Raw genomic sequence first — 57,671 nt, 5'->3', positions numbered from 1 at the left:
TAAAAGAGCGAGTAGCAGGTTTTGATTTAATGAGTGATTTATTTGAAGCGTTGTCGAAAGAAAATAAACCTGTATCGGTTTTCTTACTTGGGGCAAAACCACATGTTGTGAAAGGTGCTGCTGATCATTTAACAAAAACATATTCAGCTGTATCTATTGTGGGGACTCAAGATGGATACTTTAAACAAGAAGAGGAAGAAGATATTATTTCTCGTATTCAAGAAGCAAAGCCTGATATTTTACTTGTAGCACTCGGATTCCCAAGACAAGAAAATTTTATTCAAAATAATAAGCATCGTTTGCAAGCAAAGGTAGCTGTTGGTGTAGGTGGTAGTTTAGACGTTTGGGCAGGGGAAGTAAAACGTGCGCCAAAATGGATTCAAGCCATTCATCTCGAATGGTTTTACCGGCTATGTAGCAATCCGACGCGTTGGCGTCGTCAGCTTGTATTAGCTGAATTTCTAAAAGAAGTAATGCGTTCGAAAAAGTAGCGAAATATCGCTGCTTTTTTGTTTGTAAAAATTTATCCCGCTATTTGCGGGTAGTAATACTCTCACCTCAAAATTGAGCGAAAGCATTGTCCAGTTCCAGTGGCTAGAATGTTCGGTGGCTTCGCTTCTTCCTGCGAGGTAAAAAAAGACCTCTACGTCAGAAACTCCATCCCCCTCACATTCTGGACGAGCAACTTCCACTTTATACAGTATTTTTCGCTAATAAAGCCATCGTCTTATGGGAATTTTAAAATAAAACTTTACAGTAAGTGTAGAAATAAAAGTATTTTACTTATACAATACACATGTGTAAAATGATGTGTAAAGACACCTGTGTAAGGAGGGTTTTTAGTGGGGGATATAAAAGAAATTTCAAAGCGCAAGCTTCTTGGAATAGCGGGTCTTGGTTGGCTATTTGATGCAATGGATGTCGGCATGCTTTCATTTGTCATCGTTGCATTGCAAAAAGAATGGGGATTAAGTAGCCAAGAAATGGGGTGGATTGGAAGTGTAAATTCTATCGGAATGGCAGTTGGAGCGCTTTTATTTGGAATATTAGCAGATAAGATGGGGCGTAAGTCCGTTTTTATTATGACATTATTATTATTTTCTATCTGTAGTGGCTTAACAGCATTAACAACAACATTAGCTATGTTTCTTATATTGCGTTTTTTAATCGGCATGGGACTTGGCGGAGAATTACCGGTTGCTTCGACACTTGTATCTGAAAGCGTCGAGGCGCATGAGCGTGGGAAAATTGTTGTGTTATTAGAAAGTTTTTGGGCTGGTGGCTGGTTAATTGCAGCTCTTATTTCTTATTTTGTAATTCCCAAGTATGGCTGGCAAGTAGCGATGGTATTAAGTGCAGTTCCAGCTTTTTATGCACTATATTTACGATGGAATTTACCAGATTCACCAAGGTTTGAGAGAGTCGAGAAACAACAATCTGTTATTACAAATATAAAAGCAGTTTGGTCTGGAGAATATCGAAAAGCAACAATTATGCTATGGATCTTATGGTTCTGTGTTGTCTTTTCTTATTATGGCATGTTTCTTTGGTTACCAAGTGTAATGGTATTAAAAGGATTTAGTTTAATAAAAAGTTTCCAGTACGTATTAATTATGACATTAGCGCAGCTGCCAGGATATTTTACTGCTGCATGGTTTATTGAACGACTTGGCCGTAAGTTTGTATTAGTTACGTATTTAATTGGTACAGCATGTAGTGCTTACGTCTTTGGAGTAGCTGAATCGCTTACGATATTGCTGGTGGCAGGAATGCTATTGTCCTTCTTTAATTTAGGAGCATGGGGAGCGTTATATGCATATACACCTGAGCAGTATCCGACAGTAATTCGCGGTACTGGGGCAGGTATGGCTGCCGCATTTGGTCGTATTGGCGGTATTCTCGGTCCGCTATTAGTAGGTTACCTTGTTGCCTCGCAAGCTTCTCTTTCTTTAATCTTTACAATCTTTTGCAGCTCCATTTTAATAGGGGTGCTTGCAGTGGTTGTGCTTGGACAGGAAACAAAGCAACAAGAATTAGTATAATAAAGGAAGGAAGTCCAAATGACTTCCTTCTTTTATTATTATTGAGAAAAAGAGTAGCATATTAAATAGAAAATATAGCTAGAAAAAGGGATTATTTCTTACTAAAGCGAATGTATACAACAAGACTTATGGACAAAACAATTAGGTGGTTGGGCAGATGAGGATTTTACTTATTATGGAAGATTCAGAATGTAGAAATCAATTAATTGAGACATTTACAGAAAATATGAGAAATGTAGAATGCTTTGAAGCAGGAACAGGAATGGAATCTTTACAGATAGCAAAAAAACATACTCCTGATTTCGTTTTTTTAGATACAAAGTTAAAAGATGGCACAGGATTTGAATTCTCTAGCTTATTACAACAGCTAAGTTGTAGTGCAAAATTTATTTTTGTAGGTAGGGATATAGAAGAGGCGATAACAGCTTTTCGACTCCAAGCATTTTATTACTTAATAAGACCTTTTCGTGAGGAAGATTTACAGTTTCTTTTGCATAGAATAGAGCAAGAAAAGGGAAAGAAAATAAAAAGCCATTTGCGCAAACTTCCGATTGAAAGTCATGAGGGAATTACATATATTTTTCCAGAGGATATTATATATGTAAGTAAGAATAAGGAGAATAAAACAGTTTCGATTTATACAACAAATAATCAGTATATTTCAACGTATACACTTCAAGAACTAGAAAATAAATTAACAGCATATGATTTTTTGCGTGTTCATAAAAGTTATTTAATAAATGTTATGTATGTTCAAGAACTAAAGCCTTATTATAATGGAACCTATAATCTTTATTTGGAAAGGTATGATGAGCAGGCAATTCCCGTTAGTCGAAACTATGTAAAACGACTGCGAAATAAAATTGAACTATGACAAGTTGTAAGTGAATTTCAACATGTTAACATAAGAATCCTTCATAATAAGGAAGATTTAAATTAAATATTCAGAAAATTTAGTACAATTTCCACTAAGAAGTAGTATAGGGGGGATTGTATGTGAAGGCGCTTAAGTCAATTTTACTTTGGGGTGTAATCGCAGCTTTAGGAGCAACCGGATTTGGTGTAATTGCCTTATCACAAGGTGAAACGATTAATGCTGTATGGCTATTAGTGGCAGCTGTTTCTGTATATGCCGTTGCTTATCGTTTCTATAGTAGATTTATTGCTAGGAAAGTATTTGAATTAGATAATAATCGGCGAACACCTGCTGAGACGCTAAATGATGGAAAGGATTATGTCCCAACAAATAAATGGGTATTATTTGGGCATCACTTTGCGGCAATTGCTGGAGCGGGTCCACTAGTAGGACCTATTTTAGCAGCTCAGATGGGATACCTGCCAGGAACAATTTGGATTATTGTTGGGGTTGTAATTGCTGGGGCAGTACAAGATTTTGTTATTTTATTTGCTTCAATGAGACGTAATGGAAAATCATTAGGTGAAATGATTAAAGATGAGATCGGTCCTGTAACAGGATTGATTGCGATGATTGGTATTTTAGGTATCATGATCATTTTATTAGCAGTCTTAGCTCTAGTAGTTGTGAAAGCGCTTGTTGGTAGTCCTTGGGGAATGTTTACGATCGCAGCGACAATTCCAATCGCTATTTTAATGGGTGTTTATATGCGTTACATTCGCCCAGGACGCATTGGAGAAGGATCGGTTATCGGTATTATTTTACTCCTTTTAGCTCTTGTGGGAGGGCAGTATGTAGCTGAGAATCCTACCCTTGCAAGCATGTTTACTTTTAGTGGTGAAACAATTGCAATTATGCTTATTGTATACGGTTTTATTGCGTCGGCATTACCAGTGTGGATGCTTCTTGCTCCACGTGATTATTTAAGTACATTTTTAAAGATCGGTACGATTGTTGGGCTAGCAATTGGTATTTTAATCGTAGCGCCAAACCTACAAATGCCGGCTGTGTCTAAGTTTATTGATGGAACAGGTCCTGTGTTTTCTGGGAACCTATTTCCGTTTTTATTTATTACAATTGCTTGCGGGGCAGTATCAGGATTCCATGCTTTAGTTTCCTCTGGTACTACTCCGAAAATGATTGAAAGAGAAGGTCATGCTCAGCCAATTGGCTACGGAGCGATGTTAATGGAATCGTTCGTTGCAGCGATGGCAATGATTGCAGCTTGTGTATTAACACCAGGAACATACTTTGCAATTAACAGTCCAGCAGCTCTTATCGGGGCAGATGTATCGCAAGCAGCTCAAGTTATTTCTTCTTGGGGATTTGCGATTACACCAAACGACTTAAAGGACCTGGCTGTAAATGTTGGTGAACAAACAATTTTATCTCGCACAGGAGGAGCACCAACATTAGCAATTGGAATGGCCTACATCTTTTCACAAGTAATCGGTGGAACTGCGATGATGGCGTTCTGGTATCATTTTGCTATTTTATTTGAAGCACTATTTATTCTAACTACAATTGATGCTGGTACACGTGTAGGACGATTTATGATTCAAGATATTTTAGGACACATATATAAACCATTTGCGAAAACGGATTCTACACTAGCTAATGTTATTGCAACAACGCTATGCGTGTTAGGGTGGGGGTATTTCTTGTACCAAGGTGTAGTTGATCCACTCGGTGGGATTAATACACTATGGCCACTCTTTGGAATTGCGAATCAAATGTTAGCGGGTATTGCGTTATTACTCGGAACAACGATATTGTTCAAAATGGGGAAAAAGGCGTATGTTTGGGTTACACTTATTCCAACTGTCGGCCTGCTGATTGTGACGATGACAGCCGGCTACCAAAAATTATTCCATGATAACCCGAAAATTGGATTTTTATCCCATGCAAAAGTGTTTCAAAATGCCTTAGATGAAGGGAAAATACTAGCACCGGCCAAAAATGTGGGACAAATGAAGCAAATTATTTTCAATGATTATATCGATGCTGCACTTTGTGGAATTTTCATGTTAGTTGTAATAGCGGTCCTTATTTCAGCTATTCGTATATGGATTAAGGTGCTGCAAAATAAAGCAACACCATTAAAAGAAGCACCCTATATTCCAAGAGATGAAAGTGAGTCGAGAAATTATGCTTAAAAAATTGGGGAAGGTGTGGAGAACAAGAAAGCAATTTATTAGTTTGCTTGTTGGAGTACCAAGTTATGAAACGTACGTTACTCATATGAAACAGCACCATCCAGAAGAAACGATTCTATGTCGAAAACAGTTCTTTGCAGAGGCGCAAGAAGCTAGATTCAATGCGAAAGGTGGAAAAATATCAAGGTGTTGCTGAAAAAAAAGAGCGATTCGTCGCTCTTTTTTTACTTTGTTGTTGTTTCACGTGGAACAACAGGATTTTAAGTTTGTAGTTTTTAATAGTATGGAAATGTTAGAAATAAGCTAAGTTCAGTATCATAAAAAAACGGGCTATCTATAGATAGCCTGTTTTTTTATTTCTTATACAAGTTCTTTTCCAGTTGTAAATTTACGATATGCACCATGATGTGTTGGCCCGATGTATTCGTTTAATTTGAAAGAGTGACGAATCGCTGCTGTGATGAATTCTTTTGCGATTATTACAGCATCTTTTACAGATTTACCTTTTGCAAGTTCTGCCGTAATTGCTGCAGAGTATGTACAACCTGCACCGTGTGTATTTGTTGTATTAACTTTCTCTGATTCTAAAAGATCGAATGTTTCTCCATCATATAATACATCGATTGCAGTTTCCGTACCTAGTTTGCTACCACCTTTAATTAGTACATATTTTGTACCTAAAGCATGGATTTTTTTTGCGGCTTCTTTCATGTCCTCAAGGGAATTAATTTTCACACCACTTAGTTGATATGCTTCAAATAAATTTGGTGTCACAACTAATGCTTTTGGAACAAGTACATCGCGTAAGCAGTCATTTGTTTCAGGATGCAATGCTTCATCTGCCCCTTTGCAAACCATCACTGGATCTACTACTACATTTTGTAGATTATGCTTTTCAATTGTTTCAGCAACCATTTCAATGATTTCAACAGATCCAAGCATACCAGTTTTTAAAGCATCAACACCAACGCCTTCAATTGTTGTTTCTAATTGTGGTTTTAGTGTAGAAGCAGGGATAGGGAACACGTTATGTGCCCAACCGTTATGTGGGTCCATCGTTACAATTGTTGTAAGAGATGTCATTCCGTATACACCAAGTTCTTGGAACGTTTTTAAATCTGCTTGTATGCCAGCGCCACCGCTTGTGTCAGAACCAGCGATTGTAAGTGCTTTGTTTAATGTCATTGAGAAAGCCCCCTTAGGTGATATAATGAAAACTACATTTTTATCCATTATATCAATGTTATGAATAAGTACAAAGTGAAAAAGTAGTTAGCTTGGTTGAAAAGATAATGAATTTGTTACAATAAGAAATGAAAATATCGTATATAGGAGACAATTTATGTTTCAAGGGAATCGTATAAGCGAATTAGCTATATTAAAAGAAATTGCAGAAACGTTAAATACATCTAATGATACATATCACATGTTGCAAGCGGTATTAGAAAAATTATTGCATGTAACAGGATTAACAACAGGATGGATTTTTCTGGTCGATGAAAATGGTAGATATACGAAATTAATTGATTATCATTTACCAGCAGCGCTCGCGTTTCAAAATAAACGACCGATGTGTGAAGGAGAATGCTGGTGTCTGCGTCGCTTTGTAGAAGGGAAATTAGAGCGAGCAGTTAATATTATTGAATGTAAGAGAATTAATAATGCAATTGAACATAATTGGGGCGATACAGAAGGAATTCTTCATCATGCAACAGTTCCCCTAAAAGCTGGCGGTGAAGAATTCGGTGTGCTAAATGTAGCAAGCCCAGGAAAAACACATTTTTCTGAAGAAGAACTTATGCTGCTGCAATCGGTTGCTTTGCAAATTGGAACAGCTTTAAAACGGACAAAATTATATGAAAGTGAAAAAAGACGTGCTCATTATTATGTGAAATTAGAACGTTTCATTCAAGAGCTAAGAAAAATCCATAAGTTAAATACATTACCAGAAGAAGTTGTAAAACAAGTGGAGGATGTATTTCAGTGGGAGAAAGTTGCGTTTTTTATAAAGGAAGAAAAGAACTTATCTATGCGAGCTTGTTATAAGAAATATGTAATGGAAAGAGATAGGGAGTTAGAGAGTACTGCAAAAGAAGCGATAGAAAAAAATCAGCCTGTTTTGTTGAAAAGACGGTCTAATGGCTCTATCATTGTTGCTCTAATACAAATTCGAGATCAAGTGTTTGGTGTTTTATGCGTGAGTTCGAAGCATGGAGGATTTGATGAGAATACCGTAGATATCGTGCAAGCGTTAACGAATCATATTTCATTAATGATTGAAAATTTACGGTTAAATGAACAGCGACGTGAACTTGCTCGGATGGAAGAACGAAACCGTTTGGCACGGGATCTGCATGATTCAGTTTCACAAAAGTTATTTTCATTAACGTTTATGACGAAGGGGACAGAAGCTGTTTTAAAGGGACAAAATGAAACGGTAGATCAATCTCTTCATGAGATAAGGGAATTAGCACAAGGTGCTTTAAAAGAAATGCGAGCACTTATTTGGCAACTTCGTCCAGCAGGATTAGAAAAAGGGTTGCTACCCGCTTTAAAGCAATATGGAGAGAACTTAGGGCTGAGCATTCGTGAGCAAGTTAAAGGTGTGCGTGAGTTACCACGTGTAGTGGAAGAAACATTATGGCGAATTGGACAAGAGGCTTTAAATAATGTGAGTAAACATGCGGGGGTAACAGAGGCGACAATTTATTTGAAAGTAACAGAGAAAGAAGTGTCCTTAGAGGTAGTTGATTATGGCCTCGGTTTTATAGAAAAAGATATAAAAGAGAAGAAATCGCTCGGTATGACAACAATGCGTGAACGCACAGAGTTAATTGGCGGATGGATTATGATTGTAAGTGAGAAAAAGCGAACAAGTATAAAAGTTATCGTACCATTATAATGCGATGTGAAAATGAGGGGAACTTGTGAAGATAAGAGTATTATTAGTTGACGATCATACAGTTGTTTTAAAAGGATTAGCCTTTTTTTTAAGCACACAAGAAGATCTTGAATTGGTTGGAGAGGCAAATAATGGGAAAGAAGCTTTGGTGAAGGTTCAAGAAGTGCGGCCAGATATAGTTTTGATGGACCTGTATATGCCAGAGATGGATGGGATCGAAGCGACAGCATGCATCAAAAAGGAATATCCAAATGTGAAAGTGCTCGTATTAACTAGTTTTTCTGATCAAGCGCATGTTTTGCCGGCTTTAAAAGCTGGGGCAAGCGGATATATTCTAAAAGATGTTGAGCCTGATCAACTTGTCGAAGCGATTCGTAGCGCATATAAAGGAAATATTCAGCTTCACCCTGATATAGCAAGCGCGCTTCTGTCTCAAACTTTGCCGCAAGAAGAGAAACAGGAGTCATCAAATATTCATGTAGATGTACTAACAGCAAGGGAAAATGAAGTGTTGCAGCTCTTGGCAAAAGGGATGAGTAATAAGGAAATTGCATCCGTGTTAGTGATTACAGAAAAAACAGTAAAAGCTCATGTAAGTAGTATTTTAGGCAAATTAAATTTATCTGATCGTACACAAGCAGCTTTATATGCAGTGAAAAGTGGGATCGTATAAGACAAAAGTCTTAGGACTTAGTTCGCCTTTAGGAGGCGGACTTTTTTTATGAAAAGATACGTCTATGTGAGGAAGAAATTGTTAGGATGAGAGGATAAAATGTATTTGTAAACAACAATAATTACAAGGGATCATCCCTTTTTAGCGAGTAGATAATAAACAACGTAAGAGTAAGCAATAGGAGGAGAAAAAGGCATGACAACAGTTTTATTTGTAAAAGCTAACAACCGTCCAGCAGACCAAGCAGTTAGCGTAAAATTATATGAAGCGTTTTTAGCAAGTTATAAAGAAGCACATCCAAATGATACAGTGGTAGAACTTGATTTATACAATGAAGAATTACCATATGTAGGAGTAGATATGATTAACGGTACATTTAAAACAAGTAGAGGATTTGATTTAACAGCAGAAGAAGCAAAAGCAGTAGCTGTTGCTGATAAATATTTAGATCAATTTCTTGCAGCTGATAAAGTAGTATTTGGTTTCCCGTTATGGAACTTAACAATTCCAGCTGTACTGCACACATATATCGATTACTTAAACCGTGCTGGTAAAACATTTAAATATACACCAGAAGGACCAGTAGGCCTTATTGGAGATAAGAAAATTGCGCTATTAAACGCACGCGGTGGTGTATATTCTGAAGGACCAGCAGCAGAAGTAGAAATGGCTGTTAAATATGTAGCAAGCATGATGGGATTCTTCGGTGCAAAAGATATGGAGACAGTTATTGTTGAAGGTCATAACCAATTCCCAGATAAAGCGGAAGAGATTATTGCAGAAGGCCTTGAGAAAGCTGTTAAAGTAGCAAGCACATTCTAATTAATACAATAATCGTCGCTCAATATGCAGTATCAGTACCTTTATGGTGTTGGTGCTGCTTTTTTGTTTTTTAATAAATAGTCTAGCAGAAGAACTTACGGGGTTTCGTTCTGTTATTGCCGAGTGAGTTCATCTGCTAACTTTTGTAATTGCTCTTTGTCCTGTATGAAATACATTCTCCCTTCTTTTTTTAACCAATTTTGCTGACAAAACTGCTTTAATACAAATAAAAGATGGCGATAACTAACGTTTAAGTATTCAGAGGCTTCTGTATGCTTTTCAAGGTAACAATTATTTTGCTCGGTTAACAGAATGAACGCCGCTAATCGGTTTTCTAAAGCGTAGTTATGACTTTTTGCATATTGTTCAGTTCGAGTAATTGTTTTTTCTCCAATGAATTTGCACAACTGCTGTAAAAAATGGGCGTCTTGTAATAAGAGATGGCGACAATCTTTCAGGGGAAGAGCTAAACAGATACATGGTTCCATGGCTTCGATCCCTTTTGTTAACGTCTCTACTTCAATTAATCCTAATTCTCCCATGATTGATGGCGCTTTTACAAAATTAATTAAGGAAATCCTTCCATTCTGATGGCTCATATATATTTTTACTTTTCCGGAAATTAAGTAATAGAGATAGGGAAACTCCTCTCCTTCATTACAAATGGTTTCTTTCTTTTGAAACGAATGAATTTCTATATACGGCAAAATGTCAAACGAAAAGAATGTTTGAAAATTGAATTGCTTTACATAATTATGAATCTCATATGAATCTTTTTTGATTTTCATTTTCTCACCTCTCATTTAGTATGAGATATCTCCTATTCTTTTTACAAGCGGGAGTGATACGATTTATTTAATGACAAAAGAAACAGCGTGTTTTTATAGAAGAAAGGAAGAGAAGCAACATGAAGAAATATCAAACATTACTATTTGATGTCGACGATACATTATTAGATTTTAAAGCAGCTGAAAGAAAAGCATTACATTTGCTTTTTGAGGAACAAAAAATCCCTTTAACTAATGAAATTGAGGCACATTATAAAAAAATAAACCAAGGTCTGTGGGAATCCTTTGAAGAAGGGAAAATAGCCCGAGATGAGGTAGTGAATACGCGATTTTCAATTTTATTCAGGGAATATGGCCAAGAAGTCGATGGACCATTGTTTGAAAAGAATTATCGTAGTTATTTAGAAGAAGGGAATCAGCTCATTCATGGGGCTTTTGAATTAATACAAGGTTTCCAAAGCGAATACGATTTATATATTGTTACAAACGGTGTTTCCAAAACGCAAGACAAGCGCCTACGTAATTCAGGATTACATTCATTCTTTAAGGGTATTTTTGTTTCAGAAGATACTGGTTACCAAAAACCAATGAAGGAATACTTCGATTATGTTTTTGCACGAATTTCTAATTTTTCTGTAGAGAAAGGATTAATTATCGGGGATTCTTTAAGTGCAGATATTAAGGGTGGGCAGCTAGCTGGATTAGACACATGTTGGTTTAATCCTGAAAAGAAGTTAAACGATAGCGGGATAGTTCCAACTTATGAAATTCAAACTTTTGATGAGCTGTATGGGATTTTAAAATGTTAGTTTTTTTGAGGTCTTAAATATTATTTTGTAATAGTCCATTTGTAGTGGCAATTTTATTTGTAAAAGTAAACATTCTTTACTCAAAAGGCAGTACCAACACTTTTATTGTGATGGTACTGCCTTTTATTTGTTCATTTTACTATTCGATATTTGCACCAGCTTCCTGTTTCTTCTCACTATGGTTAGGAAGTGGAAAAACATTACCAATCATTGCAGCTCCAATCATTGGTAACAATAAATTAATTGGGAAGAACATAAGTAATAATAATGTAATAGCGATTGGCTTTCGTATTGCATAGCTTGAAATGGCTGTCGTTATAATAGCTACAGAAGCAACTGGATCTAACGGTATGACAGTAGCTACAGCATATCCAATACTTGCACCAGCAAATATAATCGGAAAAATATGTCCACCACGCCAACCTGTATTTAAACAAACTGCCGTTATACATAATTTTAAAATTCCTGAAAGAAACAGGATCCAAAATGATAACTCTGTCCATTCAGTTACTAATTCTTTTAATTGGTGTTCTCCTGAAAACAGTGTATACGGAAGTAAAGTGCCTGAAATTCCTAGAAGAATACCGCCTATAATCGCTAATGTTAGTTTATACTTTTGAAAAGGATGTACTATTTTTTCTAATATATGTTCTATTTTGAAATAAAAATAGCCTGCACCGGCACCTATACAAATAAGGGGAAGAAAGGCCACCCATTCGCGGAGTGTAAAAGATCCTTCTCCAAAATTAACAATAAAAGATCCTCGATTATCAAACTGACTAAGCAATAAATATACAGAAAAACCAGCAAAAGTAGTAGCGAGATATACAATAGTCTTTTTCTCTTTAAAAGTTTCAGCAAGTTGTGTATCCTCATGTTCGCTTGGAGCTAAATAACCGAATAGCGGTGCATTAAAAATAACACTTAAGGCAGCACCAATCCCAATTTCCGTTAGTTCGTGCATTCCTTTTAAAGTAAATTTAAAGCGATCACCAACCCATGTACAAAGTCCACCTATAATCCCAACAAGTGCTGCTTCTGGTCCTAAGCTTGCGCCAAATACTAAAACAATAATGGCTGTTAACGTAGCTTTATGTACAAATTGGTACTCAATTCTACCTGTCTTTTTATATTCACCCATTACTTCTGGCATTAAACGTGGGTATGTGCCGAAGTACTTCTGTGACAGTCCAACAAGAACACCGCCGATTATTGTTACACAAAGTGTGTAATAAGGTGGTAATCCCAATTCCTTAGGTAAATATCCCCAAATAAACTGAATTCCAGCATTTGTGACAACTAAAAATAACCAGACTGTAGCACCAACGATAGCACCTAGAAACATACCGTACACGATGAGTAAATAGTGCAGATTTCTCCTAATAGTCAATTGTTATGCCTCCTCTATTTATACATTATTATGAAAAGTTAGAGATTCTGATACGAAGATAATTAAGTAATGAATTGAATATGCATATTATCTTTTTAAGAGAATTACTTATTCAAAATATATTACAAAAATCAGCAGTATTATTTTATGGGGTTCTGAAACATTCGTAAATGTAATCATATTTTTGTAAATATCTTGATGACCTGTATATAAAGTGTAACATGGTTAAAAATATTATGTTGCTTGTTACGATTAAATATAGCTCTATAATTTTACATAGTGAGTAGAGTTTTTAAAAGGTATTATTTTTCTTTAAAATAGGAGTATTTTCTTCAATTTCTTAAATTTTAATTTTGAGAATGAACAATTAAAGTAGCAATACATTCTTTTGTAAATATTCAGAAAAATAATTGACATCAGGAAATTATTGCTATAAAATCAACGGTAATTACATAGTCTTATCAAGAAAAGGTGGAGGGACAGGCCCTATGAAACCTTGGCAACAGCCGCATAGCGGAATTGTGCCAAATCCTGCAGGTAATAAGCCCTGAGAGATAAGAAAGAGACTTTAGAGCGTGTTTTTAAACTGCTTCTTTCTTGTTAGGGAAAGAAGCAGTTTTTTTATTTTCTATAAAAGAAAGGAGAATGAGAGATGGGAGAATCATGGGGAAAAGGAACCATTTGTGTGCAAGGTGGCTATACACCGGAGAACGGTGAACCGCGTGTTTTACCGCTCTATCAAAGTACGACGTACAAATACGATACGTCCGATGATTTAGCGGCACTCTTTAATTTAGAAGCAGAAGGCTATATTTATACGCGTATTGGGAATCCGACACTAGCAGCATTTGAACAAAAATTAACAGAGTTAGAAGGTGGTGTTGGAGCTGTTGCAACAGCTTCTGGTCAAGCGGCTATTATGCTTGCTGTTCTAAATATTTGTAGCAGTGGTGACCATTTACTTTGTTCTTCAACCGTTTATGGGGGAACATTTAACTTATTTGGGGTAAGTCTACGTAAATTAGGGATTGAGGTTACATTCTTTAATCCAAGCTTATCTTCTGATGAAATTGTGGCACTTGCCAATCATAAAACAAAGCTTATTTATGCAGAGTCACTGGGGAATCCAGCGATGAATGTTCTGGATTTTAAAGAGTTTTCAGCTGCTGCGAAACAGTTAGAAGTACCATTTATTGTTGATAACACATTAGCAACACCGTATTTATGCCAAGCGTTTGAACATGGAGCAAATATTGTAGTGCATTCTACAACAAAATATATTGATGGTCACGCAAGCTCATTAGGCGGGATTGTCATTGACGGAGGAAACTTTGATTGGGCAAATGGAAAATACCCTGAGTTTGTCGAACCGGATCCAAGTTATCATGGTGTAAGTTATGTGCAGAAATTTGGGAAGGCAGCATATATTGTGAAAGCTCGTGTTCAATTATTAAGAGACTATGGAAACTGTATGAGCCCATTCAATGCGTATATTAGCAACATCGGTTTAGAAACTTTGCATTTACGAATGGAGCGTCATAGTGAAAGTGCTCTTGCAGTTGCGAAGTGGCTTGCTAGCCATGAACGTATTGAATGGGTAAATTATCCGGGTTTAGAAAGTAATGAGAATTATCAGCTAGTACAAAAGTACTTAGCAAAAGGAGCGAGTGGCGTTTTAACATTCGGCATTAAAGGAGGATTAGAATCTGCGAAAGAGTTCATTACAAATGTGAAACTGGCAACGCTTGTGACGCACGTAGCAGATGCAAGAACATGTGTGATTCATCCTGCTAGTACAACGCACAGACAGTTAACTAAAGAAGAACAGCGTTTAGCAGGTGTTACATCTGATTTAATTCGCTTATCAGTCGGTATAGAAGATGTTTCTGATATTATTGCGGATTTAGAGGAAGCATTAGTTGGAGGCAAAGCACATGCCGATCATTGTTGATAAGGATTTACCGGCTCGTAAAGTATTGCAAAAAGAAAATATTTTTGTGATGACAAAAGAACGAGCTGAAACGCAAGATATACGTGCTTTAAAAATTGCAATTTTAAACCTAATGCCAACAAAGCAGGAAACAGAAGCGCAATTGCTCAGGTTACTTGGTAATACACCACTTCAATTAGATCTGCATTTGCTCCATATGGAGTCTCATATATCTCGTAATGTAGCGCAAGATCATTTAACAAGTTTTTATAAAACATTTCGTGATATTGAGGGAGAAAAGTTTGATGGTCTCATTATTACAGGAGCTCCAGTTGAAACACTTTCTTTTGAAGATGTAGATTATTGGGAAGAACTTGGGCGTATTATGGAATATTCAAAAACAAATGTAACATCTACATTGCATATTTGTTGGGGCGCACAAGCAGGCCTGTATTATCACTATGGAATTCCGAAATATCCGCTTGAAGAAAAGATGTTTGGTGTATTTGAACATGAAGTGCAAGAACAGCACGTGAAATTGTTACAAGGATTCGATGAGCTCTTCTTTGCACCACATTCACGTCATACGGAAGTACGCGCATCTGATATTGAAAAAGTAAGAGAGTTGACGTTACTAGCAACATCAGAAGAAGCAGGTGTCCACCTTGTTATGGGGCAAGACGGAAAGCATATTTTTGTTCTTGGTCATAGCGAATATAGCTGCGATACCTTAAAAAAAGAATATGAACGCGATAAACAAAGAGGGTTAGATATTAAGATTCCGAAAAACTATTTTAAACATAATAATCCATCTGAAAAGCCACTCATAAGATGGCGGGGTCATGGAAACTTATTATTTTCAAATTGGTTAAATTATTATGTGTATCAGGAAACCCCTTATATTTTATAAGATGATCATTATATAACACGTGGCAACGCTTTCTTAGTAGGAATCATTTTACATTTTTCTAAATGTTCAAAATACATTGTTTTTCAGAATTTTAACTTATATAATGGCATCTAAATACAATTTTTTAGAGGGGTGGACAGTATTATGAATGAAATTCAAGTGGGTTTATTAGGCCTTGGAACAGTTGGCAGCGGTGTGGTTCGTATTATTACGGATCATCAAGATCGTCTTATACACCAAGTAGGTTGTCCAGTGAAAATAACAAAAGTATTAGTACAAAATATTGAAAAAGAGAGAGAGGTCCAAGTACTCTCTACCCTATTAACGAAAAATGCAAATGAAATTATAGATAATCCTGATATTGATGTTGTCATTGAAGTGATGGGCGGCATCGAGGAAGCGAAAGCATATATTTTACAAGCTCTAAAAAATGGTAAACATGTTGTTACTGCTAATAAAGATTTAATGGCATTGCATGGGGCTGAACTTTTGACAGTAGCAAAGGCAAATCAAGCCGATTTATTTTACGAGGCAAGCGTAGCTGGAGGGATTCCAATTCTGCGCAGCATTGTAGAAGGGCTTTCCTCGGATCTTATTACGAAAGTGATGGGAATCGTGAACGGAACAACAAACTTTATTCTGACAAAAATGTCTGACGAAGGGAGAGCATATGACGACGTGTTAAAAGAAGCGCAACAGCTTGGATTTGCAGAGGCAGATCCAACATCAGACGTAGAAGGTTTAGATGCAGCAAGGAAAATGACGATTTTAGCTACTCTTGGTTTTTCTACAAATGTAGAGCTTGGAGATGTAAAGGTGAAAGGGATTACTTCTATTACGGCGGAAGATATTGCATATAGTAAAAGCCTAGGATATACAATTAAATTAATCGGACTCGCGAAGCGTGATGGTGAAAAGTTAGAGGTAACGGTTGAGCCAACATTACTTCCTAATACACACCCTCTTGCAGCTGTTCAAAATGAATATAACGCAGTATATGTGTATGGTGAAGCGGTAGGAGAAACAATGTTTTATGGACCTGGCGCAGGAAGTTTACCGACAGCGACAGCGGTTGTTTCTGACCTAGTTGCAGTAATGCAAAATGTACGCCTTGGTGTAACTGGAAATAGCGCAGTTTCTCCGCAGTACGAGAAGGTATTAAAGGCGTCTGATGAAATTTTTGTGAAAAAGTTTTTACGTCTACATGTAAAAGATGAAATTGGTGTGTTTGCAAAAATTACATCCCTATTCTCTGAACGAGGTGTTAGCTTTGAAAAAATTATTCAAATGCCACTTGGAGAGAAGGGGAAAGCTGAGATTGTTATCGTAACGCACCGTGCATCACTTGCAGACTATGAATATATCTTACATACACTTAGGTCATACGAAGAAGTAGATTGTGTGAAAGCAAACTATCGAATCGAAGGAGATGCTAAGTAATGTGGAAAGGTCTGCTTGCTGAGTATAAGGAGTTTTTACCTATTACGGAAAAGACACCATCCTTAACATTGCATGAAGGCAATACACCACTTGTTTTACTAGAAAACCTTTCGAAGCGGTGGGGTGTAACAATTTACGGAAAAATAGAAGGAGCAAATCCGACCGGATCTTTTAAAGATCGCGGCATGGTAATGGCGGTAGCAAAGGCAAAAGAGGCGGGAAGCGGAGCGATCATTTGTGCTTCTACAGGTAATACGTCTGCATCTGCAGCAGCATATGCAGCTAGGGCTGGGCTATCCTGTATTGTTATCATTCCAAATGGTAAGATTGCATACGGAAAGTTAGCGCAAGCCGTCATGTACGGAGCGGAAATTATAAGCATTGATGGGAATTTCGATCATGCTTTGCAAATTGTACGTAAGCTTAGTGGTTCATCGCCAATTACACTTGTGAATTCTGTTAACCCATATCGAATTGAAGGGCAAAAAACAGCCGCGTTTGAGATTTGTGATGTTCTTGGAAAAGCGCCGGATATTCTAGCAATTCCAGTCGGTAATGCAGGCAATATTACAGCGTATTGGAAAGGTTTCAAAGAGTATCATGAAAGACTAGGTACGGGTTTGCCAAAGATGCACGGTTTTGAAGCGGAAGGAGCAGCAGCGATTGTGCGTGGGCATAAGGTTGAAGAGCCAGAAACAATCGCAACAGCGATTCGAATTGGAAATCCAGCAAGTTGGAAGCAAGCCGCACTCGCTGCGGAACATTCTCAAGGTAAAATTGATGAAGTAACAGATGCAGAAATTCTTGAAGCATATAAATGTTTAGCGAAATATGAAGGAATCTTTGCTGAGCCTGCTTCATGCGCTTCTCTTGCTGGTATTTATAAACAAGTAAAAAGCGGGGAAATTGCAAAGGGAAGTCAAATTGTAGCCATATTAACAGGTAACGGTTTGAAAGATCCTAATATTGCTCTTGATACGGAGAAAATTCAGCCCGTTGTGTTACCAAATGATGAGAGAGTTGTCTTTGATTATATTCAAGGAGCGGTCTTTCAGTGAAATAGATGAAAAAAAGCCTATTGTAGCGTTATTCGCTCAATAGGCTTTTTGTATATGGAGAATTTTTGTTCCAATTTGAATAAACGCTTGAATAATCCAGCCTGTTGTAAAGGAAAGAATAATTGTTCCAAAGTAAATAGGTCCATCTAACAAGAAACTGAGTGTCAAAAATACTAAGGCTAATGAAATTTCTGTTCTGCGAAATGTCCACTTTTTCTTTTCAGACATGGTTAAGACGAATGCTTCCTGTGGTGCAGCACAAAGCTGTGTTGATACATAAATCCCAATTCCAGCGCCAACAAATAGATTTCCGCATATAAGTGTTATATATTTTGGAAGAGAGCGAATTGAATCCATAATGAAAGTAATAGAACCAATCCAATCAACAAAAACAGAAATAAGAATCATAGTAACAATTGTTCCAATTGTAATATGTTTTTTATTTAGAAAGAGCACAATAAGTGTAAAAGCAAAGTTAATCATAAAAATCCAAAAGCCAATACTTATTCCGAAGTTTTGATATAGTGCAATAAAGAATGAATCATAAGGACTAAGGCCAAAAGAAGTGATGGTTGTCATCATATTGATTCCGAGAGAAAGAATGAGTAAGCCACCAATAAAAAATATATAGTCTAGTTTAAAGCGTATCATATGTTTCAAATCCTTTCTAAACGTGTTTGCTAGGAAAGGATATATTGTGGAAAGCTTACCAGGTCAATAGAAAATTTTTAGATAAGATTTATTGATAATGAGAGAAGGGGGAAGAAAATAAGATGACAAATATAAAAAAGATTGCTGAAATTGCTGGTGTGTCAGTATCAACGGTTTCACGCGTATTAAATAATCATCCGTATGTAAGTGATAAAAAGAGGCAGGAAATTTTAGCAATCATTGAAGAGCTAAATTACACTCAAAATGTAAATGCGATTCATTTAGTAAAAGGAAAGACGAATGTGATAGGGGTTATTTTGCCGCATGTAAATGATCAATATTACAGTGCAATTATTGAGGGGATTTCTAAAGAAACGGCTAAAAAAAATTATAATATGATGCTCTGCCAGACGAACTATAGTGCCAAAAAAGAACTGGAAACTTTACATATGTTAAAAATGAAGAAACTTGATGGTGTAATTATATGTTCGAGAATGAATGATTGTAAAACGATAGAAGAATATACAAAGTTTGGGCCGATTGTGACTTGCGAAGAAATAGAATCACAGTCTATTTCTAGTGTACACATCGATCAATATAAGGTGTTTTCACAAGGAATGAAATATGTAATAGGAAATGGACATACTCGTATTGGATATTGTATTGGCAGAAGTAATAGTGTAAATAGTCAAAAGCGAAAGCAAGCATATTGTGAAGCATTACAGAAGATTTCTATGAAGCCTCGAGAGGAATGGGAGTTTTCAGAGCGTTTTACAGTAGAGGATGGCCGTGAAGTGATAAGAGCGTGGATCGACATGTCTGTGAAACCAACTGCATTTCTCGTTTCTTGTAATCCAATCGCAGCAGGGATGGTAACGGAAGCGAAAAAACATGGAATTCGTATTCCTGAAGATCTTTCGATTATTGGATGCGATGATCAAGAGGTGGCTGATATATTAGGAATTACAACAATTGCGCACTCAAGTAAAGCAGTTGGTACGAAAGCTTTTGAAATGTTATATGAGAAGATAGAGGATGAAAAAATAGATGTGAAGAACATTGAACTTTTGCCGCAATTAACTCTTCGTGAAACCACATAATATACATGGATACAGAATAAAAACGACATGAAATTTTTTAGGAAGAAGAGAGTATAAGATCATGCATAAAAGTGGTCAGTGCCTTTTTTTAGCCCATGCCAAGTGAAAACAAAAAGAGACAGAGTGCAGATCTCCTTTTGTTTTCATGGCCACGAATTATATGTCGGAAAATCAATAGGGATATATGTAGAAGAGATGAAAATCGCTTTTCAAATGGGCGTTTGGTATAATATGGACAATCTACGAGGCTAAAAGGGGTTTTGACATGAGATCCAAATTAGTAAAAGGAATTTTACTCATTACAATTGCATCTTTTTGTTTATTTGCATATGGCTTTATTTCGGGGGTTAATGATGTATTAAATCCGAAAGCTTCAAATTTAACTATGAAGACAGAGCAAAAACAAGTAGAGGGGAAAAAACATCCTGGAACATTACAAGTTGTCAGTTTAGGCGATTCTTTAACACGCGGCGTTGGAGATAAAGAAGGAATTGGCTATGTGGGCCGAGTGAAAGAAAGTTTGCAGAATGATTACAAACAAAAAGTTGCGTTAACGAATTTAGCTGTTAGTGGCGCAAAAATGCCGGATTTGTTGAAACAAATAGAAAGCAGCGGTGCTCAGTATTCCATTAAACAGGCAGATTTAATTGTTTTAACTATTGGAGGAAATGATTTATTTCCAGGCTGGGAATCACTTGAGAAGATAGACATAGAGACATACCGTCCTGATACGCAAACGTTTCAAAATCAGGCGAAGCAAATTTTAGCCGAAATTCGAAAACTAAATTCAGATAGCCCGATTTTCTGGCTCGGTTTATACAATCCTTTTGAGGATGTAGAGGATTTAAAAGGTTCTTCATCCATTGTTGTAGATTGGAATGCATCTTTAGAGAAATTAGCAATAGATAATAAAAATGTATATATAACGCCAACGTTTGATCTGTTTCAAAACCGAGGGAAAGAATTATTATACTCAGATCATTTCCATCCAAACGAAACAGGATACTCATACATGGCAACTCGTTTACTACAAAATGTTGTAAATAAGCTGCAGTTAGATGGAGGAGAGGCGAAATGACGATAATACTTTCGGTGCGGGATGTAAAAAAGGTAATTGGGAAAAAGACGCTTGTAGAGAACATATCGTTTGATGTGAACCAAGGAGAAGTGTTTGGATTTTTAGGTCCAAATGGGGCAGGGAAAACAACAACAATTCGGATGTTAGTTGGTCTTATTAAAGCGACTGAAGGTACGATTACTATTGGTGGGTATAATATTAAAGAGAATTTTCGAGAAGCAATGCGACAAATTGGGAGTATCGTTGAAAATCCAGAACTTTATACATACTTAACTGGATGGGAAAATTTAAAGCAATTTGCACGTATGCTGGGCGGTATATCGGATAAACGTATTTTAGAAATTGCGAAGATGGTCCATTTAGACGAACGTATTCACGATAAAGTGAAAACGTATTCTCTTGGTATGAAGCAACGCCTTGGAATCGCTCAGGCCCTTCTTGGAAATCCGAGACTCCTCATATTAGATGAACCGACGAATGGCCTAGATCCAGCTGGTATAAGGGAACTGAGAGAGTTTATACATACGCTTGTGAAAGAAGAAAATATGAGTGTTTTCATTTCGAGCCACTTACTAAGTGAGGTACAAATGATATGTGATCGTGTTGCTATTATTCATAAAGGAAAAGTGATTACAGTTGCACCTATTGAAGAGTTGATTAAAACTGCGAGCGATCGTGTGGAATGGATTGTCACTCCGATTTCAAAGGCGAAGAGCATATTAGAGGGAGCAAAGGAAGTAAGTGAAATTAGTGTAGATAACGATCGTTTATTATGCCGAATGGATATTGCAACAATTAGTGTTTGGAATAAACGCTTTGTAGAAAGCGGAATAGATGTACATAGCGTGAAGGAGCTTGTATTTACACTAGAAGATTTATTTATTGAACTCACAAGGAGTGAGCAACATGCGTGAATTTGCGAACCTTGTTTTAAATGAATCAGAAAAAATTTATCGAAAGAAACGTATTTTTGTTGTCGTGCTCATATTGGCGATCTTAATTCCTTTGTTTGTTTATGCACAGTACCGTGAAGTGCAGACAACGCAAAAGCGCCTTGGTACGAGTGATTGGAAAGTAGCACTTCAGCAGCAAATTGTTGATTCGCAAAATCGTTTAAATAATTCTAGATTACCAGAAGAATGGCGGGATTGGCTGAAGGTAAGGGTAGAGCAGCAACAATATTATCTAGATCATGATATTAATCCGACCGCACCAGGAGCACCAACGTTTGTACGGGCATTCATTGAACAAGGAATTACATTGTTTATTCCGCTGCTTGTAATGATTGTTGCAATTGACATTGTATCGGGAGAACGAAGTGAAGGAACAATGAAAATGCTTCTAACGCGTCCGATCCGACGCCTTAAAATCCTTCTCAGTAAATATGTGACGATGTTATTATTTATCTCGCTTATATTGCTCTTGGTGGGGATTTTTTCTTATGCATTATCAGGTATTGTTTTCGGATATGCCGGGTGGAGTTTACCGATCTTGACAGGATTTGGTATTGATAAAGAAACATTGAATACAAATTTTGTCCATCTTATTCCGCAGTGGCAGTATATTTTAATGGCATATGGATTAGCGTGGTTCGTTGCAATTGTTGTGGGAACAATATCTTTTATGGTTTCTGTATTAATTCGTAATACACCAGCTGGTATGGGGGTCATGCTGGCAGCATTAATTGCAGGTGGTATCTTAAATTCATTTGCAACGTCTTGGGAAGGCGCAAAGTACATTTTTAGCGTGAATTTATCACTGACAGATTACTTATCAGGGAAGTTACCAGCATTGCAAGGTCTATCGATGAGCTTTTCATTAATGAATTTAACGGTTTGGGCTGTAGCTTCTCTGATTATTTCATTTGTTGTATTTACGAAGCAAGATATGATCAATTAAGTGAATAGGAAGTGAAGAGATGGAACATATTTTAAAGAATGATTGGGAGTCTTTACTTGCACCAGAATTTGAGAAACCATATTATCAAAAACTAAGACAGTTTCTAAAAGAAGAGTATAGTACCCATGTAATATATCCGAATACTAATGATATTTTTAATGCATTGCACTATACAAGTTATGCGGATACGAAGGTTGTCATTTTAGGACAAGATCCATATCATGGACCAAATCAGGCGCACGGGTTAAGCTTTTCTGTACAACCAGGTGTAAGAACACCGCCATCATTGCAAAATATGTACAAAGAATTGCATGCAGACCTTGGTTGCGATATTCCGAATAACGGTTATTTAGTGAAATGGGCAGAGCAAGGTGTGTTGTTACTTAACGCAGTGTTAACTGTCAGACAAGGAGAAGCGAACTCACATAAAGGAAAAGGATGGGAGCATTTCACAGATCGTGTTATTGAACTTTTAAATGAACGTGAAAAACCGGTGATTTTTATATTATGGGGACGACATGCACAAGCGAAGAAAAAACTGATTACAAACTCAAATCATCATATTATTGAATCTGTACATCCAAGTCCTTTATCAGCAAGAAGAGGTTTCTTTGGTAGTAAGCCGTTCTCAAAAGTAAATAACTTTTTATCTAGCATGGGCGAAAAGGGGATTGATTGGCAAATTCCGGATCTGTAAAAAGAAAAGTAGCTAACATCTCAAATGTTAGCTACTTTTTTTATTGTTGTTCGTTTTTTAATTTTGCATCTAGTACGAATGTACCAAATGGGATAACAGATGCAACCAAAGCACCTAGAGCCCATGAGATAGACTTACGATGTATAATTGTTACTTGAATCACTGCAAAGATGAATAATATAAATAGAACGCCGTGAGCCATACCTGTGATTTTCACGGCCGCTGCAAACCCCGCGAAATATTTTAACGGCATTGCTACGAATAATAGTAGTAGAAAGGAAATCCCCTCGACTAATCCAATTGCTCTTAATCTTCCGATTGGTGTAGATAACATGAAATCGCCTCCTTAAAAATGTGTGCTTGTATATAGTAAATTTATATTCTTTTTCAAAATAAAATCACCTATTTTGTTCCATTATATCTGAAAACAAAGTTTACACTACGGTAATGTTGCAAAGTTCGAAATATCTTCACAAAGCTACTTATATTTTAATAAAAACCCATTTGAAGTATTTGACTTCAAATGGGTTTTGTGAATGGATGTATATTAAACAAGAACTTCTGTTTTTAGTACAAATTTCTCTACAACTTTAGCAACGCCGTCATTCATGTTTGTGTCTGTTACGTAGTTTGCAATTTCTTTAATATCATCTGGAGCATTTCCCATCGCAACACCAAGGCCAGCGAACTCAATCATTGCTTGATCGTTGTAGCTATCACCCATTGCGATTACTTCTTCACGCTTAATACCAAGCTTTTGAATTAATTGATTTAGGCTTGTGCCTTTTGTTACACCAGCTTCTGTGAATTCTAAGAAGTATGGTTTTGATCGCATTACGCTTAGTTTTCCTTCTAATTGTTTTTGAAGTTTCTTCTCTACTTCTACAAGACGTTCAGCCTCTTTGTTCATTAATACCTTTACAACAGGTTCTTGTACAGCAGTGATAAAATTGTCTACTTCAATAATTGGCATACCTGTAAGGTTTCCTTCAATTTCTGTATATGGATTATTTTCTTCCGTTACAATATCATCACCCATGTACGTATGAATCCAAACATCTTCTTCTTTACTAATTTCATATAAGTTGTGAACGATTTCAGGAGATAGTGTACTGCTGAACAATTCTTCATCCGTTTCGCAATTAATAATTTTTGCGCCGTTAAATGATAGGATGAAGCTACCGTATTCTTCTAAACGAAGTTCCTTGGCAATATGGCGCATACCAAATGTCGGACGGCCAGAAGCAAGTACAACTTTTACCCCTTGTTCTTGAGCGGTCATTAGGGCCTGTTTTGTACGTTCTGAAATCGTATGGTCATCACGTAATAAAGTATCATCTAAATCTAAAACAATCATTTTATAAGACATATAGAAAATTCCTTTCTTTATTGAAGTATTACTAGAAATCAGTTCTAGTAACATGATGAGGAAAAATAGTAAGACATCGAACCTCTTTAAAGGTGGTGAAGTGGATTACCATATTGTTAATATATATTATCATGGGCATATTGCCCATGATAATTCTATTCTATCGTAACAACTCTGAAAGTAGAGTGCAATAATGGAAGTTTTCCAATTTACGATGGTTGTTCTTCCTTTGAACGGGAAAATAAAACTTCAAGTAAAATAGCCATGACAGAACCAAGTACAAGACCGTTGCTTAAGAAGGATGCTAGAAATGGCGGGAGACTCGAAAATGCTTGCGGTGGGACAAACATAACGCCAATGCCCGTAAAGAGTGAAAGCCCAGCGACGCGGAATAATCGCTCTTTATTTTGTACAGTATCATATTCCCGGAAGGCAAGACCAATCATACTTGCAAATACAGGATAAATGGCAGCATAACCAACAGCGACAGGAATAGCTGCAAAGAATGCAGTAATCTTTGGAAATATGCTAATTATGATAATAAAACTTGATCCTAAAATGAAAGGTAGCCGTTTATAAATATTCGTCGTTGCAATAAACCCAGCTGAACCTGAAATAGCGACCGGTCCAATTGCTGAGAAAAGACCACCTAGCAATTGATTTATTCCTGTTATGATACCGGCATGTTTAAATCGATTTTGAATTGCACCTTCTTCATATTTAGAGACAACCCTTTGTACAACACGAATGCTTGCTAACATGTTTGTTAAAAGTAAAAGTGTTACAAAGACAACGGTAATTGCCATATTCCATTCAATGCGGGGTGGTCCAAAAACGAATAGAGATGGCAGATGAATGATATCCGTCACGGGTGTAATTGGGTTGGATAAACCGAAACATGCAAATAAGGTCCAACCAAGGATAATGCTGAAAAGAACGGAGTATTGTCCAATAATAGGTAGCTTCATAATGAAAAAAGATAGTAAAATAACAATGAGTGAAAGAATAAATACGTTTGCTTGTACTTCAGTATGTTGTCCATCAAGACCGAACATTCCTTTTAAGAAGGAGCCACTCAGCTGAGCAACAAGAAGGAATAAATATGTCCCAATAACTGTTGGTGTAAAATAACGAACAAGCTTATCGATAAGTCCAAAAACACTAAGGATAATACAGATAATACCACTTAACAAAAATGCATATTGCAAGACGCGGAGTGTTTCATTATTTGATCCAAATAATACGACACCTAAACTCGCGTAAAGTGAGAAAATTCCCCACCAAAGACCAGCGGGTCCTTCCTGAATAGGTAGTCTATGACCAAATATGGATTGTAGGAGGCCAGCAAATCCAAGAACAAATAACGTTCGCTGTACAAAAGCAATAGCCTCAGCACCTTCAAGTCCATAACTGGCAGCGACACTAATTGGTACAATAAGGCTCCCAGCTAAGATAAATAAGGCCCACTGCAGGGCAGAAAAAAATGTTTTCATTTTATCAACCTCTTTCACAGATTCCGTTTCTAGTATATACGTATTTTGTTTCCTATGGCAAAGGTTGTAGATAGAGAAAAGAGTTGAAGAAGAATATGAATGCAAGAAGACAACTATGGATTGCAGTTATATGTATGTGTTTTGTTGTAATCCTTGGGACAATTGGATTTATGATAATAGAAGAGATTAGTTTATTCCAAGCTTTTTGGATGACAATGATTACAGTACTGACGGTTGGATATGGAGATGCAGTTCCATTGACACAGGCAGGGAAGATCTTTGCGCTTCTTATTATTCCTGTTGGGGTAGGGATTGTTACATATGCAATTGGGGTAGTAGCAGCAATGATTATTGAGGGGAATTTATTTCATGCAGTGCGGAGGAAGAAAATGGACAAACAAATAGCGGAGTTACAAGATCATGTTATCGTATGTGGTTGTGGTAGAGTAGGACTTCAAGTTGTACGCGAATTACAGGGAAAGAAGATCCCATTTGTTGTTGTTGATAAAGAGGAATCTGTACTAGAGAAAGAAAAGCTTTTATATGTGCATGGTGATGCGACTGAAGAACAGGTGTTACATCAGGCAGGGATTACGAGAGCGGCTGGTTTAGTGGCAATTGTTGCGAATGATGCTGAAAATGTATTCATTACATTAACAGCGAGAGGGCTAAATAGTACGATTAAAATTGTGGCTAGAGCTGAAAAACCAGAAACGGAAGGGAAATTACGGCGTGCTGGTGCTAGTAAAGTGATTAATCCATCTAGTATGGCTGGAATTCATATTGCAAAAGGAATCGCAAATCCATTAACGGTTCATTACATTGATACGGTGCTTTATGGAACTGAACAGGCTTTTGCAATAGAAGAAGTTGAAATTGGTGAGAGGTCTCTTTTAATTGGAAAAACGTTGATAGAAAGCAATGTAAGAAAGCAATTTGATGTTACAATTTTAGCGATTTTACGGGGTGGAAATATTATTCATAATCCAACAGGGCAGGAAAAACTACAAGAACATGATATGATAATAGTATTTGGTCCAGTAGAGAAGCTGGGACAATTTGAGAAAGAACTACAAAGTACGAGGTGACAAGGAATGCAAGTATCTAGCGATAAGATTTTAAATAAAATGGCAAATGAAATTGCGAAAGCAAAAAGTAGTGAAGGACAGAAATCGAAAGAACATCTTTTAGTTGTTCGTGCTTTATGTGATTTATTATTAGATGAACAGGTTGAAACTTCTGCATATGTGGAGCCAAAACTACAATCACAAGTTATAACATCGCATCAGATGACGATGGCTCAACAGCAGGTTGCACCTATTTCTTCGGGAGAACCTGTATATATGAAAGAAGCTGATGCAAACGGTAATTCTTTATTTGATTTTTAAAGGCTAAATTGTTGGCTTATATGTGAAAATTTCTTATCATAAAGATAAAAAGGGGAATTCCAATGAAAATTTTCTTCTTATTAGGTTGTATTGCAGCTGGACTATCTGTAGCATTAGGCGCTCTCGGGGCACATTTTTTAGAAAATAAGATTTCCGCAAAAATGTTAGAGGTTTGGAAAACAGGTGTTACATATCAAATGTTTCATGCTGGGGGCTTATTCGTTGTTGCATTATTAATGGATAAGATCCAATCTTCCCTATTAAGTACAGCAGGTTGGTTTATGGTGGCTGGAATTATTATGTTCTCAGGAAGCTTGTATGCATTAAGTACGACAGGCATTAAGTTTTTTGGTCCGATTACCCCTCTCGGTGGGATAGCCTTTATTATTGGTTGGATTTTAGTAGGAACTGCAGTTTTAAAGGGTTTATAAAACACAACAAAAGCTGGCATTTGCCAGCTTTTGTTTTTATCTTGGAGCATAAGTTGCAGGTTGGCTAGGTAAATACGTAATTTCTCCAGGGAATTCTACATAATCTAAGTAAATCATAAGGAGTAAGTATCGTTTTCCAGATTTCGGGTCACTGATGACAATGTGATCACGTCCAGCTGCTTCAATAATCCCTGTATAAGATTGCGTGCCAAGTGAACTACCGCGCTCATATGTCATAACAATAGTTGCAGGTTTTCCTTTGTTTAAGCGGAGGATGTTTTCAATATACGATTGCTCTAGTGGGAGCATACCTTGGGATGCTGCAAGTTGTGCTTGTGTGGCCTGTTGTTGCATTGCCTGTTGTTGCGCCGCTTGCTGTTGCGGCGTCATTTGTTGTTGAGGTTGCATATATCCCCCTGAAGGTTGATAGAAACCTGTTCCATAGTATGGATTTTGTTGCTGTGCCATTCAAAAATCCCTCCTTATTTTCATTCCTCAATATACCCCTGGACAGTCCTCACCGGATGGTTGAAAGAAGCAATGTCTTTTAAATCGTCCAGAATTTTGTTGATTGTACCAAGTTGGTGGACAAGCACCTTCGGGCCTAAAGAACCATAAAGCAAAATTTGCAGGCCAAAAACGTTGTCCTTGAATTGTACGCCTTGCAAGGGCAATGTCCTGTTCACGTGCGCGTTGATAAAAATAACCTTTCTGAGTTGCTTCAAAACCACCAGGACTTTGAAAAACCATTTGTTGTAAATTACGTATGTTTTTAAAGTCTAAACAATTCCCTCGAACGCGGTTTACACCAACGTTTCCAACCATCAACATGCCTTGTTGACCTTCTCCTTCGGCTTCGGCACGCATGAGTCTAGCTAATAATTTTACATGTTCTTCTGTATAGTTGATAACGCCCATTATGTTTCACCCCTCTTTTTGAAATGCACTTGAGAAAGAGGTTTATTTCTAGATGAAGTGTGGAACAATTACTAGTTCATACGTATGAGGAAAAGGGCTCAGATATGACAACCAAACAAAGTTTTAGGGGGAGTAATTTTTAGTGTTAGAGGGAGAAATGCAATAAAAAAAGCTAGCAATGCTAGCTTTTTATTATCAAAATAATTTTGACCACATATTTGAGAAGAAGTCACCGATTGATCGCATTGTTAAAACGAACCAATTTGCTTTTTCTACTTCCTCTGTTGTTTTTGCAGTGATTTTCATTTTCTTGTTTCCGTCTAAAAATCCATGTTGATCAGTTGATTCTAAAATGAGTGAACCTACTTTTTCACCTTTTTTGATTGGTGCAACTAATTTTCCATCTTCGGCAAGTGACTTATCTGCCTCAGTAGAAATTTGATAAGGTGGTTTACTTCCTTTTTTTGTGATTACCGTTATCTCTTTTTCAGGTGTCACAGTTACATTATCTTCTTTTCCTTTTATAACAGAAATTGTATTGTTTTTATCTATTTTTAATTTCTGTTTTTCAAAGTTATTAAAACCATAATCAATTAACGCACGAGATTCTGTAAAACGTTCATCCATTGATTTTGTTTTAATAATAACGGAGATAAGACGTAAGTCACTGCGTTTTGCAGTAATTGTAAACCCATACCCGGCTGTATCTGAACTTCCTGTCTTTAAACCATCTGTTCCTTCGTAAGCAAAAGCGGCACCTGGTAGCATCCAGTTCCAGTTTTCCATGCGAATTGGTTTTGGATGGTTATCCGGGAAGTTTCTAAATCTTTGTTTTGTATCTTCTAACATTTCTGGATACTTTGTAATAATTGTTTTTGATAGAATACCCATGTCACGAGCTGATAAGGAATTCTCTCCATTCGGATCTGTTCCTTCGGGACGTTTTCCTTTTAAATCAGCATTATTTAATCCAGTAGCATTTACAAATTTATATTTCTTTAACCCTAGTTTTTTTGCATGTTCATTTGCAAGATTTAAGAAGTTTTTTTCACTTCCTGCAAGCAGTTCAGCTAGCGCAATGCTAGATCCATTTGCAGAGAAGATAACAATAGAATGATACAATTCTTTAACTGTATATTGTCGGCCTTTTTCGAAAGGAACGTTGGAGAAATCATTATTACGGGAAATTTCATAAGCGTAATCAGAGATGTTTACTTTTGTATCCCAAGTGATTTTTCCTTCTTTAATAGCTTCTAAAACGGAGTAAATAACCATAAGTTTTGACATGCTAGCAACAGCTAGTAATTCATCGGGGTTTTGTTCGTGCAGTATTTTGCCTGTATCTGCATCAAAAAGAATAGCAGCGGCAGCTTCTATGTGTATTTTCTCTTCTGCATGGGAGGTTGTTACTCCTAAGGAAGAAAACGACAATAGAAACACTAGTAAAATAGATGAAATTTTCCTCATATACATTATCACCTTCGCATCGTTATTGGCATATAGCCCGTATTATTTTATCATAATTTTTAATATAACAATGTTATGATTTAATGGGAAATTTGAAGGATTTTTGTCTGATATTGTGCAAATTTAGTGAAAATAGGGGTTTTTGAAGAGTTTTTGTTGGAGAATAAGAAAAAGGAACGGAATTCGTTCCTTTTTCTTATTATACGTATAAAAATTTTGCTACTTTTTCACTTGGTAAGATGTTACCAACGAAGAATGTTCCGAATTCACCATAGCGAGCACTCACTTCATCAAAGCGCATTTCATATACAAGCTTTTTGAATTGAAGAATGTCATCAGCAAATAGTGTTACACCCCACTCGTAATCATCGAAGCCAACAGAACCAGTAATGACTTGGCGCACTTTTCCTGCATATTGACGACCAATTTTCCCGTGGCTGTACATTAGTTTTTTACGTTCTTCCATCGGAAGCATGTACCAGTTATCATCACCTTGACGACGCTTGTCCATTGGATAGAAGCAAATATGATTTGCTTTTGGTAATTCAGGGTATAAGCGTGCTAGGATTTGCGGGTTTTGGTATGGATCTTCATCAGCTGGAAGGTAATTACTTAGTTCAACAACAGATACGTAAGAGTATGCAGGAATCATATATTCAGCTAATGTTGTTTTATTTAATTCTGTTTCAATTTCATTTAACTCTTCCATTGTTGGACGTAAAATCATAAACATAATATCAGCTTTTTGACCAACAACTGTATACATTGCATGGCTGCCTTGCTTTGCAGACGCAACTTTGTTCCATTTCTCAATGACGTTTAAAAATTCAAACATTGCTTGTCCACGTTCATCACTAGATAATGTTTTCCATGCTGCCCAGTCGATAGAGCGTAAATCATGTAAACAATACCAACCATCTAACGTTTTTGCTGCTTCACTCATTTCTTTCACCTCAGTTAATGATATTTTACACGTTAACTATAGCATATATAGTTTTAAAGTCACCCATGTAAAGCTTTGATGCATAAAATTGTCACAATTAATAATGCTAGCTAGCGGAGTATATAAATCCATTTTGTTTTCACTTGGCATAGGGCAAAAAGTCCTGATTACTGCTATGCATAGACGGATGCTCTGTTCCATCTAAAAAGGAAGGTTTTCCATCAAAATAGAAATTTGACGAGGCTGAATTTTACGAAAATATAATCATTTTTATTTTCCCTATTTTTTAGGCGCTATAAGTTTAAAATATAGATGAAAAGAAGTATTCTTAAAGATAGAGTTTTTTAACATTTGTAGGAGGGTTTATTCGTGAGCAATTTATTTACAACAGTAAAAGAAAAAGTTCAAGGAAAAGGCATTTCGATCGTACTTCCTGAAGGAACTGATGAAAGAATTTTAGGCGCTGCAGAGCGTTTAGCAAAAGAAGAATTAGTAAAACCAATCTTAGTTGGTAATAAAGAAGAAATTAGCGCAAAAGCTGCTAGTATGAACTTAACATTAGCAGGCGTTGATATTTACGACCCAGCTACATACGAAGAAATGGATGCAATGGTGGCATCTTTCGTGGAACGCCGTAAAGGTAAAGCAACAGAAGAAGCTGCTCGTGAAATCTTAAAAGACGAAAACTACTTTGGTACAATGCTTGTATACATGGGCAAAGCACACGGTTTAGTAAGTGGTGCAGCTCACTCTACAGCTGACACAGTTCGTCCAGCACTTCAAATTATTAAAACAAAACCAGGCGTTACAAAAACTTCAGGCGTATTCATCATGGTACGTGAAGATGAGAAGTATGTATTCGCTGATTGCGCAATCAACATTGCACCAAACAGCCAAGATTTAGCTGAAATTGGTATTGAAAGTGCGAAAACTGCTGAGTTATTTGGCATCGATCCACGTGTTGCAATGTTAAGCTTCTCTACAAAAGGTTCTGCGAAATCTCCAGAAACAGAAAAAGTTGTAGAAGCAACTCGTATTGCAAAAGAAATGGCTCCTGAATTAACATTAGACGGTGAGTTCCAATTTGACGCTGCGTTCGTACCATCTGTAGCTGAGAAAAAAGCACCGGGTTCTGTTATTAAAGGTGATGCTAACGTATTCGTATTCCCAAGCTTAGAAGCTGGTAATATCGGTTACAAAATTGCACAACGCTTAGGTAACTTCGAAGCAGTGGGACCAATCTTACAAGGCTTAAACATGCCGGTAAACGATTTATCTCGCGGATGTAACGAAGAAGAAGTGTACAAGCTAGCTCTAATTACAGCAGCTCAAGCACTATGATTGAAAAGCCCCGCTATCATAGCGGGGCTTTTCTTACTTTTCAAGACCAAGTGCTTTATTGTTACGATCAATGATACGTTGTAAATTCATTTCGTATAAAGGAATTTCATCTACTGCTAATTGCGATGGTGTTAATTTGGGTGCGAAATGTTGCAATGTTTTGAATAAACGCATCATTAAATCTTGAACTGTAATTGTTTCGCCAAGTAGTTCAGATAAAGAAGCCATTGTACTCGGTACAATTTCAGGATACGTGAATCTTGTTTCTTCTCCTTGAATTGCTAAGTTGTAAAAATCCCGAACAAGTGCCGCACGTTCAGAACCGCTTCCTGTAGCGCATAAGTAAATTTGTACAGCTACACCTCCACGAATGCGGCGCTGTGAAATACCTGCGAATTTTTGATCATGAATGCTTAAATCATAGCTGCCGGGACAATAAGAGCCAACAATTTCTTTTGCCTCGATATCAACATCGTAATCTTTTAACATTTCTTTAATTAAATGCCACATTGTATCGTATCCAAGGTCGATATCAATTCCTTTTTCCGTTTCTTGAAATAGAAGCGATACATTTAAAACCCCTTCATCAAGTACGACTGCAAGACCACCTGAATTACGAACAATGACATTGAAATCCTTCTGTTTTAAAAAAGAGATCCCTTCCTGTAAATGAGGAAGCCGAGAATCTTGAATACCAAGAACAATTGTATTGTGATGAACCCAAGAGCGCATTGTCGAAGCAGATGTACCATTTCCAATTGCTGTGCACAATGTATCGTCCATAGCGAATGATTGAAGTGCATGGAAGGTAGGTCCTAAACTAGACTGATCCACAATACGCCACTCTGGTTGAGATAAAATCGAACGGGAATTGCCCATATAACTAACCCCTTATTTATAAAATGACAATCTTTATTATAACAAAATAAAAAGGATGCGGTTAGCGCATCCTTTTTATTCTGCAATTTTTTCTAAATTGCCGTTTCGATCCATGCGAAACGAGGTTGGTGTGGGCTCTTCATCGTCCATTAATGCTAATTTACGAGCACGGTTCATAATGTTCATAAGCGTTTCGTAATCTTCTTGTACTGTATTAGATTGTTGCTCTAGTTTTTCTAGTTTCTTTTCTAATTCTTCGTTGCGAAGTATTTGTGCTTTTATTTCTTGTTTTAATCTCGTATTCTCGTTTTCAAGCGCTGTTACTTTCATGTTTGAAGACCCAACTGTTTGTAAAAAGTAAATGACATCTTGCATTGTAATAGAAGTTTTAGAAACAGTTTGCTCTGGATATGGAGTAGCCGTTTGTATAGCAGGTTCCTCATCATGGGTAGGAATGGCTGCTGAAGCTGGTGGTGTATAAAGAAGGCGTTTTTTGGCCTGTTCACCACTAGCAGCACGCATTTTATCTTTTCGATGTCTTTTTGCTAGTTGCAGAGCTTGTTCATAGCTATAACGCACAACTGCATTCCAACGAAAACCACAAGCAGCTGAGGTGCGATTTAGCTGATCTCCAACTTCTTCAAAGGCATTTAATTGTGTGCTTCCTTCTCGAACATGACGCAGTACGGTTTCAGCAAGTAATAAATCATCTTCGTCTGTCCAAGCATCTTGTCTTACTTTCATAGATTCAACTCCCTTTCTTTTTATAAACTTCCTATTTTTATAATGGACAAAAGAAAATGCTTTTATACAAAGCTTTTAAAAATATGGTAGATTTCGATGGAAGTAAGAAATGGGTGTACGAATGAAGGGCGTTCATAAAGGGAAAAATGAAGGAGGAAGTAAGGCTTTCTATTGTGGGAAATCATAGGAGAAAACTTGCATCAAGCCCCAAAGAACGGTAAAATACCATTTAGTGTTTATTGTTAAATGTACTTGTGAAAAGTTTAAAATAGAGGAAGTGTTATATCAAATGGGAAACGAATTTCGTGTGTGTGATGATTGTCAGGCGACGAACATTAAGACCTTGATACCAAAGCTCAAAAAAGTAGATTCATGTGCCAATATTGAGGTTGGATGTCAATCTTATTGTGGACCAGGTCGTAAAAAATCATTCGCTTTTGTGAATAATCGTCCAGTTGCAGCACCAAATGAAGATGAATTGATTAAGAAAATTGAGGCGAAATTAAATAAGTAAGAAGAAGAGTGAATATTTTACTCTTCTTTTTTTATTGTTAAAATTAAAAATTATTTTGGGATAACGAAATGAAATAAACATGTATGAATGAATAAATTTCATAGTATGGTATTGGTTTGATATTAATTACATTAGTTTTATATTGCAAAATAATGGTTGACAGCTTTTTATAACGGTAGGTAGAATAGAAAGTGTGATTATGAGAATCATTATCAGAATAGGTAGGTAACCCGATTTTCTTTTTTTGTTGTTTCTTGAGAATGAATTTCATTTTCTTAAATATATGTTGTTGGTTAGGGTGGTTGAGGGATGGAAGCAAGCGCGAGGAATTTTGAGCAACAAGAAGCAAATGTGAAAGAGATTAAGAGCAGACCGCTTATTGCTTCTATTATTTTAATAGCAGGAACAATTTTGTTAGCTTTAAGCATGGCAACCTCAATTTCATTTGGTGCAGCGGATATTAGTTTGAAAACTGTATGGCAAGCTGTCTTTCAGTTTGATGGTTCTTTGACGCATCATAATGTAATCTGGGAGTTGCGCATGCCTAGAGCAATTGGTGGTGTTGTTGCTGGTGCCTTTTTAGCTGTATCAGGTGCAATTATGCAAGGAATGACACGAAATCCACTCGCATCGCCATCATTAATGGGGATTACTGATGGAGCAGTATTTGGAATTGCAATTATGTATGCATTTTTTCCTAATTCACCGTATTTAATGTTTGTTATCGCTTCTTTTGTTGGAGCGGCATTTGGTGCAAGCATTGTATACGGAATTGGCGCTTCTTCACCAGGTGGACTAACACCTGTTAAGTTAGCGTTAGCCGGAGCGGCGATTAGTGCATTACTTGGGGCTATTTCATCTGGAATTGCGTTGTATTTCAATCTTGCTCAAGAAGTAAGCATGTGGAATGCAGGCGGCGTTGCTGGTGTGAAATGGCAGAGTATCGGTATGCTACTGCCAATTGGACTTGTTTGTCTCATTATCGCGATTATGATGTCGAGATATATTACAATTTTAAGTTTCGGTGAAGAAATTGCGATTGGGCTTGGACAAAATACAACATTAATTAAATTTATCGGAACTGTGCTTGTTCTTGTGTTAACGGGTTCAGCAGTATCTATGGCAGGGTCTGTTGGATTTGTTGGGCTTGTAATCCCTCATATGACACGTTTTCTTGTCGGTTCAGATTATAGATGGGTTATTCCATGTTCTGCTGTATTAGGCGGATTGTTAATTGAATGTGCGGATATGTTATCTCGTATTATTAATCCGCCGTTTGAAACACCAATTGGGGCGATTACAGCACTAATTGGGGTGCCATTCTTCCTCTACTTAGCGCGTAATGAAGGGAGAGGAAAAATGTGAAGACAACCGTCTTAACAAAAAAGAACATTTCAATTTTAACAATTTTATCTTGTTTAATTATTTCAGTATTTCTTATTAGTTTAAATACAGGAACGTTTAAAATTCCGCCAATAGATGTATTAAAATCATTGGTTGGACTTGGTGCGGAAGATCAGTCAGTCATTTTATTCGAGTTTCGTATGCCGCGTATGGTTATTGCTATATTAGTTGGTTCAGCATTAGCTATGTCAGGTGCAATTATGCAAGGATTATCACGAAATCCACTTGCTGATCCTGGAATTATCGGTATTAATGCCGGAGCGGGATTGACAGTTGTCGTTTTCGTATATTTCTTTTTTGGAAAAGTAGGGACCGGTACTCTGTTGTCTGTATTCATTCTGCCATTTTTCGCATTAGTGGGTGCAATAGTAGCGGCAGTCATTATTTATGTATTAGCATGGAAGGACGGCGTTTCATCAACCCGTTTAATACTTGTTGGTATCGCAGTAGCAGCTGGTTTTAGTGCAGTTAGCTTAATTTTTTCAATGAAAATGACGTCGAATGATTTCCGTTTTGCAACGATTTGGTTAGCGGGAAGCTTATGGGGAACAGACTGGAAATTCGTATTAAGCGTACTTCCATGGATGCTTATCTTTTTACCAATTGCGATTCGTAAAGCACACGTATTAAATGTAATGAACCTAGGAGATGTAGCGGCGGTTGGGCTTGGTGTAGATGTCGAGAAAGAAAGACGTAAATTATTATTTATCGCTGTTTGTTTAGCCGGGGCATCCGTTGCTGTTGCGGGTGGAATTGGTTTTATCGGTTTAATGGCACCGCATTTAGCAAGGCGCCTCGTTGGTGGAAAGCACCAAATTATGTTGCCGACAGCGGCATTAATTGGAACATTCCTGTTGTTATTTGCAGATCTCATTTCACGAAGCGTATTAACAACATCAGAAATACCAGTCGGTCTTGTTATTTCTGTAATTGGTGCACCATATTTCATTTATTTACTTATGAGAACAAAATAAAGGGAGGCTTTTTGTATGGCAACTTTAGCGGTTGATTCGGTATCTGTTGGCTATAATGAAGGATTAATTATTGATGGATTATCAGTGGAAATTCCAGAAGGGAAAATTACAACAATTATTGGACCAAATGGGTGCGGGAAATCCACATTGTTAAAAACAGCTTCTCGTATTTTGAAAGCAAAGCGAGGTACTGTTTACCTAGATGGAAAAGCAATCGAAAAACAGCCAACAAAAGAAATCGCAAAGAAAATGGCGATTTTGCCACAAACTGCAGAAGTGCCAACTGGTCTTACTGTGTTTGAACTTGTTTCTTACGGCCGCTTTCCTCATCAAAAGGGATTTGGCACATTGAAGGAAGAGGATTACCGTTACATTCACTGGGCGCTTGAAGTGACAGGAATGACAGAATTTGCGAATCGTCCAGCAGAAGCTTTATCAGGTGGTCAACGTCAACGCGTTTGGATTGCAATGGCTCTTGCGCAAGGTACGGATTTACTCGTACTAGACGAACCAACAACATACTTGGATATGGCTCACCAACTTGAAGTACTAAATTTATTGAAAAAATTAAATCAAGAAGAAGGCAGAACGATTGTTATGGTTATTCATGATTTAAATCATGCATCTCGTTTTTCAGATCATATGATTGCACTCAAGGCTGGTAAGTTAATGAAACAAGGAACGCCAGATGAAGTAATGACAAGTGAGACACTTCGTAATGTGTTTGAAATTGAAGCGCAAATCGTCCCATGTCCTGTAAACTGTAAGCCGATTTGTTTAACATACGACTTAATGATGGTTAATAATCAGTTACGTAAGAAAGCATAGACGGAATCTTCCCCTCTTATTTTAATAGAGGGGAGGGATTCTAATGGACGTTGAGCTTCTCATTCAAGGTGGGAAGTTGAACGCCCGTTAGAACGGGTTACAAACAATGTTTAATAAGAATATATTAATTAATAGTTGTATATGGTTTCTTATAGTTATATGTAACTTATAAGAGAAATACATCCAGAAGGAGTGGAAATATGAAGAAATTCAAAGTGGCATTTCTAGCAATGGTACTAGTAGTTACTTCTGTACTATTTGCAGCTTGTTCCTCTGATAAGAAAGAAGAAAAGAAAGCAGATGCGAAGGTTGAAGAGCGCACTGTACAACATGCAAAAGGGGAAATTAAAATTCCTGCAAATCCAAAGAAAATTGCTGACCTTAGTGGTTCAACAGAAGAATTGTTAATCTTTGGTATGAAACCTATTATTACAGCGAATACATCTCAGGAAAAAATTGATGCACATATTGCAGATCAATTAAAAGGTGTAAAACCAGTTGGTTCTGCTTGGGGAGATAAAATTAATATCGAAGCAGTAGCTGCCGCAAAACCTGATTTAATTCTTGTGAACGATCGTCAAGAGAAAATTTATGATCAATTATCTAAAATTGCACCAACAGTTATGCTAAAAACTCCATTAGATCAATGGCGTCCAAAGTTTGAAGAGTTAGGTAAAATCTTCGGTAAAGAAAAAGAAACAACTGCATGGTTTAAGAAATATGATGATAAAGCAAGCGGATTACACGATAAAATCGTTGCAAAAACTGGCGATGCGACATTCATGAAGATGGCTGCATATCCAAATGCATTCCGCGTATACGGTGACTACGGTTACGGTAGTGTACTCTTTAAAGATTTAAAATTACCAGCAGTTAAAGGTACACCAACTGATAAGCCGCTCGTACAAGTACAAAAAGAAGCGCTAATTGATTACAATCCAGACTACTTATTCGTATTCACAACTGGCGATGGTTCTCAGCGCTTAAAAGAATTCCAAGAAGAAACAATTTGGAAAAACATGAATGCTGTTAAGAACAACCACGTATTCACAATTAAGAATGAAGACCTAAACAAAGGGTACTTCCCACTTGGTAAAGAAATGATCCTAGACGAAGTTGCTGAGTTTGTTTTAGGAAAATAATATATAAAGAAAATCACTTTTGCTTTTACGAAGGTGATTTTTCTTTATATAACAGCAAATTTATCATTTCAACAGAGAAAATCATCTTCTCTAAACAAAGTGAAGTAGGGGGAGTTCAATGATTTACACAGTCTTTCGTTTCTTTCTGTCTCCTATTTCGTTTATAATATAAAGTAAGAATGCAGTAAGGAAGGAGGGTGTCGATATTGGTATATTTAAACGACAAACTCAGCGAAACAAAAGTGTTTAAAGACCCAGTACATAAATATGTACATGTGCGCGATCGCGTCATTTGGGATTTAATCGGAACGAAGGAATTTCAACGTTTGCGCCGTATTAAACAACTTGGAACGACATTTTTTACATTTCATGGTGCGGAACATAGTCGCTTTACTCATTCATTAGGTGTATATGAGATTATTCGTCGTATGATTGATGATGTGTTTGATGGCAGACCAAATTGGAATGCAGAAGATAGATTGTTATGTTTATGTGCAGCACTCTTACATGATGTGGGACATGGCCCGTTTTCTCATTCATTTGAAAAGGTTTTTTCATTAGATCATGAGAAGTTTACACAAAAAATTATTGTTGGTGATACGGAAATCAATGATGTATTAAGCCGTGTAGATCAGGAGTTTCCGCAAAAAGTAGCAGATGTCATTGCAAAAACGTCTGATAATAAATTAGCGATTAGTATGATCTCTAGCCAAATTGATGCGGATCGTATGGATTATTTGTTAAGAGATGCCTATTTTACTGGCGTGAAGTACGGGAATTTTGATATGGAACGTATACTCCGTGTTATGCGCCCATACGGAAATCAAGTAGTGATTAAAAATAGTGGTATGCACGCTGTTGAGCATTATATTATGAGCCGTTATCAAATGTACTGGCAAGTATATTTCCATCCAGTAACGCGCAGTGCAGAAGTGATTTTAACAAAAATTTTACACCGTGCAAAAACATTGCATGAGCAGTATTACACATTTAAGTATCATCCTGTACATTTCTATTCTTTATTTGAAGAAGAAGTAACGGTAGAGGATTATTTAAAGCTAGATGAGAATGTAATGTGTTACTACTTCCAAGTATGGCAAGATGAGGAAGATCAAATTTTAAGTGATTTATGTCGCCGATTTATGAACCGAAATCTCTTTAAATATGTAGAATTTACAGAGAATCATGGTTTAGATAATTGGATGGAATTAAGTCGCTTATTTAAAAAGATTGGGCTCGATCCAGAGTACTATTTAGTTGTGGATTCAACATCGGACTTACCGTATGACTTTTACCGTGCTGGAGAAGAAGAAGAGCGGCTTCCAATCTTACTTCTTATGCCGAATGGAGATCTCAGGGAGCTTTCACGTGAATCTGATATTGTAGAAGCGATTACAGGTAAGAAGAGAACAGATCAAAAACTCTTCTATCCACATGATTTAATCTATGAAGATGGAAGAAAAGGAAAATATAAAGAAAAAATTATTGAGTTATTAGAAGGAAAGAAATAAGAAGCAGTCATAGGACCGCTTCTTATGAAAGAAACCTGAATTTATTTGTCGCTTAAGCGTTTTCCGCCAACTGCATAATGATTTTTAGACATTTCTTCGATGAAAACAACGATGTTTTCTTCTGGAGCACCAGTTGTTTCGCTTACTGCTGCTGTTACTTTCTCGGCAAGAGCTTTCTTTTGTTCTTCTGTGCGTCCTTCTAGCATTTTCACTGTTACGTATGGCATGTACAATCGCTCCTTTTATGTAAGTTACAATCTTATTATAACGGATTATGAAGAAGAACAATCAGAAAAACAAATATTTTCTTTTTTTGACATAATGAAGAGGAGATGAAGTATGGAGAATTTCTTTGTATATCCACTGCACCAAATACCATTGGTAGCAATGGCTATTATTATTGCATTGTCTGTGCATGAATTTGCGCATGCATATGTTGCATACAAGTTTGGAGACGATACGGCCAAAAGACAGGGACGTTTAACGTTGTCGCCAATGTCTCATTTGGACCCAATTGGGATGATTGCCATATTAATTATTGGATTTGGTTGGGCACGCCCAGTGCCTGTTAATCCATATAACTTTAAAAAACCACGTCTTGCGGGTGTTTTAGTATCGATTGCAGGGCCGATTAGTAACTTTATTTTAAGTGCTATAGGCTTAATTATTTGGTACAGCCTGATAAGATTTGGAGTGCTAAATGCTATTCCGTTTGCGGTGGCAGATACATTACGTCAATTCTTTCAAATTTTTATTACTCTCAATATTGTTCTACTTGTTTTCAACTTATTACCGATTCCACCGCTTGATGGATATCGTGTGATTGAAGATTTAGCACCAGCAAATATTCGTGCAAAAATGACGCAATATGAGAGATATGGAGCGATCGCTTTATTGATTCTTGTTATTACACCGCTTGATCGCTATACTATTCAGCCGATCTTCCAAGTGGTAATTCCGCACGTACTAGGTTTTTTAGAAAGTATAATTGCGCCTATATTCGGCCTTATATAGTAAATGAGTGAGGAGGAGTTTACATATGACAGAGAAGAAGAAAAAAATCGGTTTTAATATCGTGAAGAACGATTCGACAGATGGACATGGTGGTTTCGGTGTTGGAGCGCTGAGCTTAGAAAATATTTCACCTGTTTTTGTAGATGTAATGGAACAAAATGCATTTGTTGATATTGGTGCAATGCACGCGCGTAGTACTGTGGAAAAAGGGATTAAGTTTTTAACAAACAAAGATGAGGTTCCAAACGGCAAACCATATTGGCTTGTGTGGGTAACGATTGAGAGAACAGTAAAAGGTGCTTATTATGCAGGTGTAACAGCTTGTGAAATGACAGTTGACCGTGAAATTCGCCGTGGTTATAAATCACTTCCAGAGCACGTAAACAAGATGGATAAATCATTAAAACGTCACATCATGGTTGATCATATGGATGAGCCATCTAAAAAGGTGCTTGGAACATTCTTGAAAGAGCATAATGAAGCAATTTGGAACGAATCTAGTGAAGAATTGCGCCATGCATTATTAGGAGAATAAAGTTAAAGGCTACCAGAGGAATTCCTGGTAGCCTTTATTTTAATATTTTATGTTGTATATTGTTGGAACGTTGCTATGTTTTACCATGGAAAATATCTTTTCCACCAGCTGTCTTTTTTCTTCTCTTTACTAGCCTTCTCGAATTCTTCTTTGTCATCAACATGAGCCATACAATATTCAGTCGGTTCGGTTCCTTTTGTAAAATACATTTTCACAGAAGCAGGACAGCCTTTCGTTGCGATTTTTCCATTTTCGGGATTGATATTTACAGCAACGACGTCACTTGGTTGTTTGAAATCTTTTTTAGGCTGACCGTCTAGCCCTTTTTCCATTGTATCGGCCCAAATCTTCTTGGCGTATCCTTGCTCTGCCGGATTTGAGATGGATTTAGGCTGATCGTACCCGACCCAAACACCGGTTACAATTTGCGGAGTAAAGCCAATCATCCAACTATCCGTTTCTGTGGATCCAGATTTCCCTGCGTATGTGCGCGATAGTTTTTGAAGAAGGGATTGTCCTGTAACGGAGGCATAGCCACTCAAATTTTTATTGAACATTCCCGTCATCATCTCTTCCATTACAAACGTATTGTTTTTATCGAGCACCTGTTTACTTTCTAAATGCGCATCATATAAAATGTTTCCTTCGTTATCGACAACGCGGCGAATAAGGGTGGGTTTAACTTGCTTCCCGCCGTTCGCAAACATGCTATACGCACTTACCATTTCAATTGGTTTTACAGGGGAAGTACCAAGTGCAAGAGATGGTACATCTTTTAGTGAACTTGTAATACCAAATTGTTTAGCGGTTTTCGCAAGGGAGTCTTCTCCTAAAAATAAATGTGTTTTCACGGCATATACGTTATCTGATACTGCAAGAGCTTGGGCCATCGTTACAAAATCATCGGCATAGTAGTCTTTATAATTTTTTGGTTTATATTTAGAAACACCGTCGCCTAATGTAAATACTGTATATTCACTTTTTAAGCGAGTTGCTGGTGTAAATCCTTTTTCAAGTGCAGCGTAATATAGAAACGGCTTAAAGGTGGATCCTGGTTGGCGAGATGCTTGAGTCGCTCGGTTAAATTGACTCTCTTTATAATCTTTTCCGCCCACAAGAGCCCCTACTTCTCCTGTTTTCGGATTCATTGAAATAAGAGCCGTTTGTATATTTGTCGTTTCCGGAATCGTATCTTTTACAGCTTGCTCCGCTATTGTTTGTAGCTTCTGATCAAGCGTGGTGTAAATACGAAGCCCACCACGGTGCAATGTTTGTTCATCTAGTCCAACGTCGTGAAGAAGCGAGTTTTGCACAGCGTCTTGGAAATAAGGGGCTATTTGTGCTACTTCTTTTGTTTCTAATGAAGCAAACGTAAGCTTCTCTTTTTTTGCAGAGGATGCTTGCCCCTTTGTAATATAACCTTGCTCTACCATTTCATCTAAAATGATTGATTGTCGTGTTTTTGCCCGTTCTTCCTTTAAGTAGGGAGAGTATACACTGGGACCTTTTGGGATACCAGCTAACATACTTGCCTCTGCTAATGTTAAGTCACTAGCAGATTTATTAAAGTAAAGACGAGAAGCGGCTTCAATACCATAAGCACCGTGTCCGTAATAAATCGTATTTAAATACCCTTCTAAAATATGATTCTTGTTGTAATTGACCTCAAGACGAATCGTATATATTGCTTCTAATGCTTTTCGTTTCCAAGTCTTATCATGATCTAAATATAGATTACGGGCGTATTGCTGCGTAATGGTACTAGCACCTTGAACTTTTGCCATTGCTTTTATATCGGCAATGATTGCGCCGATAATTCGTTTTATATCGAAGCCATGATGATCATAGAATCGTTGGTCTTCGATAGAAAGTGTCGCTTTTCTTATATAAGGAGAAATTTGATCAAGAGATACGCTATAGCGTTTTTGTATCCCATTACTTTGTCCCATTACAGTATCATCATTCGCATAAAAGGTGCTTGTTTGCGGAACGACGATGGGAGGTGGCCCCATAATCTTTGCTGCTATGATGATAATAAAAAAAGAAAAAACGAAAAAAAGTACGCATGAAAAAAGTGCGGTGAAGAAAAGACGTTTATATTTTTGAAGTTTTGGATTTACAGTTTGGCCCATCTTTTTCATCCCCTCATCATATACTTTTACCTTCCTATTCAAGGGCAGGAATCCCTCGTCGATTAATACTAGTATTGAGGGTTTTTTCGTATTTTAAACACAAAACAAAAAAGAGCTCCTTTCTTAAGAAAGGAGCTCAAAAGCACGCATAGGCCAATCTGTAATAATAACATCTACGCCGTAATCAATCATAGTTTGTAAATCTTTATATTCATTGATTGTATAGGGGCGGAATACATAGCCTTGCTGCTGTGCAGTTTGCACAAATTCTTTTGTTAGTAGCTGAAAGTTAGGGTGTAATCCGGCTGCTTCTCTTTTCTTCGCTTCAGCAAGTGGATCGGCAATTGGTTCATCATATAAGATGGCTCTTGGAATTTCAGGTGCGAGTTCTGCAAGAGAAGAAACAGATTCATGATTAAAAGATGAGAATATAATTTGATTAGAAAGATGATATTCACGAACAAGATCCACAACCTTCTCCTCGATATTTGGATAGTGAATTACATCTGTTTTTAGTTCAATGTTTAACTGTAAATTTGTCGTAGATAACCAAATGAATACTTCACGTAAGGTTGGGATTTTCGCTTCGTGGAAAGAAGGATTTTTATGGCTACCCGCATCAAGAACTTGTAATTCTGCTACGGTTTTTTCAGAGACCAATCCAGTTCCATTTGTTGTACGATCAACAGTTTCATCGTGAATTACAACAAGCTCACCATCTTTCGAAAGGTGAATATCAAGTTCGATGCCGTGGGCACCAACGCGCTCCGCTTCTTGGAAAGCGATCATTGTATTCTCTGGATGTGTACCTTTAACTCCACGATGGGCAAAAATAAGTGGTTGTTTCATTTGAAAATCTCCTTATAAGTTCATTTCTTTCATTATGAAACTGTAGTGAATAAAATACAATCTATATGCCAAACATTTACAAAAACATAACAGTTGCATGAAAGTTAACGTTAACGTAAAATGTAATAATGTGATGGAAGGGGGAATATACATGTATAAGATCGATGAAGTAACAAAGCAAGTTGGTTTAACAAAACGTACACTTCGTTATTATGAGGAAATTGGTTTAATTCATCCACCGGAGCGCAGTGAAGGAAACATTCGCCTTTATACGGATGAGGATATTGTCCGTATTAAAAAGATTGTAGAGGCGAAAGAAGTACTAGGAATCACACTTCAAGAAATGCAGCATTTCTTATCGTTAAAAGAGCGCATGGAGCAAAGACGAAATAGTGACAATCCACGTGATCGCGATGTGATTCGAGAAATTAAGAATATGCTCGAGAAACAAGTACAAACGCTAGATACAAAAATGAAACAAATGGAGCGCGTGAAAGCAGAATTAGAGAATAGTTTAGAGCGTGCAACTAGATTTTTGGATGAAACAAAAGGAGAGTAATGAATATGGAGAGCCAACAAAAATTCGGAAGATTAATTACAGTGTTGGCTACTTTTCTTGCCTTTTCAGGCATCGGAGTAGTCGATCCTATTTTGCCCATTATTGCTGAGAAGATAGGGGCAACACATTGGCAAGTGGAGATGTTATTTACAGCTTATATTTTAACGATGGCAATTATGATGCTGCCAGCTGGTTTATTCGCAGCGCGGTTTGGTGATAAGAGAATGATGACGATTGGTCTCGCAATTGTAACTGTGTTCGCTTTTATATGCGGTGTATCACAAACAATTACACAGTTATCTCTTTTCCGTGCAGGATGGGGATTAGGTAATGCAATGTTCTTCGCAACAGCGATGACATTATTAATTGCACTTAGTAAAGAAGTACATGAAGCGGTTGGTTTATATGAGGCGGCAATCGGTTTAGGGATGGCCGGTGGTCCATTATTAGGTGGTTTACTCGGCGGATATTCTTGGCGTTATCCATTTTTCGCGACAAGTCTTTTAATTTTACTAGCATTTATTCTTGTTTTCTTTTTTGTAAAAGAACCGGAGCGAAAAGTAAAGCGTAAAGCAGCTGGTGTAGGGGAATTACTTAACTTGATTAAATATAAACCGTTTATGCAAGGTGCTATTTCAGGCATGTTATATTATTATGGATTTTTCGTTGTGTTAGCATATTCACCACTTATTATGCATTTATCAGCAATTCAGCTCGGTTTTGTATTTTGTGGATGGGGTTTAGCGCTAGCATACGGATCTGCGATATTAGCACATAAACTGGAAGGTAAATATGAGCCGAAAGCATTGCTACGTTTTAGTTTATTTGTATTTGCGATTTTGTTAATTGCATTATTCTTTGTGAAAGTCATGTGGTTACAAATTGTTCTTATTGTATTATCAGGATTAGCATCTGGACTAAATAACGCTTTATATACAAGCTATGTCATGGATATTTCACCTTATGAAAGATCTATTACATCCGGCGTATACAATTTCGTTCGTTGGCTTGGCGGAGCAATTGCACCAATTTTATCAGGAATTATCGGTCATGCGATTTCACCGCAAAGTCCGTTTTTAGTTGGAGGAATTGTTGTTTTAGTTGGTTGTGTGATGATTTTACTTCCTGTTAAAGAAACTATAAACGCAGAGACAGAAACCCTTTCATAAGAAAGGGTTTTCTTTATTGTTAAATATAGTGTTTTTGCAATTTACGAACGAAAGTAATTTTACCAAAATATATTTTCGGTATTTTTGTACTTTTAACTATACATTTTGTATGTTTTGTTTTATTTTTGTTAGGGGACATTAATGATGTCCCTATTATAAATTTGCAATGAAAGGCGTGATTGTACGATGGAACTATGGTTCACTGAAAAACAAACAAAACATTTTGGAATTACGGCGCGTATTAACCGCACATTACATACGGAGCAAACAGAATTTCAAAAGCTTGATATGGTTGAAACTGAAGAATTTGGAAACATGCTTATTTTAGATGGTATGGTTATGACAACAGAGAAGGACGAGTTTGTGTATCATGAAATGGTAGCGCACGTACCTTTATTTACACATCCAAACCCTGAGAACGTATTAGTTGTTGGCGGTGGCGATGGCGGTGTAATCCGTGAAGTATTAAAGCACCCAAGTGTAAAGAAAGCAACACTTGTTGAAATCGACGGTAAAGTAATCGAGTACTCTAAACAGTACTTACCATCAATTGCAGGTGCTCTAGATAACGAACGTGTTGAAGTGAAAGTAGGAGACGGCTTTTTACACATCGCGGAAAGTGAAAATGAATATGACGTAATTATGGTTGACTCTACAGAGCCAGTAGGACCAGCAGTAAACTTATTTACAAAAGGATTCTATGCTGGAATCTCTAAAGCGTTAAAAGCAGACGGTATTTTCGTTGCTCAAACGGATAACCCTTGGTTTACACCAGAATTAATTTCAACTGTGTTTAAAGACGTTAAAGAAATCTTCCCAATTACACGTTTATACACAGCGAATATCCCAACATATCCAAGTGGAATGTGGACATTTACAATTGGATCTAAAGAGCACGATCCATTAGAAGTAAGCGAAGAGCGTTTCCACGAAATTGAAACGAAATATTACACAAAAGAACTGCATAAAGCAGCATTCGTATTACCGAAATTTGTTGGAGACTTACTTAAATAGAAAAGCGGAGGCGGCTTGTTCAGAATAGGAGGGGGATGGAGCTTCAGACGTAGAGGCGATTTTTGCCTCGTAGGAAGAAGCGAAGCCACCGAGTATTCTAGCCGCAGCAGCTGGACAAATAGAAAAGCGGAAGCAGCTCATTCAAGGTGTGCGATAGAACGGACATGCTAGCTGCTGACGCTATTATAATAAAATAATCTTCTATCGCTAAAAGAAGATTGAGGTAAATCGAGAAAGAGGAGTATAGCACTCCAAATTTGAGAAATAATGAAAGGTTGGGATACCTTAAGTTCCACATAAGGAGGAAAAGAATATGCGTTTTGATGAAGCTTATTCAGGTAAAGTATTTATTAAAAGTCATCCAAGTTTTGAAGATGCAGAGGCCGTAATTTATGGGATGCCAATGGATTGGACAGTAAGTTACCGTCCAGGCTCTCGTTTTGGTCCTGCACGTATTCGTGAAGTATCGATTGGACTAGAAGAGTACAGTCCATATTTAGATCGTGAACTAGAAGATGTAAAATATTTTGATGCTGGTGATATTCCGCTACCATTCGGAAATCCACAACGCAGTATAGACATGATTGAAGAATATGTAACAAAACTATTGGATGCCGGTAAGTTTCCACTAGGTCTTGGCGGTGAGCATCTAGTGTCTTGGCCAATTTTTAAGGCAATGGCAAAAAAATATCCGGATTTAGCAATCATTCATATGGATGCTCATACTGATTTGCGCGAGTCATATGAAGGAGAGCCTTTATCTCACTCTACACCAATTCGTAAAGTGTGCGATTTAATTGGTCCGGAAAACGTATATTCTTTCGGAATTCGTTCTGGAATGAAAGAAGAATTCGAATGGGCAAAAGAAGTGGGCATGAACCTATACAAATTTGACGTGTTAGAACCGTTGAAAGAAGTATTACCAAAGCTTGCAGGACGCCCAGTTTATGTCACAATTGACATCGACGTATTAGATCCAGCGCATGCTCCTGGAACAGGAACATTAGAAGCTGGTGGTATCACATCGAAAGAACTATTAGATTCCATCGTAGCAATTGCAAATTCAAATATAAAAGTAGTTGGAGCAGACTTAGTAGAAGTAGCTCCAGTCTATGATCATAGTGATCAAACACCAATCGCAGCAAGCAAATTCGTGCGGGAAATGCTTCTTGGTTGGGTAAAATAAAAGCGGAAACGGCTCGTTCAGAATGGAAGGGGGATGGAGCTTCAGACGTAGAGGCGATTTTTGCCTCGCAGGAAGAAGCGAAGCCACCGAGCATTCTAGCCGATTTGCAGCATCGATATCGACGATTCGACACAACATATCGACCGTTCTTTAAAATTCGAAAACCAGCTGCAAACAATCTGTATTAAAAGAGGAGCTAGTCCCATTTAGTGGGGCTAGCTCCTCTTTTTTTATGCAACTTTTTCTTCTGTAGAGATTCCGCGAATTTCATCAGCGGAACGAATTGGGTACTTACGGAAAATAATAGTTCCGATGTAACCGATAATTGTGGTAACAATTCCACATAATATAGCTGCAATCGCTACTTTTATTCCATCGTTGAATCCAAAGAGAACAAGGAGTCCTGGAATTGGTGATGCCGTACCGGGTGCATTGTTTATAAGTTGGAATAGGGAGGTAATAATACCAGCAAGTGCACCACCAACAAAGTTTGTTGTATAAATTGGAATTGGATTCGCTGCGACAATATCAGCTTGTGTTAATGGTTCAATTGCGACAGCGATTGTATCTTTCTTTGAACAAATCTTTAAACGTTTAAAGAAAATAAAGTTCATTGGAGCAGAGGCTGCTACTGCAAGACTACCAATAGCCATTGGTAAACCTGTTAAACCAAGCATCGCAGTTAGAGCCATGGAGCTTAATGGAGATGTAGAGATAACTGTGATGAGCCCGCCGAGCATAATCCCCATAATAACCGGGCTTTCTGTAGTTGCAATTGAAATAATAGAACCAATTTTTCCAAGTGTTGCATTTACAACGGGATCCATGAGCATAGCCATTCCGCGTGAAAGAGGTGCTGCAATGAATAAAATTGCAAGGAATTCTACGCCAGCTGGCAATTTTTTCTCGAGAAATTTCACGACAAAGGCACAAATATAACCAGCAAAAAAGCCTGGTAAAATACCAAATCCACTTGTGGCAATACCGATTAAAACAGCATATACAGGAGATACACCAATTGCGAGTGCTACCAAAATTGCAGCTGCGACACCGCTCATACTACCAGAGGCCTGTCCAACTGATTGTAAAAAGCTGTTATGAAACATTTCTCCACCGATATAACGATGGAATGCTTCAATAAGAAAGCTTGCGATCGCAGCGTTGGCCAAAGCGCCCATTGCCTTCATTCCGTAAGGAGCACGGTAGCTAAACAGTGTGAAAAGAAAAAGTACAACGAGTAGTAGTGCTAAACCTTGTAAGATAGCCATTTGAAAACTGTCTCCTTTTTGATATTTATTATAAAAATTTGTATTATTCAATAATAATACAAAAATTGTTTAAACGGAAAATTTTTTTATTAAGAACATACTACAAATATTTTTCCTTACAATTGTGTAAGGAAAGTGTAATACATTTCAATGGTGTATAGTATGTCCCATTCTGTATAATACAGATATCAATATGTGATTAATCAGAAGGATATATAAATAGGAGGCCATGTATGAAATTGGTAATAAAAGTGTTAGCTGTATTTGCCATTATTTTAGGTGGTACAGCGTATTATTTACAAACAAAAACAGAAGGTGTTCAGGCGTTTGTCGATAACTTCTTTTCAAATAAAGAAATACAAGATTATTATGCGGTTATAAATAAGGGCGAGAAGATAGACGATGAATATTTATATACATTAAATGGTTACTCAGAGAACGGGAAACAGCAAACAATTAAAAAGATGGTGAACCATCAATTGCACTCAGGTGATTTTATAAAAATTTACGCGAAAGGCATGCAGGGGAAAGGTTGGGCTGAAGTTTCAAAAGAAGAAATCCCAGAAAGGGCTTTAAAGAAATTACAAAAAGTGTAAAAGGAGCGAATTGTGCGCTCCTTTTTTAATGTGTTAAAACTGTAATAGATGTGTTTGTTTGACTTGAAATAATTTTTGCGCGCCCGCCAATTGGGAAAGTAAAAATTGGGGTAGTATGCCCAAAGTTAGCATTTGCAATTACAGGAATATGGGACAGTTCTTGTTTTGAATAAGTCATTTCTTGAATATCTTCTATGACAGCTTCAGAATCTTTTTGTAGTCTTCCAAGTACAATGCCTTTTACATGTTCAAAGTCTGGTTGTTGGATGAGAGAGTGTAAGTAACGATCGAAAGTTTTAACTGTAGCTTTTCCAGTTAAAGAGTCTTCTTCTAAAAATAATATTTTATCTCGTAAGCTTGGCATATATTTTGTGCCTTGCAACAAATTAAAGGTACTCATATTACCACCAATAATTTTTCCAACTGCTTCACCTTCATGCAAGGAGATATAACCTTCATTTTGGAAGAAAGTTCGATTTTCTTGATCCATATACCAAGGGTCATCGCTCCACGTTTCAGCAGGTTGTATTTCTATCGACTCTTCAGAAGTCATGCATTTTAAAAAGTAATCTATTGTATAATCAAGCCCTTTCTCCATTCCGAATGAAGAGAAGTGGGGACCCGAATATGTAATCAGACCAGTCTTTGCATAAATTGCATTACCTAAAGCAGTAATATCAGAATAACCACATAAAATTTTGGGATTGCTGCCAATTAAGTCGTAATTTAGATGACTTAGTAGCCCGTTGGAATTATATCCTCCAAGTGTTGTCAAGATTGCTTTTACGCTTGGATCAGCGAAAGCTTCGTGAAGATCATGGATACGGGAAGAAACAGAGGAGGAAGTAAAACGGTCAATTTCTTCCGCATTTTTTGAAAATGTAACGCGAAATCCCATAGCTGCTAGTCGTTTCATAGCAAGCTTTCGGTTATAATCTGAAACAATACTTAAACTAGAAGACGGTGAAATAACTCGGATTTCATCTCCCTTTTTTAACTTTGGCGGTATCATTTTTCACATCTCCTTTTAATGAAAGAAAATTTAGATTTAAAAGATATTTTATCATAGGGGATAGATCTTTATAAATTGTTTTTTTGGAACAGGGTTTTCCTGATTTTTCAGCAGACAGACAGAGGTTTTTTTTGATATGATAGAAAAAGTGATTTATTATAAAGTTTATTTAATATCTATAACATGTTGAAAGGTGTGCAAGACGTGGAGAAACAACTTGCAGGCTTGCCAGTACACGTTCATTTCGTAACAGAAATCCGTGAAGGGGCACGAAAGGAGACCGTTGCTTTTGAGGCAAATGGTCAATACTATGTAAAAGGTCAAGGTACATACGTAACGTTTCAAGAGCCGAACGAACAAGGCGAAGTAAAGACAATCATTAAAATTCAAGGTGAACAAGTTCTTATTATGCGTTCAGGTGCTGTTTCGATGCGTCAGACGCATGTGAAAGGTGAATGGACAACTGGTACGTATACGAGTGAGCTTGGTACGTTTACATTGCAAACGAAAACTGATAACGTTCTTTTTAAATGGTCGGACGAGAAGAAAAAAGGACAACTCTTTTTAACGTACGCATTGCTTCTGGGTGAACAAGAAGCTGGCCGATATACAATTACGATTAATTTGAAGGAGGCAAAATAATGAACTCTTTAGAACAAGTAAAAGAATTGATTAAAGAAGAAATTAAAGCTGCCGTATTGAAAGCAGAATTAGCAACAGAAGAACAAATTCCAAACGTTGTATTAGAATCTCCAAAAGATAAAACACATGGTGATTTCTCTACAAACATGGCGATGCAGCTTGCGCGCGTAGCAAAAAAAGCTCCTCGTATGATTGCAGAAGAATTAATTGCAAACTTCGATAAAGCAAAAGCTTCTATTGAAAAGATTGAAATTGCTGGTCCTGGTTTTATTAACTTCTACATGGATAACAGCTATTTAACAGATCTAATCTCAGCGATTGTTAATGCTGGTGAGGCTTATGGTGAGACGGATACCGGTAAGGGTGAAAAAGTACAAGTTGAGTTCGTATCTGCAAACCCAACAGGTGACCTTCACTTAGGACATGCACGTGGTGCGGCAGTAGGTGATACGTTATGTAACGTATTAGCTAAAGCAGGATATGATGTATCTCGTGAATACTACATCAACGACGCTGGTAACCAAATTCATAACTTAGCGCTTTCTGTTGAAGCTCGTTACATGCAAGCATTAGGTTTAGAAAAAGAAATGCCAGAAGACGGCTACCATGGTGCGGATATCATCGGAATCGGACAACGCTTAGCTGAAGAGTTTGGCGACCGTTATGCAAAAGTTGATGAGAAAGAAAGCTATGAATTCTACCGTGAGTACGGTTTGAAATACGAATTAGCAAAACTTCAAAAAGACTTAGAAAGCTTCCGTGTTAAGTTTGATGTATGGTTCTCTGAAACATCACTATACAAAAACGGAAAGATTGATCAAGCTCTTGCAGTATTAAAAGAGCGTGATGAAATATTTGAAGAAGATGGAGCAACTTGGTTCCGTTCTATGACTTATGGTGATGATAAAAACCGTGTATTAATTAAAAATGATGGTTCTTACACATACTTAACGCCAGATATCGCGTATCACCGTGATAAATTAGAGCGCGGATTTGATAAATTAATCAACATTTGGGGTGCTGACCACCACGGCTACATTCCTCGTATGAAAGCTGCAATTCAAGCGCTTGGTTACGATAAAGAGACGTTAGAAGTAGAAATCATCCAAATGGTACAACTATACCAAAATGGTGAAAAAGTAAAAATGAGTAAGCGTACAGGTAAAGCCGTTACACTTCGTGAGCTAATGGAAGAAGTAGGCGTGGACGCAATGCGTTACTTCTTTGCAATGCGCAGCGGTGACTCTCACTTAGACTTTGATATGGACTTAGCGGTATCAAAATCTAACGAAAACCCTGTATACTATGCACAATACGCTCATGCACGTGTATGCAGCATCCTTCGTCAAGGTGAAGAGCTTGGATTAACTACAGGCGGAGATGTAAACTACAAACTTGTTGCTTCTGAAAAAGAAGTAGACTTACTGAAAAAACTTGGTGAATTCCCAGCGGCAGTTGCCGAAGCAGCGCAGAAGCGCCTGCCACACCGCATTACAAACTATGCGTTTGAATTAGCAGCTACGCTTCATAGCTTCTACAATGCAGAAAAAGTATTAAACCAAGATAATTTAGAATTAAGTAAAGCTCGTTACGAATTAATGCGTGCAGTACGCATCACACTTCAAAATGCATTAGCATTAGTTGGTGTATCTGCGCCAGAGAAAATGTAATAGGAAAAAAGATACCTATTTTTGTTTATAAATGATATACAAGTTGATATAAAACGTCTGATCGGTCTATAGACCGATCAGACGTCAAAGAAAGAAACACACCGAAAAGTCATATAGGGAGAACCTCACGTATGGCTTAATAACAGGAAGCTGCAACAGAAAAAGAGATGGCAAAGCTATCTCTTTTTCTGTTGCAGTTTTTTACTCTAATGTATGTGACAAAAATATGTTGTGGTGATAAAAGGAAAATAGAAAATCACCAATTAACTATTGCTTTTTTAGAATGATTCTAGAATAATAGGTTGTTGGGGGGTAAATTCATCAAAAAGCCGTACATGTCGTATTAGTTGATGGAATGTTACCAGGAAATGGTGTAATCGTTGTGAATAACATTGTTACAACCATGCGAAATACTAAACTAACACTGCATCTAATCAAGTATCTACACAAATTAGTAATGAATCATGAAAACTTCCAACCTAGTCAAAAAACTAGGGATTTTATGTCTAAAATAGTACATATAGTCCAACTAAGGTTTTCATGATTTGATAAAAATAATGAAAGGATATAAATCTCTCGATTTTGATATTATCATCACTTATATATAAATTTCTCGATGTTAAAATGTAATGTCACCTTAGAAAAGCTAACGCTTCTTAGCGAGTAAGTGAAATGTATGTATAAGTTCATTTTAATTCTTCGACATAGTCATAGATCTATTAGGCAAATTACTTTTTCTCGACACTCATTTATAGACTCCAAAAATGAAAAGGCTGAATTTCATATTTCCGCACGATTCACATGTAATTATTTTCCAGTAAAACTCTTTTTTAGTTACCCCCAAAATTCGTTCCATTGTATTCAGATTTGGAGAATAGGACTTTTATCTTCATAGGTAAACAATACTTCGTTCGGAGCGTTTTTAATCATATAGCGCTTATATTGGAACGCTTCTTGTTTTTCTTGTCAGATTGTTTCGGTGTGTAGTTCAGTTGTGTAACGAAACATAAAATGTTTTAACATATGGCTAATTTTACTTCGACTCATGATGACAGAAAACGAAGACATATCTTCAATGACATCCTTTAGAGTACGAGTATCCTAGCACGTTTCACAGCTATAACATTCTTCGGCTGGTGTGCTAAATTCGATTGTACGCTGTACTTCTTGTCATTCTTCAGGAGGATAAGTATGGAAGGTGGCCAAATGCATATTTACTATGAAATAGTTTGCCCATACTTGCCCGCACTGAAAACTTTTACGTACTGAGCAATCGTTCCGCGATGGATATGGAGAAGTTTTGAAACCCCTACAGCATAATAAATAAGATGAATGATGGTCATGAGTTTTATCGTGAATGCTTGTTGAATTGTCTTCTCCTGACTTTGAGGTTATCCTATGACCTGTTCATGTGTTTTTGTAATTTGAATTCCTTTATCTATTTTTGGTAAGTAATATAGACCGGAAATAACACAGTTTAGACATGTCGGAGAAATTAGATGAATCGATATACAAAGCAAATTTCAAGTCTCTAAGTAATAGAAGAGTTGAAAAAAGAGAAAAAGATGATAATAGCTATCAAACATATTTAAGGAAAATGGCTTAATGACATTGAATAATAGAATCTTTGTCATAGTATGTTTGTATCAGGATTTATATGCATTCAATTTTATAGGGAGGAATCACACAAAGTATGTATTTAAAAAGAATAACTTCGATTTTTTCGATTATAATGATTTTGATGTTTACTATAGGTCAGAGTTTAATGCCTATAATCGCAAATGCACAAGAGTTAAATACATTAGGACTTGTGGATAGCTTTAAGATTGATAAAACAGATTTACAGAGCGGAGAACTGACCAAAGTAACTGTAAACTTCAGTGAAAAAGATGGAGTTAGGCTGAAACCTGGAGACACATTAACATTAACGCTGCCTCCAGAATTAAGCGGCATGAGTACAACGTTTAATTTAGGTGATTATGGTACTTGTAAAGTAACGTCAGGTACTGTGGTATGTACATTTAATGAAAAAGTAGATGCATATGAAAATATTACAGGGTATTTAAATTTTAGAGTGCAAGCTACTCAAGTAGGAACTGATGAAAAGAAAGAAATTGAAACAAATTTCGGTACAAATGTAGATAAACAAGCTGTAACAATTACCGGCCCAAAAGGTGGTGGTGGTGGTACAGAGCCTGGAGAGGGACCATTTTTTTATAAAACTGGTGATATGCTCTCAGGGGACGATGAAGTACGTTGGTTCTTGAATATAAACCTAAATAAAGAAAAGCTAAGTCGTGATATTGTTGTGTCTGATCGTTTGCAAGAAGGTCAAACACTTAATAAAGATAGTTTCAGGGTAGATATTAATAGTGATCTAGGCCGTCAAAATTTATCACTGCAAGAGTTTGAATCTCAAGGTTATGGAAAGATTACGTTTACTAGTGATACCACATTTAAAGTTTTGCTTTATAAGGATAAAGCAAATCTTACCTCCTTTTCGATTGCTTATACAGCTACTATAACGGAAGCCGGAAAGAAGCAAGAATTCTTTAAGAATGATTATACGATTGATTACCAAGTTCTAGACAAAGAACCAGTTACTGATTCAGGTAGTCACTCGGTCGAAAATATGGCAGCTGGTGGTGGTGCTGAAGGTAACCAGGTTCCAAAAGGAAAGCTAAAAATTGTTAAACATATTGAAGGAAATAAAGAAAAAGTAATCCCGAATGTTTCGTTTAAGTTGTATAAAGAGTCTGGTGAACAAGTTGGGGGCGAATATAAAACAAATGAAAAAGGGATAGTTGAAACTCCTAAATTATCACCAGGTAAATATTATGTGCAAGAAGTTTCGGCTCCAGACTATATTGATTTCGATCCTCAGAAAAAAGTAGAGTTTGAAATAAAATCAGATGCTGAAAATGGAGTCGAACTGGATATTCCAAATAAAGTGAAAACTATATCTGTTTCAGGAACGAAGATATGGGATGACTACAACAATAAGTTTGGCAAACGCCCAGAAAGCATCACGGTTCAATTGCTTCAAAATGGAACAGAGTTGAAAACACAAGAAGTGAAAGCTGACCAAACTGGTAACTGGAACTTCGATTTCAAAGATCTACCAAAGTACGATGAACAAGGAAACGAGTACAAGTACACAGTAGGTGAAGTAAAAGTAGACGGCTACGAAACAAAGGTAGAAGGAACAACGATTACGAACACTTACAAGAATACAGAAACAACAGAAGTTAGTGGTAAGAAAGTATGGGACGATTACAACAATAAGTTTGGTAAACGCCCAGAAAGCATCACAGTTCAACTACTTCAAAATGGTAAAGAGTTCAAAAACCAAGAAGTAAAAGCTGATCAAGCTGGAAACTGGAATTTCAACTTCACGGATCTACCAAAGTACGATGAG

At 37.0% G+C, this 57,671-nt stretch carries 56 protein-coding genes and 1 riboswitch (1 of these 57 running past the window's edge); of the genes, 38 read left to right on the top strand and 18 right to left on the bottom strand.

Translation table 11 applies throughout. From position 1 onward, the window contains the following. From M014_RS0112895 to M014_RS0112875, 5 genes are all read left to right on the top strand, one after another. Positions 1-491, top strand: the 3' portion of a protein-coding gene (locus M014_RS0112895; RefSeq protein WP_026592111.1) for a WecB/TagA/CpsF family glycosyltransferase. The gene continues 250 nt to the left of window position 1, outside the view; 491 of the gene's 741 nt are visible here — the last part of the coding sequence; its start codon lies beyond the left edge, outside the window; its stop codon occupies positions 489-491. A 351-nt stretch (positions 492-842) separates the two neighbouring features. Next, positions 843-2,042, top strand: a complete 1,200-nt coding sequence (locus tag M014_RS0112890; protein ID WP_026592110.1) for an MFS transporter — start codon at positions 843-845, stop codon at positions 2,040-2,042. Between the two features lie 157 nt (positions 2,043-2,199). Next, positions 2,200-2,916: a LytR/AlgR family response regulator transcription factor gene (locus M014_RS0112885; RefSeq protein WP_026592109.1), complete on the top strand. Its 717-nt coding sequence runs from the start codon at positions 2,200-2,202 to the stop codon at positions 2,914-2,916. Between the two features lie 122 nt (positions 2,917-3,038). Then, positions 3,039-5,114 carry a carbon starvation protein CstA gene (gene cstA / locus M014_RS0112880; protein ID WP_026592108.1) on the top strand — a complete coding sequence of 692 codons (2,076 nt, stop codon included), beginning with the start codon at positions 3,039-3,041 and terminating at the stop codon, positions 5,112-5,114. Continuing rightward, positions 5,107-5,310, top strand: a complete 204-nt coding sequence (locus M014_RS0112875; protein ID WP_026592107.1) for a YbdD/YjiX family protein — start codon at positions 5,107-5,109, stop codon at positions 5,308-5,310. Before cstA ends, M014_RS0112875 begins: the two co-directional genes overlap by 8 nt. Positions 5,311-5,474: 164 nt before the next feature. Here M014_RS0112875 and pdxK read toward each other — a convergent pair whose 3' ends face one another. Continuing rightward, positions 5,475-6,299, bottom strand: a complete 825-nt coding sequence (gene pdxK / locus M014_RS0112870; RefSeq protein WP_026592106.1) for a pyridoxine/pyridoxal/pyridoxamine kinase — start codon at positions 6,297-6,299, stop codon at positions 5,475-5,477. Positions 6,300-6,456: 157 nt separating this feature from the next. Here pdxK and M014_RS0112865 point away from each other — a divergent pair, with 157 nt between their 5' ends. The 3 genes from M014_RS0112865 to M014_RS0112855 all read left to right on the top strand — a co-directional run bounded on the left by M014_RS0112865 (position 6,457) and on the right by M014_RS0112855 (position 9,511). Continuing rightward, the gene (locus M014_RS0112865) at positions 6,457-8,016 is read left to right on the top strand and encodes a sensor histidine kinase (RefSeq protein WP_026592105.1); all 1,560 of its coding nucleotides are present in this window, start codon (positions 6,457-6,459) and stop codon (positions 8,014-8,016) included. Positions 8,017-8,041: 25 nt separating this feature from the next. Further along, positions 8,042-8,689 (top strand): response regulator, encoded by a 648-nt coding sequence (locus M014_RS0112860; RefSeq protein ID WP_026592104.1) that lies wholly within the window; start codon positions 8,042-8,044, stop codon positions 8,687-8,689. Between the two features lie 195 nt (positions 8,690-8,884). Next, complete coding sequence (locus M014_RS0112855; RefSeq protein WP_026592103.1) at positions 8,885-9,511, top strand: FMN-dependent NADH-azoreductase; 627 nt, start codon at positions 8,885-8,887, stop codon at positions 9,509-9,511. 113 nt (positions 9,512-9,624) lie between these two features. Here M014_RS0112855 and yeiL read toward each other — a convergent pair whose 3' ends face one another. Then, positions 9,625-10,299: a transcriptional regulator YeiL gene (gene yeiL / locus M014_RS0112850; RefSeq protein WP_026592102.1), complete on the bottom strand. Its 675-nt coding sequence runs from the start codon at positions 10,297-10,299 to the stop codon at positions 9,625-9,627. A gap of 119 nt (positions 10,300-10,418) precedes the next feature. On the opposite strand from yeiL, the gene M014_RS0112845 reads away from it, so the two are divergent. After that, a complete protein-coding gene (locus M014_RS0112845; protein WP_026592101.1) occupies positions 10,419-11,108 on the top strand; it encodes a YjjG family noncanonical pyrimidine nucleotidase in 690 nt (229 codons plus the stop codon). 139 nt (positions 11,109-11,247) lie between these two features. Here the strand turns inward: M014_RS0112845 and M014_RS0112840 are convergent, their stop codons facing one another. After that, positions 11,248-12,453 carry a chloride channel protein gene (locus M014_RS0112840; protein WP_442852736.1) on the bottom strand — a complete coding sequence of 402 codons (1,206 nt, stop codon included), beginning with the start codon at positions 12,451-12,453 and terminating at the stop codon, positions 11,248-11,250. A gap of 500 nt (positions 12,454-12,953) precedes the next feature. Continuing rightward, a riboswitch (SAM riboswitch) is annotated at positions 12,954-13,059 on the top strand. A gap of 91 nt (positions 13,060-13,150) precedes the next feature. On the opposite strand from M014_RS0112840, the gene M014_RS0112835 reads away from it, so the two are divergent. The 4 genes from M014_RS0112835 to thrC all read left to right on the top strand — a co-directional run bounded on the left by M014_RS0112835 (position 13,151) and on the right by thrC (position 17,836). After that, positions 13,151-14,449, top strand: a complete 1,299-nt coding sequence (locus M014_RS0112835) for a bifunctional O-acetylhomoserine aminocarboxypropyltransferase/cysteine synthase (RefSeq protein ID WP_026592099.1) — start codon at positions 13,151-13,153, stop codon at positions 14,447-14,449. Then, a complete protein-coding gene (gene metA, locus M014_RS0112830; protein WP_026592098.1) occupies positions 14,433-15,338 on the top strand; it encodes a homoserine O-acetyltransferase MetA in 906 nt (301 codons plus the stop codon). The genes M014_RS0112835 and metA overlap by 17 nt, the downstream gene beginning before the upstream one ends. Before the next feature lie 144 nt (positions 15,339-15,482). Beyond that, positions 15,483-16,778 carry a homoserine dehydrogenase gene (locus M014_RS0112825; RefSeq protein WP_026592097.1) on the top strand — a complete coding sequence of 432 codons (1,296 nt, stop codon included), beginning with the start codon at positions 15,483-15,485 and terminating at the stop codon, positions 16,776-16,778. Then, a complete protein-coding gene (gene thrC / locus M014_RS0112820; RefSeq protein ID WP_026592096.1) occupies positions 16,778-17,836 on the top strand; it encodes a threonine synthase in 1,059 nt (352 codons plus the stop codon). Before M014_RS0112825 ends, thrC begins: the two co-directional genes overlap by 1 nt. Before the next feature lie 36 nt (positions 17,837-17,872). Here the strand turns inward: thrC and M014_RS0112815 are convergent, their stop codons facing one another. Beyond that, on the bottom strand, positions 17,873-18,487 hold the full coding sequence (locus M014_RS0112815) for a YczE/YyaS/YitT family protein (protein ID WP_026592095.1): 615 nt from the start codon (positions 18,485-18,487) through the stop codon (positions 17,873-17,875). A gap of 122 nt (positions 18,488-18,609) precedes the next feature. Between M014_RS0112815 and M014_RS0112810 the strand changes: the two genes are divergently transcribed. From M014_RS0112810 to M014_RS0112790, 5 genes are all read left to right on the top strand, one after another. Beyond that, positions 18,610-19,587 (top strand): LacI family DNA-binding transcriptional regulator, encoded by a 978-nt coding sequence (locus tag M014_RS0112810; RefSeq protein ID WP_026592094.1) that lies wholly within the window; start codon positions 18,610-18,612, stop codon positions 19,585-19,587. A gap of 265 nt (positions 19,588-19,852) precedes the next feature. Then, a complete protein-coding gene (locus M014_RS0112805) occupies positions 19,853-20,665 on the top strand; it encodes an SGNH/GDSL hydrolase family protein (protein ID WP_026592093.1) in 813 nt (270 codons plus the stop codon). After that, positions 20,662-21,579: an ABC transporter ATP-binding protein gene (locus tag M014_RS0112800; protein WP_026592092.1), complete on the top strand. Its 918-nt coding sequence runs from the start codon at positions 20,662-20,664 to the stop codon at positions 21,577-21,579. Before M014_RS0112805 ends, M014_RS0112800 begins: the two co-directional genes overlap by 4 nt. After that, positions 21,572-22,564: an ABC transporter permease subunit gene (locus M014_RS0112795; RefSeq protein WP_026592091.1), complete on the top strand. Its 993-nt coding sequence runs from the start codon at positions 21,572-21,574 to the stop codon at positions 22,562-22,564. Before M014_RS0112800 ends, M014_RS0112795 begins: the two co-directional genes overlap by 8 nt. 19 nt (positions 22,565-22,583) lie before the next feature. Continuing rightward, positions 22,584-23,261: a uracil-DNA glycosylase gene (locus M014_RS0112790; protein ID WP_026592090.1), complete on the top strand. Its 678-nt coding sequence runs from the start codon at positions 22,584-22,586 to the stop codon at positions 23,259-23,261. Positions 23,262-23,301: 40 nt separating this feature from the next. Here the strand turns inward: M014_RS0112790 and M014_RS0112785 are convergent, their stop codons facing one another. The 3 genes from M014_RS0112785 to M014_RS0112775 all read right to left on the bottom strand — a co-directional run bounded on the left by M014_RS0112785 (position 23,302) and on the right by M014_RS0112775 (position 26,123). Then, the gene (locus tag M014_RS0112785) at positions 23,302-23,595 is read right to left on the bottom strand and encodes a DUF3817 domain-containing protein (protein WP_026592089.1); all 294 of its coding nucleotides are present in this window, start codon (positions 23,593-23,595) and stop codon (positions 23,302-23,304) included. A 213-nt stretch (positions 23,596-23,808) separates the two neighbouring features. Further along, a complete protein-coding gene (locus tag M014_RS0112780) occupies positions 23,809-24,630 on the bottom strand; it encodes a Cof-type HAD-IIB family hydrolase (protein ID WP_026592088.1) in 822 nt (273 codons plus the stop codon). A gap of 209 nt (positions 24,631-24,839) precedes the next feature. Then, a complete protein-coding gene (locus M014_RS0112775; RefSeq protein ID WP_026592087.1) occupies positions 24,840-26,123 on the bottom strand; it encodes a purine/pyrimidine permease in 1,284 nt (427 codons plus the stop codon). A 95-nt stretch (positions 26,124-26,218) separates the two neighbouring features. Here M014_RS0112775 and M014_RS0112770 point away from each other — a divergent pair, with 95 nt between their 5' ends. The 3 genes from M014_RS0112770 (at position 26,219) to M014_RS0112760 (ending at position 27,942) form a co-directional block, all read left to right on the top strand. Beyond that, positions 26,219-27,211, top strand: a complete 993-nt coding sequence (locus M014_RS0112770; RefSeq protein ID WP_026592086.1) for a potassium channel family protein — start codon at positions 26,219-26,221, stop codon at positions 27,209-27,211. 6 nt (positions 27,212-27,217) lie between these two features. Further along, positions 27,218-27,511: a YwdI family protein gene (locus tag M014_RS0112765; RefSeq protein WP_026592085.1), complete on the top strand. Its 294-nt coding sequence runs from the start codon at positions 27,218-27,220 to the stop codon at positions 27,509-27,511. Between the two features lie 62 nt (positions 27,512-27,573). Continuing rightward, positions 27,574-27,942, top strand: a complete 369-nt coding sequence (locus M014_RS0112760) for a DUF423 domain-containing protein (RefSeq protein WP_026592084.1) — start codon at positions 27,574-27,576, stop codon at positions 27,940-27,942. A gap of 36 nt (positions 27,943-27,978) precedes the next feature. Here the strand turns inward: M014_RS0112760 and gerQ are convergent, their stop codons facing one another. The 4 genes from gerQ to hemQ all read right to left on the bottom strand — a co-directional run bounded on the left by gerQ (position 27,979) and on the right by hemQ (position 31,270). Beyond that, the gene (gerQ, locus tag M014_RS0112755) at positions 27,979-28,410 is read right to left on the bottom strand and encodes a spore coat protein GerQ (protein ID WP_026592083.1); all 432 of its coding nucleotides are present in this window, start codon (positions 28,408-28,410) and stop codon (positions 27,979-27,981) included. Between the two features lie 27 nt (positions 28,411-28,437). Next, positions 28,438-28,860 carry a cell wall hydrolase gene (locus M014_RS0112750; protein WP_026592082.1) on the bottom strand — a complete coding sequence of 141 codons (423 nt, stop codon included), beginning with the start codon at positions 28,858-28,860 and terminating at the stop codon, positions 28,438-28,440. A gap of 195 nt (positions 28,861-29,055) precedes the next feature. Beyond that, the gene (locus M014_RS0112745; RefSeq protein WP_026592081.1) at positions 29,056-30,333 is read right to left on the bottom strand and encodes a serine hydrolase; all 1,278 of its coding nucleotides are present in this window, start codon (positions 30,331-30,333) and stop codon (positions 29,056-29,058) included. A 193-nt stretch (positions 30,334-30,526) separates the two neighbouring features. Continuing rightward, positions 30,527-31,270, bottom strand: coding sequence for a hydrogen peroxide-dependent heme synthase (gene hemQ, locus M014_RS0112740; RefSeq protein ID WP_026592080.1), 744 nt, complete (start codon positions 31,268-31,270; stop codon positions 30,527-30,529). A gap of 369 nt (positions 31,271-31,639) precedes the next feature. Between hemQ and pta the strand changes: the two genes are divergently transcribed. After that, positions 31,640-32,611 carry a phosphate acetyltransferase gene (pta, locus tag M014_RS0112735; RefSeq protein WP_026592079.1) on the top strand — a complete coding sequence of 324 codons (972 nt, stop codon included), beginning with the start codon at positions 31,640-31,642 and terminating at the stop codon, positions 32,609-32,611. Between the two features lie 33 nt (positions 32,612-32,644). Here the strand turns inward: pta and M014_RS0112730 are convergent, their stop codons facing one another. Beyond that, positions 32,645-33,490 carry a lipoate--protein ligase family protein gene (locus M014_RS0112730; protein ID WP_026592078.1) on the bottom strand — a complete coding sequence of 282 codons (846 nt, stop codon included), beginning with the start codon at positions 33,488-33,490 and terminating at the stop codon, positions 32,645-32,647. Positions 33,491-33,565: 75 nt separating this feature from the next. Further along, positions 33,566-34,234 carry an RsfA family transcriptional regulator gene (locus tag M014_RS0112725; protein ID WP_026592077.1) on the bottom strand — a complete coding sequence of 223 codons (669 nt, stop codon included), beginning with the start codon at positions 34,232-34,234 and terminating at the stop codon, positions 33,566-33,568. 289 nt (positions 34,235-34,523) lie between these two features. Here M014_RS0112725 and M014_RS0112720 point away from each other — a divergent pair, with 289 nt between their 5' ends. The 6 genes from M014_RS0112720 (at position 34,524) to M014_RS0112695 (ending at position 40,607) form a co-directional block, all read left to right on the top strand. Next, on the top strand, positions 34,524-34,748 hold the full coding sequence (locus M014_RS0112720) for a DUF1450 domain-containing protein (protein WP_017153617.1): 225 nt from the start codon (positions 34,524-34,526) through the stop codon (positions 34,746-34,748). Between the two features lie 309 nt (positions 34,749-35,057). Further along, entirely contained in the window at positions 35,058-36,113 is a 1,056-nt protein-coding gene (locus tag M014_RS0112715; RefSeq protein ID WP_026592076.1) for a FecCD family ABC transporter permease, read from the top strand. After that, positions 36,110-37,126, top strand: a complete 1,017-nt coding sequence (locus M014_RS0112710; protein ID WP_026592075.1) for a FecCD family ABC transporter permease — start codon at positions 36,110-36,112, stop codon at positions 37,124-37,126. The genes M014_RS0112715 and M014_RS0112710 overlap by 4 nt, the downstream gene beginning before the upstream one ends. A 15-nt stretch (positions 37,127-37,141) precedes the next feature. Beyond that, complete coding sequence (locus tag M014_RS0112705; RefSeq protein WP_026592074.1) at positions 37,142-37,954, top strand: ABC transporter ATP-binding protein; 813 nt, start codon at positions 37,142-37,144, stop codon at positions 37,952-37,954. A gap of 200 nt (positions 37,955-38,154) precedes the next feature. Further along, positions 38,155-39,096, top strand: coding sequence for an ABC transporter substrate-binding protein (locus M014_RS0112700; protein ID WP_026592073.1), 942 nt, complete (start codon positions 38,155-38,157; stop codon positions 39,094-39,096). Between the two features lie 206 nt (positions 39,097-39,302). Further along, entirely contained in the window at positions 39,303-40,607 is a 1,305-nt protein-coding gene (locus M014_RS0112695) for an HD domain-containing protein (RefSeq protein ID WP_026592072.1), read from the top strand. Positions 40,608-40,648: 41 nt separating this feature from the next. On the opposite strand, the gene M014_RS0112690 is transcribed toward M014_RS0112695, so the two are convergent. Beyond that, entirely contained in the window at positions 40,649-40,834 is a 186-nt protein-coding gene (locus tag M014_RS0112690; protein WP_001147171.1) for a 2-hydroxymuconate tautomerase, read from the bottom strand. A 112-nt stretch (positions 40,835-40,946) separates the two neighbouring features. Here M014_RS0112690 and M014_RS0112685 point away from each other — a divergent pair, with 112 nt between their 5' ends. Both M014_RS0112685 and M014_RS0112680 read left to right on the top strand, forming a co-directional pair. Continuing rightward, a complete protein-coding gene (locus M014_RS0112685) occupies positions 40,947-41,621 on the top strand; it encodes a site-2 protease family protein (protein ID WP_026592071.1) in 675 nt (224 codons plus the stop codon). 25 nt (positions 41,622-41,646) lie between these two features. Continuing rightward, the gene (locus M014_RS0112680; protein WP_026592070.1) at positions 41,647-42,156 is read left to right on the top strand and encodes a YwhD family protein; all 510 of its coding nucleotides are present in this window, start codon (positions 41,647-41,649) and stop codon (positions 42,154-42,156) included. A gap of 80 nt (positions 42,157-42,236) precedes the next feature. On the opposite strand, the gene M014_RS0112675 is transcribed toward M014_RS0112680, so the two are convergent. Further along, positions 42,237-44,288, bottom strand: a complete 2,052-nt coding sequence (locus M014_RS0112675; RefSeq protein ID WP_026592069.1) for a transglycosylase domain-containing protein — start codon at positions 44,286-44,288, stop codon at positions 42,237-42,239. Between the two features lie 123 nt (positions 44,289-44,411). After that, positions 44,412-45,137 (bottom strand): glycerophosphodiester phosphodiesterase, encoded by a 726-nt coding sequence (locus tag M014_RS0112670; RefSeq protein ID WP_026592068.1) that lies wholly within the window; start codon positions 45,135-45,137, stop codon positions 44,412-44,414. 151 nt (positions 45,138-45,288) lie between these two features. Between M014_RS0112670 and M014_RS0112665 the strand changes: the two genes are divergently transcribed. The 4 genes from M014_RS0112665 to speB all read left to right on the top strand — a co-directional run bounded on the left by M014_RS0112665 (position 45,289) and on the right by speB (position 49,065). Further along, on the top strand, positions 45,289-45,696 hold the full coding sequence (locus M014_RS0112665; protein ID WP_026592067.1) for a MerR family transcriptional regulator: 408 nt from the start codon (positions 45,289-45,291) through the stop codon (positions 45,694-45,696). 5 nt (positions 45,697-45,701) lie between these two features. Beyond that, a complete protein-coding gene (locus M014_RS0112660) occupies positions 45,702-46,865 on the top strand; it encodes an MFS transporter (RefSeq protein ID WP_026592066.1) in 1,164 nt (387 codons plus the stop codon). A gap of 186 nt (positions 46,866-47,051) precedes the next feature. Beyond that, entirely contained in the window at positions 47,052-47,879 is an 828-nt protein-coding gene (gene speE, locus M014_RS0112655; protein WP_026592065.1) for a polyamine aminopropyltransferase, read from the top strand. 313 nt (positions 47,880-48,192) lie between these two features. Next, positions 48,193-49,065, top strand: a complete 873-nt coding sequence (gene speB, locus M014_RS0112650) for an agmatinase (protein WP_003209245.1) — start codon at positions 48,193-48,195, stop codon at positions 49,063-49,065. A 230-nt stretch (positions 49,066-49,295) separates the two neighbouring features. Here the strand turns inward: speB and M014_RS0112640 are convergent, their stop codons facing one another. After that, the gene (locus tag M014_RS0112640; protein WP_026592064.1) at positions 49,296-50,333 is read right to left on the bottom strand and encodes a PTS sugar transporter subunit IIC; all 1,038 of its coding nucleotides are present in this window, start codon (positions 50,331-50,333) and stop codon (positions 49,296-49,298) included. A 233-nt stretch (positions 50,334-50,566) separates the two neighbouring features. Here M014_RS0112640 and M014_RS0112635 point away from each other — a divergent pair, with 233 nt between their 5' ends. Then, complete coding sequence (locus M014_RS0112635) at positions 50,567-50,929, top strand: YxeA family protein (RefSeq protein WP_026592063.1); 363 nt, start codon at positions 50,567-50,569, stop codon at positions 50,927-50,929. A gap of 25 nt (positions 50,930-50,954) precedes the next feature. Here M014_RS0112635 and M014_RS0112630 read toward each other — a convergent pair whose 3' ends face one another. Then, positions 50,955-51,941 carry a S66 family peptidase gene (locus tag M014_RS0112630; protein ID WP_026592062.1) on the bottom strand — a complete coding sequence of 329 codons (987 nt, stop codon included), beginning with the start codon at positions 51,939-51,941 and terminating at the stop codon, positions 50,955-50,957. Positions 51,942-52,145: 204 nt separating this feature from the next. Here M014_RS0112630 and M014_RS0112625 point away from each other — a divergent pair, with 204 nt between their 5' ends. From M014_RS0112625 to M014_RS26880, 3 genes are all read left to right on the top strand, one after another. Beyond that, entirely contained in the window at positions 52,146-52,583 is a 438-nt protein-coding gene (locus M014_RS0112625; protein ID WP_026592061.1) for a DUF1934 domain-containing protein, read from the top strand. Continuing rightward, complete coding sequence (gene argS, locus M014_RS0112620; protein WP_026592060.1) at positions 52,583-54,253, top strand: arginine--tRNA ligase; 1,671 nt, start codon at positions 52,583-52,585, stop codon at positions 54,251-54,253. Before M014_RS0112625 ends, argS begins: the two co-directional genes overlap by 1 nt. Positions 54,254-56,018: 1,765 nt before the next feature. Next, positions 56,019-57,671 (top strand): Cna B-type domain-containing protein (locus M014_RS26880; protein ID WP_231503939.1); only part of this gene is annotated, 1,653 nt, incomplete at its 3' end.

This window comes from Bacillus sp. UNC437CL72CviS29 (assembly GCF_000482345.1).
Classification (GTDB): Bacteria; Bacillota; Bacilli; order Bacillales; family Bacillaceae_G; genus Bacillus_A; species Bacillus_A arachidis.
Note: the sequence above shows the minus strand (reverse complement) of the source record. Positions and strands in the feature narration are given on the sequence as shown.

What these genes read in the sequence shown, in the direction of transcription:
- M014_RS0112885 (WP_026592109.1), top strand. Translation starts at nt 2,200, where the DNA reads ATGAGGATTTTACTTATTATGGAAGATTCAGAATGTAGAAATCAATTA.
- M014_RS0112875 (WP_026592107.1), top strand. Translation starts at nt 5,107, where the DNA reads ATGCTTAAAAAATTGGGGAAGGTGTGGAGAACAAGAAAGCAATTTATT.
- pdxK (WP_026592106.1), bottom strand. Translation starts at nt 6,299, where the DNA reads ATGACATTAAACAAAGCACTTACAATCGCTGGTTCTGACACAAGCGGT.
- M014_RS0112865 (WP_026592105.1), top strand. Translation starts at nt 6,457, where the DNA reads ATGTTTCAAGGGAATCGTATAAGCGAATTAGCTATATTAAAAGAAATT.
- M014_RS0112855 (WP_026592103.1), top strand. Translation starts at nt 8,885, where the DNA reads ATGACAACAGTTTTATTTGTAAAAGCTAACAACCGTCCAGCAGACCAA.
- yeiL (WP_026592102.1), bottom strand. Translation starts at nt 10,299, where the DNA reads ATGAAAATCAAAAAAGATTCATATGAGATTCATAATTATGTAAAGCAA.
- M014_RS0112845 (WP_026592101.1), top strand. Translation starts at nt 10,419, where the DNA reads ATGAAGAAATATCAAACATTACTATTTGATGTCGACGATACATTATTA.
- M014_RS0112840 (WP_442852736.1), bottom strand. Translation starts at nt 12,453, where the DNA reads ATGTTTCTAGGTGCTATCGTTGGTGCTACAGTCTGGTTATTTTTAGTT.
- M014_RS0112835 (WP_026592099.1), top strand. Translation starts at nt 13,151, where the DNA reads ATGGGAGAATCATGGGGAAAAGGAACCATTTGTGTGCAAGGTGGCTAT.
- metA (WP_026592098.1), top strand. Translation starts at nt 14,433, where the DNA reads ATGCCGATCATTGTTGATAAGGATTTACCGGCTCGTAAAGTATTGCAA.
- M014_RS0112825 (WP_026592097.1), top strand. Translation starts at nt 15,483, where the DNA reads ATGAATGAAATTCAAGTGGGTTTATTAGGCCTTGGAACAGTTGGCAGC.
- thrC (WP_026592096.1), top strand. Translation starts at nt 16,778, where the DNA reads ATGTGGAAAGGTCTGCTTGCTGAGTATAAGGAGTTTTTACCTATTACG.
- M014_RS0112815 (WP_026592095.1), bottom strand. Translation starts at nt 18,487, where the DNA reads ATGATACGCTTTAAACTAGACTATATATTTTTTATTGGTGGCTTACTC.
- M014_RS0112810 (WP_026592094.1), top strand. Translation starts at nt 18,610, where the DNA reads ATGACAAATATAAAAAAGATTGCTGAAATTGCTGGTGTGTCAGTATCA.
- M014_RS0112805 (WP_026592093.1), top strand. Translation starts at nt 19,853, where the DNA reads ATGAGATCCAAATTAGTAAAAGGAATTTTACTCATTACAATTGCATCT.
- M014_RS0112800 (WP_026592092.1), top strand. Translation starts at nt 20,662, where the DNA reads ATGACGATAATACTTTCGGTGCGGGATGTAAAAAAGGTAATTGGGAAA.
- M014_RS0112795 (WP_026592091.1), top strand. Translation starts at nt 21,572, where the DNA reads ATGCGTGAATTTGCGAACCTTGTTTTAAATGAATCAGAAAAAATTTAT.
- M014_RS0112790 (WP_026592090.1), top strand. Translation starts at nt 22,584, where the DNA reads ATGGAACATATTTTAAAGAATGATTGGGAGTCTTTACTTGCACCAGAA.
- M014_RS0112785 (WP_026592089.1), bottom strand. Translation starts at nt 23,595, where the DNA reads ATGTTATCTACACCAATCGGAAGATTAAGAGCAATTGGATTAGTCGAG.
- M014_RS0112780 (WP_026592088.1), bottom strand. Translation starts at nt 24,630, where the DNA reads ATGTCTTATAAAATGATTGTTTTAGATTTAGATGATACTTTATTACGT.
- M014_RS0112775 (WP_026592087.1), bottom strand. Translation starts at nt 26,123, where the DNA reads ATGAAAACATTTTTTTCTGCCCTGCAGTGGGCCTTATTTATCTTAGCT.
- M014_RS0112770 (WP_026592086.1), top strand. Translation starts at nt 26,219, where the DNA reads ATGAATGCAAGAAGACAACTATGGATTGCAGTTATATGTATGTGTTTT.
- M014_RS0112765 (WP_026592085.1), top strand. Translation starts at nt 27,218, where the DNA reads ATGCAAGTATCTAGCGATAAGATTTTAAATAAAATGGCAAATGAAATT.
- M014_RS0112760 (WP_026592084.1), top strand. Translation starts at nt 27,574, where the DNA reads ATGAAAATTTTCTTCTTATTAGGTTGTATTGCAGCTGGACTATCTGTA.
- gerQ (WP_026592083.1), bottom strand. Translation starts at nt 28,410, where the DNA reads ATGGCACAGCAACAAAATCCATACTATGGAACAGGTTTCTATCAACCT.
- M014_RS0112750 (WP_026592082.1), bottom strand. Translation starts at nt 28,860, where the DNA reads ATGGGCGTTATCAACTATACAGAAGAACATGTAAAATTATTAGCTAGA.
- M014_RS0112745 (WP_026592081.1), bottom strand. Translation starts at nt 30,333, where the DNA reads ATGTATATGAGGAAAATTTCATCTATTTTACTAGTGTTTCTATTGTCG.
- hemQ (WP_026592080.1), bottom strand. Translation starts at nt 31,270, where the DNA reads ATGAGTGAAGCAGCAAAAACGTTAGATGGTTGGTATTGTTTACATGAT.
- M014_RS0112730 (WP_026592078.1), bottom strand. Translation starts at nt 33,490, where the DNA reads ATGGGCAATTCCCGTTCGATTTTATCTCAACCAGAGTGGCGTATTGTG.
- M014_RS0112725 (WP_026592077.1), bottom strand. Translation starts at nt 34,234, where the DNA reads ATGAAAGTAAGACAAGATGCTTGGACAGACGAAGATGATTTATTACTT.
- M014_RS0112720 (WP_017153617.1), top strand. Translation starts at nt 34,524, where the DNA reads ATGGGAAACGAATTTCGTGTGTGTGATGATTGTCAGGCGACGAACATT.
- M014_RS0112715 (WP_026592076.1), top strand. Translation starts at nt 35,058, where the DNA reads ATGGAAGCAAGCGCGAGGAATTTTGAGCAACAAGAAGCAAATGTGAAA.
- M014_RS0112705 (WP_026592074.1), top strand. Translation starts at nt 37,142, where the DNA reads ATGGCAACTTTAGCGGTTGATTCGGTATCTGTTGGCTATAATGAAGGA.
- M014_RS0112700 (WP_026592073.1), top strand. Translation starts at nt 38,155, where the DNA reads ATGAAGAAATTCAAAGTGGCATTTCTAGCAATGGTACTAGTAGTTACT.
- M014_RS0112690 (WP_001147171.1), bottom strand. Translation starts at nt 40,834, where the DNA reads ATGCCATACGTAACAGTGAAAATGCTAGAAGGACGCACAGAAGAACAA.
- M014_RS0112685 (WP_026592071.1), top strand. Translation starts at nt 40,947, where the DNA reads ATGGAGAATTTCTTTGTATATCCACTGCACCAAATACCATTGGTAGCA.
- M014_RS0112680 (WP_026592070.1), top strand. Translation starts at nt 41,647, where the DNA reads ATGACAGAGAAGAAGAAAAAAATCGGTTTTAATATCGTGAAGAACGAT.
- M014_RS0112675 (WP_026592069.1), bottom strand. Translation starts at nt 44,288, where the DNA reads ATGGGCCAAACTGTAAATCCAAAACTTCAAAAATATAAACGTCTTTTC.
- M014_RS0112670 (WP_026592068.1), bottom strand. Translation starts at nt 45,137, where the DNA reads ATGAAACAACCACTTATTTTTGCCCATCGTGGAGTTAAAGGTACACAT.
- M014_RS0112665 (WP_026592067.1), top strand. Translation starts at nt 45,289, where the DNA reads ATGTATAAGATCGATGAAGTAACAAAGCAAGTTGGTTTAACAAAACGT.
- M014_RS0112660 (WP_026592066.1), top strand. Translation starts at nt 45,702, where the DNA reads ATGGAGAGCCAACAAAAATTCGGAAGATTAATTACAGTGTTGGCTACT.
- speE (WP_026592065.1), top strand. Translation starts at nt 47,052, where the DNA reads ATGGAACTATGGTTCACTGAAAAACAAACAAAACATTTTGGAATTACG.
- speB (WP_003209245.1), top strand. Translation starts at nt 48,193, where the DNA reads ATGCGTTTTGATGAAGCTTATTCAGGTAAAGTATTTATTAAAAGTCAT.
- M014_RS0112640 (WP_026592064.1), bottom strand. Translation starts at nt 50,333, where the DNA reads ATGGCTATCTTACAAGGTTTAGCACTACTACTCGTTGTACTTTTTCTT.
- M014_RS0112635 (WP_026592063.1), top strand. Translation starts at nt 50,567, where the DNA reads ATGAAATTGGTAATAAAAGTGTTAGCTGTATTTGCCATTATTTTAGGT.
- M014_RS0112630 (WP_026592062.1), bottom strand. Translation starts at nt 51,941, where the DNA reads ATGATACCGCCAAAGTTAAAAAAGGGAGATGAAATCCGAGTTATTTCA.
- argS (WP_026592060.1), top strand. Translation starts at nt 52,583, where the DNA reads ATGAACTCTTTAGAACAAGTAAAAGAATTGATTAAAGAAGAAATTAAA.